The organism is Kitasatospora sp. NPDC036934, from assembly GCF_055608425.1.
The window spans coordinates 1-54,987 of the sequence record NZ_JBVJQR010000019.1; the positions used below are offsets into that span (position 1 = coordinate 1).

The 54,987-nt window shown below is 74.6% G+C and carries 51 protein-coding genes and 1 pseudogene (1 of these 52 only partly in view); 19 read left to right on the forward strand and 33 right to left on the reverse strand.

Annotated elements, in window-relative coordinates; translation table 11 throughout:
* Positions 1–112: helix-turn-helix transcriptional regulator (locus tag ACZ7BZ_RS26630; protein WP_470360646.1), on the forward strand; the 112-nt coding region annotated here is incomplete at its 5' end.
* Positions 113–277: 165 nt separating this feature from the next.
* Here the strand turns inward: ACZ7BZ_RS26630 and infA are convergent.
* From infA to ACZ7BZ_RS26660, 6 genes are all read right to left on the reverse strand, one after another.
* Positions 278–502 (reverse strand): translation initiation factor IF-1, encoded by a 225-nt coding sequence (infA, locus tag ACZ7BZ_RS26635; RefSeq protein ID WP_188306513.1) that lies wholly within the window; start codon positions 500–502, stop codon positions 278–280.
* 126 nt (positions 503–628) lie between these two features.
* The gene (locus tag ACZ7BZ_RS26640; protein WP_470360509.1) at positions 629–1,411 is read right to left on the reverse strand and encodes a GNAT family N-acetyltransferase; all 783 of its coding nucleotides are present in this window, start codon (positions 1,409–1,411) and stop codon (positions 629–631) included.
* A 367-nt stretch (positions 1,412–1,778) separates the two neighbouring features.
* Positions 1,779–2,879, reverse strand: coding sequence for a baeRF3 domain-containing protein (locus tag ACZ7BZ_RS26645; RefSeq protein ID WP_470360510.1), 1,101 nt, complete (start codon positions 2,877–2,879; stop codon positions 1,779–1,781).
* A 188-nt stretch (positions 2,880–3,067) separates the two neighbouring features.
* Positions 3,068–4,315 (reverse strand): NAD(P)/FAD-dependent oxidoreductase, encoded by a 1,248-nt coding sequence (locus ACZ7BZ_RS26650; protein ID WP_470360511.1) that lies wholly within the window; start codon positions 4,313–4,315, stop codon positions 3,068–3,070.
* Positions 4,312–4,509, reverse strand: a complete 198-nt coding sequence (locus ACZ7BZ_RS26655; protein WP_470360512.1) for a ferredoxin — start codon at positions 4,507–4,509, stop codon at positions 4,312–4,314. Before ACZ7BZ_RS26655 ends, ACZ7BZ_RS26650 begins: the two co-directional genes overlap by 4 nt.
* 108 nt (positions 4,510–4,617) lie before the next feature.
* The gene (locus ACZ7BZ_RS26660) at positions 4,618–5,817 is read right to left on the reverse strand and encodes a cytochrome P450 (protein WP_470360513.1); all 1,200 of its coding nucleotides are present in this window, start codon (positions 5,815–5,817) and stop codon (positions 4,618–4,620) included.
* A 303-nt stretch (positions 5,818–6,120) separates the two neighbouring features.
* Here ACZ7BZ_RS26660 and ACZ7BZ_RS26665 point away from each other — a divergent pair, with 303 nt between their 5' ends.
* Positions 6,121–6,732: a MarR family winged helix-turn-helix transcriptional regulator gene (locus ACZ7BZ_RS26665; protein WP_470360514.1), complete on the forward strand. Its 612-nt coding sequence runs from the start codon at positions 6,121–6,123 to the stop codon at positions 6,730–6,732.
* Positions 6,733–6,922: 190 nt separating this feature from the next.
* Here the strand turns inward: ACZ7BZ_RS26665 and ACZ7BZ_RS26670 are convergent, their stop codons facing one another.
* Positions 6,923–7,495, reverse strand: a complete 573-nt coding sequence (locus ACZ7BZ_RS26670) for a TetR/AcrR family transcriptional regulator (RefSeq protein WP_470360515.1) — start codon at positions 7,493–7,495, stop codon at positions 6,923–6,925.
* A 120-nt stretch (positions 7,496–7,615) separates the two neighbouring features.
* Between ACZ7BZ_RS26670 and ACZ7BZ_RS26675 the strand changes: the two genes are divergently transcribed.
* Positions 7,616–8,068, forward strand: coding sequence for a nuclear transport factor 2 family protein (locus tag ACZ7BZ_RS26675; protein WP_470360516.1), 453 nt, complete (start codon positions 7,616–7,618; stop codon positions 8,066–8,068).
* Here the strand turns inward: ACZ7BZ_RS26675 and ACZ7BZ_RS26680 are convergent.
* Together ACZ7BZ_RS26680 and ACZ7BZ_RS26685 are read right to left on the reverse strand one after the other, a co-directional pair.
* Positions 8,062–8,181 (reverse strand): annotated as a pseudogene (locus ACZ7BZ_RS26680) (IS982 family transposase); the annotation flags it as partial. The gene ACZ7BZ_RS26675 and the pseudogene ACZ7BZ_RS26680 sit on opposite strands and share 7 nt — an antisense overlap.
* A 125-nt stretch (positions 8,182–8,306) precedes the next feature.
* Complete coding sequence (locus tag ACZ7BZ_RS26685; RefSeq protein ID WP_470360517.1) at positions 8,307–9,665, reverse strand: M14 family zinc carboxypeptidase; 1,359 nt, start codon at positions 9,663–9,665, stop codon at positions 8,307–8,309.
* 158 nt (positions 9,666–9,823) lie between these two features.
* Here ACZ7BZ_RS26685 and ACZ7BZ_RS26690 point away from each other — a divergent pair, with 158 nt between their 5' ends.
* Positions 9,824–12,670: an AfsR/SARP family transcriptional regulator gene (locus tag ACZ7BZ_RS26690; protein ID WP_470360518.1), complete on the forward strand. Its 2,847-nt coding sequence runs from the start codon at positions 9,824–9,826 to the stop codon at positions 12,668–12,670.
* Between the two features lie 229 nt (positions 12,671–12,899).
* Complete coding sequence (locus ACZ7BZ_RS26695) at positions 12,900–13,514, forward strand: hypothetical protein (protein ID WP_470360519.1); 615 nt, start codon at positions 12,900–12,902, stop codon at positions 13,512–13,514.
* A gap of 75 nt (positions 13,515–13,589) precedes the next feature.
* Here the strand turns inward: ACZ7BZ_RS26695 and ACZ7BZ_RS26700 are convergent, their stop codons facing one another.
* The 7 genes from ACZ7BZ_RS26700 to ACZ7BZ_RS26730 all read right to left on the reverse strand — a co-directional run bounded on the left by ACZ7BZ_RS26700 (position 13,590) and on the right by ACZ7BZ_RS26730 (position 20,215).
* On the reverse strand, positions 13,590–13,952 hold the full coding sequence (locus ACZ7BZ_RS26700) for a peptidoglycan-binding domain-containing protein (RefSeq protein ID WP_380457781.1): 363 nt from the start codon (positions 13,950–13,952) through the stop codon (positions 13,590–13,592).
* Between the two features lie 143 nt (positions 13,953–14,095).
* A complete protein-coding gene (locus ACZ7BZ_RS26705; RefSeq protein ID WP_470360520.1) occupies positions 14,096–14,983 on the reverse strand; it encodes an NAD-dependent epimerase/dehydratase family protein in 888 nt (295 codons plus the stop codon).
* A 2-nt stretch (positions 14,984–14,985) separates the two neighbouring features.
* Positions 14,986–16,086 carry a cytochrome P450 gene (locus ACZ7BZ_RS26710; protein WP_470360521.1) on the reverse strand — a complete coding sequence of 367 codons (1,101 nt, stop codon included), beginning with the start codon at positions 16,084–16,086 and terminating at the stop codon, positions 14,986–14,988.
* Positions 16,083–17,558 (reverse strand): class I adenylate-forming enzyme family protein, encoded by a 1,476-nt coding sequence (locus tag ACZ7BZ_RS26715; protein WP_470360522.1) that lies wholly within the window; start codon positions 17,556–17,558, stop codon positions 16,083–16,085. The genes ACZ7BZ_RS26710 and ACZ7BZ_RS26715 overlap by 4 nt, the downstream gene beginning before the upstream one ends.
* Positions 17,559–17,590: 32 nt before the next feature.
* A complete protein-coding gene (locus ACZ7BZ_RS26720; protein ID WP_470360523.1) occupies positions 17,591–18,331 on the reverse strand; it encodes a glycosyltransferase family 2 protein in 741 nt (246 codons plus the stop codon).
* Positions 18,328–19,341 (reverse strand): 3-oxoacyl-ACP synthase III family protein, encoded by a 1,014-nt coding sequence (locus ACZ7BZ_RS26725; protein WP_470360524.1) that lies wholly within the window; start codon positions 19,339–19,341, stop codon positions 18,328–18,330. The genes ACZ7BZ_RS26720 and ACZ7BZ_RS26725 overlap by 4 nt, the downstream gene beginning before the upstream one ends.
* 154 nt (positions 19,342–19,495) lie before the next feature.
* Positions 19,496–20,215 (reverse strand): ricin-type beta-trefoil lectin domain protein, encoded by a 720-nt coding sequence (locus ACZ7BZ_RS26730; RefSeq protein WP_470360525.1) that lies wholly within the window; start codon positions 20,213–20,215, stop codon positions 19,496–19,498.
* Positions 20,216–20,490: 275 nt separating this feature from the next.
* Between ACZ7BZ_RS26730 and ACZ7BZ_RS26735 the strand changes: the two genes are divergently transcribed.
* Complete coding sequence (locus tag ACZ7BZ_RS26735) at positions 20,491–21,342, forward strand: PIG-L family deacetylase (protein ID WP_470360526.1); 852 nt, start codon at positions 20,491–20,493, stop codon at positions 21,340–21,342.
* A 177-nt stretch (positions 21,343–21,519) separates the two neighbouring features.
* Here the strand turns inward: ACZ7BZ_RS26735 and ACZ7BZ_RS26740 are convergent, their stop codons facing one another.
* Positions 21,520–22,224 carry a G1 family glutamic endopeptidase gene (locus ACZ7BZ_RS26740; RefSeq protein ID WP_470360528.1) on the reverse strand — a complete coding sequence of 235 codons (705 nt, stop codon included), beginning with the start codon at positions 22,222–22,224 and terminating at the stop codon, positions 21,520–21,522.
* A 194-nt stretch (positions 22,225–22,418) separates the two neighbouring features.
* Here ACZ7BZ_RS26740 and ACZ7BZ_RS26745 point away from each other — a divergent pair, with 194 nt between their 5' ends.
* Positions 22,419–23,372: a LuxR C-terminal-related transcriptional regulator gene (locus ACZ7BZ_RS26745; RefSeq protein ID WP_470360529.1), complete on the forward strand. Its 954-nt coding sequence runs from the start codon at positions 22,419–22,421 to the stop codon at positions 23,370–23,372.
* A 7-nt stretch (positions 23,373–23,379) separates the two neighbouring features.
* On the opposite strand, the gene ACZ7BZ_RS26750 is transcribed toward ACZ7BZ_RS26745, so the two are convergent.
* Positions 23,380–24,045: a TetR/AcrR family transcriptional regulator gene (locus tag ACZ7BZ_RS26750; protein WP_470360530.1), complete on the reverse strand. Its 666-nt coding sequence runs from the start codon at positions 24,043–24,045 to the stop codon at positions 23,380–23,382.
* A 166-nt stretch (positions 24,046–24,211) separates the two neighbouring features.
* On the opposite strand from ACZ7BZ_RS26750, the gene ACZ7BZ_RS26755 reads away from it, so the two are divergent.
* The 3 genes from ACZ7BZ_RS26755 to ACZ7BZ_RS26765 all read left to right on the forward strand — a co-directional run bounded on the left by ACZ7BZ_RS26755 (position 24,212) and on the right by ACZ7BZ_RS26765 (position 27,298).
* The gene (locus ACZ7BZ_RS26755) at positions 24,212–24,841 is read left to right on the forward strand and encodes an SRPBCC family protein (RefSeq protein WP_470360531.1); all 630 of its coding nucleotides are present in this window, start codon (positions 24,212–24,214) and stop codon (positions 24,839–24,841) included.
* Positions 24,842–24,993: 152 nt separating this feature from the next.
* Positions 24,994–26,394, forward strand: coding sequence for a uracil-xanthine permease family protein (locus ACZ7BZ_RS26760; protein WP_470360532.1), 1,401 nt, complete (start codon positions 24,994–24,996; stop codon positions 26,392–26,394).
* A gap of 148 nt (positions 26,395–26,542) precedes the next feature.
* On the forward strand, positions 26,543–27,298 hold the full coding sequence (locus tag ACZ7BZ_RS26765) for a heparin lyase I family protein (protein ID WP_470360533.1): 756 nt from the start codon (positions 26,543–26,545) through the stop codon (positions 27,296–27,298).
* Between the two features lie 57 nt (positions 27,299–27,355).
* Here ACZ7BZ_RS26765 and ACZ7BZ_RS26770 read toward each other — a convergent pair whose 3' ends face one another.
* From ACZ7BZ_RS26770 to ACZ7BZ_RS26785, 4 genes are all read right to left on the reverse strand, one after another.
* Entirely contained in the window at positions 27,356–28,546 is a 1,191-nt protein-coding gene (locus tag ACZ7BZ_RS26770) for an MFS transporter (RefSeq protein ID WP_470360534.1), read from the reverse strand.
* 93 nt (positions 28,547–28,639) lie between these two features.
* Positions 28,640–28,852: a DUF397 domain-containing protein gene (locus ACZ7BZ_RS26775; RefSeq protein WP_470360535.1), complete on the reverse strand. Its 213-nt coding sequence runs from the start codon at positions 28,850–28,852 to the stop codon at positions 28,640–28,642.
* A 10-nt stretch (positions 28,853–28,862) separates the two neighbouring features.
* Positions 28,863–29,063, reverse strand: coding sequence for a DUF397 domain-containing protein (locus ACZ7BZ_RS26780; protein WP_470360536.1), 201 nt, complete (start codon positions 29,061–29,063; stop codon positions 28,863–28,865).
* Complete coding sequence (locus ACZ7BZ_RS26785; RefSeq protein ID WP_470360537.1) at positions 29,053–29,886, reverse strand: helix-turn-helix domain-containing protein; 834 nt, start codon at positions 29,884–29,886, stop codon at positions 29,053–29,055. Before ACZ7BZ_RS26785 ends, ACZ7BZ_RS26780 begins: the two co-directional genes overlap by 11 nt.
* A 185-nt stretch (positions 29,887–30,071) precedes the next feature.
* Between ACZ7BZ_RS26785 and ACZ7BZ_RS26790 the strand changes: the two genes are divergently transcribed.
* Positions 30,072–30,560 carry an NUDIX domain-containing protein gene (locus tag ACZ7BZ_RS26790; RefSeq protein WP_470360538.1) on the forward strand — a complete coding sequence of 163 codons (489 nt, stop codon included), beginning with the start codon at positions 30,072–30,074 and terminating at the stop codon, positions 30,558–30,560.
* 60 nt (positions 30,561–30,620) lie between these two features.
* Here the strand turns inward: ACZ7BZ_RS26790 and ACZ7BZ_RS26795 are convergent, their stop codons facing one another.
* Positions 30,621–31,562: a phosphatase PAP2 family protein gene (locus ACZ7BZ_RS26795; RefSeq protein WP_470360539.1), complete on the reverse strand. Its 942-nt coding sequence runs from the start codon at positions 31,560–31,562 to the stop codon at positions 30,621–30,623.
* 289 nt (positions 31,563–31,851) lie between these two features.
* Here ACZ7BZ_RS26795 and ACZ7BZ_RS26800 point away from each other — a divergent pair, with 289 nt between their 5' ends.
* Complete coding sequence (locus ACZ7BZ_RS26800) at positions 31,852–32,427, forward strand: TetR family transcriptional regulator C-terminal domain-containing protein (RefSeq protein WP_470360540.1); 576 nt, start codon at positions 31,852–31,854, stop codon at positions 32,425–32,427.
* Between the two features lie 329 nt (positions 32,428–32,756).
* On the forward strand, positions 32,757–34,145 hold the full coding sequence (locus ACZ7BZ_RS26805; RefSeq protein ID WP_470360541.1) for an MFS transporter: 1,389 nt from the start codon (positions 32,757–32,759) through the stop codon (positions 34,143–34,145).
* Positions 34,146–34,216: 71 nt separating this feature from the next.
* Here ACZ7BZ_RS26805 and ACZ7BZ_RS26810 read toward each other — a convergent pair whose 3' ends face one another.
* Complete coding sequence (locus ACZ7BZ_RS26810; protein WP_470360542.1) at positions 34,217–35,152, reverse strand: hypothetical protein; 936 nt, start codon at positions 35,150–35,152, stop codon at positions 34,217–34,219.
* Between the two features lie 377 nt (positions 35,153–35,529).
* The gene (locus ACZ7BZ_RS26815; RefSeq protein WP_470360543.1) at positions 35,530–35,964 is read right to left on the reverse strand and encodes a DoxX family protein; all 435 of its coding nucleotides are present in this window, start codon (positions 35,962–35,964) and stop codon (positions 35,530–35,532) included.
* Between the two features lie 333 nt (positions 35,965–36,297).
* Between ACZ7BZ_RS26815 and ACZ7BZ_RS26820 the strand changes: the two genes are divergently transcribed.
* Positions 36,298–37,401 carry an NADH:flavin oxidoreductase/NADH oxidase gene (locus ACZ7BZ_RS26820; protein ID WP_470360544.1) on the forward strand — a complete coding sequence of 368 codons (1,104 nt, stop codon included), beginning with the start codon at positions 36,298–36,300 and terminating at the stop codon, positions 37,399–37,401.
* 63 nt (positions 37,402–37,464) lie between these two features.
* Here ACZ7BZ_RS26820 and ACZ7BZ_RS26825 read toward each other — a convergent pair whose 3' ends face one another.
* The 3 genes from ACZ7BZ_RS26825 to ACZ7BZ_RS26835 form a co-directional block, all read right to left on the reverse strand.
* Positions 37,465–40,284, reverse strand: a complete 2,820-nt coding sequence (locus ACZ7BZ_RS26825; protein WP_470360545.1) for a hypothetical protein — start codon at positions 40,282–40,284, stop codon at positions 37,465–37,467.
* Positions 40,285–40,436: 152 nt separating this feature from the next.
* A complete protein-coding gene (locus ACZ7BZ_RS26830) occupies positions 40,437–42,620 on the reverse strand; it encodes a hypothetical protein (protein ID WP_470360546.1) in 2,184 nt (727 codons plus the stop codon).
* 2 nt (positions 42,621–42,622) lie between these two features.
* Positions 42,623–42,934: a hypothetical protein gene (locus ACZ7BZ_RS26835; protein ID WP_470360547.1), complete on the reverse strand. Its 312-nt coding sequence runs from the start codon at positions 42,932–42,934 to the stop codon at positions 42,623–42,625.
* Between the two features lie 328 nt (positions 42,935–43,262).
* Between ACZ7BZ_RS26835 and ACZ7BZ_RS26840 the strand changes: the two genes are divergently transcribed.
* Positions 43,263–44,498: a cytochrome P450 family protein gene (locus ACZ7BZ_RS26840; protein ID WP_470360548.1), complete on the forward strand. Its 1,236-nt coding sequence runs from the start codon at positions 43,263–43,265 to the stop codon at positions 44,496–44,498.
* A gap of 111 nt (positions 44,499–44,609) precedes the next feature.
* Here the strand turns inward: ACZ7BZ_RS26840 and ACZ7BZ_RS26845 are convergent, their stop codons facing one another.
* The 4 genes from ACZ7BZ_RS26845 to ACZ7BZ_RS26860 all read right to left on the reverse strand — a co-directional run bounded on the left by ACZ7BZ_RS26845 (position 44,610) and on the right by ACZ7BZ_RS26860 (position 48,338).
* The gene (locus ACZ7BZ_RS26845; RefSeq protein ID WP_470360549.1) at positions 44,610–45,653 is read right to left on the reverse strand and encodes a hypothetical protein; all 1,044 of its coding nucleotides are present in this window, start codon (positions 45,651–45,653) and stop codon (positions 44,610–44,612) included.
* On the reverse strand, positions 45,650–46,555 hold the full coding sequence (locus ACZ7BZ_RS26850; protein ID WP_470360550.1) for a hypothetical protein: 906 nt from the start codon (positions 46,553–46,555) through the stop codon (positions 45,650–45,652). Before ACZ7BZ_RS26850 ends, ACZ7BZ_RS26845 begins: the two co-directional genes overlap by 4 nt.
* Positions 46,552–47,301: a hypothetical protein gene (locus ACZ7BZ_RS26855; protein WP_470360551.1), complete on the reverse strand. Its 750-nt coding sequence runs from the start codon at positions 47,299–47,301 to the stop codon at positions 46,552–46,554. The genes ACZ7BZ_RS26850 and ACZ7BZ_RS26855 overlap by 4 nt, the downstream gene beginning before the upstream one ends.
* Before the next feature lie 200 nt (positions 47,302–47,501).
* Positions 47,502–48,338, reverse strand: a complete 837-nt coding sequence (locus tag ACZ7BZ_RS26860; RefSeq protein ID WP_470360552.1) for a hypothetical protein — start codon at positions 48,336–48,338, stop codon at positions 47,502–47,504.
* Between the two features lie 445 nt (positions 48,339–48,783).
* On the opposite strand from ACZ7BZ_RS26860, the gene ACZ7BZ_RS26865 reads away from it, so the two are divergent.
* From ACZ7BZ_RS26865 to ACZ7BZ_RS26880, 4 genes are all read left to right on the forward strand, one after another.
* On the forward strand, positions 48,784–49,206 hold the full coding sequence (locus tag ACZ7BZ_RS26865) for a carboxymuconolactone decarboxylase family protein (RefSeq protein ID WP_380460082.1): 423 nt from the start codon (positions 48,784–48,786) through the stop codon (positions 49,204–49,206).
* Positions 49,207–49,258: 52 nt separating this feature from the next.
* Entirely contained in the window at positions 49,259–50,224 is a 966-nt protein-coding gene (locus ACZ7BZ_RS26870) for an ADP-ribosylglycohydrolase family protein (protein ID WP_470360553.1), read from the forward strand.
* A gap of 218 nt (positions 50,225–50,442) precedes the next feature.
* Positions 50,443–51,105: a hypothetical protein gene (locus tag ACZ7BZ_RS26875; RefSeq protein WP_470360554.1), complete on the forward strand. Its 663-nt coding sequence runs from the start codon at positions 50,443–50,445 to the stop codon at positions 51,103–51,105.
* A 161-nt stretch (positions 51,106–51,266) separates the two neighbouring features.
* Positions 51,267–54,047, forward strand: coding sequence for a M4 family metallopeptidase (locus ACZ7BZ_RS26880; RefSeq protein WP_470360555.1), 2,781 nt, complete (start codon positions 51,267–51,269; stop codon positions 54,045–54,047).
* Positions 54,048–54,179: 132 nt separating this feature from the next.
* Here the strand turns inward: ACZ7BZ_RS26880 and ACZ7BZ_RS26885 are convergent, their stop codons facing one another.
* Positions 54,180–54,987 carry the 3' portion of a hypothetical protein gene (locus ACZ7BZ_RS26885; RefSeq protein WP_470360556.1) on the reverse strand. 176 nt of this gene lie beyond the right edge of the window, so only the last 808 of its 984 coding nucleotides appear in the window; its start codon lies off the right edge, out of view — the gene reads right to left on this strand; it ends in the stop codon at positions 54,180–54,182.

A 54,987-nucleotide genomic window follows, 5' to 3' on the forward strand; every position in this document is an offset into this window, starting at 1 on the left:
GGGCCTGCCCCGCGCCGACGACTTCAGCCGCGCCTTCCGCGCCGCCTACGGGCTCTCACCCCGCGAACACCGACAGCGGGCACTGGCCGGGGGCGGCACGGACGGCGCGTAGACGCGTTGCCAAGGAAGTGGCGACGCAGTGACAACACGGCCGCCGCGCGCCCTGGCATCCTCCACGAGGTGACACTGCGGTGCGCCCGGGCCGGTCGGCCCGGCAGAACCGCTGGTGGCCCGGCACGCCACGGGGGAGCGTGCCGGGCCACCCTCGCCACCGGTACTAGTTGCGGTAGCGGTAGCGGATCCGGCCGCGGGTGAGGTCGTAGGGGCTGAGCTCCACGAGCACCCGGTCGTGCGGGAGGATCTTGATGTGGTTCTTGCGGACCTTCCCGCTGATGTGGGCGAGCACGACGTGCCCGTTCTGGAGTTCCACCTTGAAGTTGGCGTTGCGCAGGCACTCGATGACGGTGCCTTCGACTTCGATGCCGTTCGTCGTCTTGGTCATGGTCCTCACCTCTTCTTCGTTGTCAGTGCGGTCGGTACGGGCGGTGCAGTCGGTGCAGTCGGTGCAGTCGGTGCAGTCGGTACGGGCCGTGCGGTCGGTACGGCCGGGGCGGCCGCGGGGCGGGGGTCAGCGGCGGACGAGTTCCAGGGTGCTGCCGGCGCGGCGGGCGCCGATGCCCTCGAACAGGGCGGTGGCGGCCCGGTCGGACTCCGTCACCTCCGCCCAGGCGGTGGCGGTGCCGTCGCGGTGCAGCGCGTCCAGCGCGTGGGCCAGCAGCGCCCGGGCGATGCCCCGGCGGTGCAGTTCGGCGCGCACGGCGATCAGCCCGATCCGCGGGCGGCGCGGCGGGGTCACCCGGATCAGCCCCACGTAGCGCTCGCCCTGGCGCGCCACCGCGTACCCGGCGGGGTCGACCACGATGGTCCCGGCCGGGCGGGGCAGCACCTGGGCGGGCACCGCCTGCCAGCCGGCGCCGGCCGTGACCTCGTCGTGGATGACGCGCTCCAGGGCGCGCAGCGGGCCCTCCTCGGCCCGGCCGGCGGGCACGATCGTCACGCCTGCCGGGGGCCGTGCCGGGCCGAGCCCGGTGGCCCGCGGGTCGGTGGGCACCAGGTAGCCCCACTCGCGGCGCACCGGCGTGAAGCCGGCCCGCCGCCAGGCGGACAGCGCGTCCTGGTCGGTCTCGTCGACCATGGTGTGCAGGGGTTGCGGCAGGTCGGCCGGCAGCGCGGCGGCGAGGCGGTCGAAGACGGCGTCGTGCCAGGCGTCGATGCTGACGAACAGCCTTCCGTCGGGCCGGCGCGAGGCGTCGGCGCGGCCGGCCACCCGGCCGTCCTGGACGGCGTGCCATTCGGTGTCCGAGACCCGCGTCACGGCGGGGGTGTTCGGGGCGGTGCGGGGAGAGTTCATGGTGTTGCCTTTCGGAAGTGCCTCGTCTGGGGCGCTCCCGGGCGACACCAACGTCAATCGCCCACCGTGACGACAAGGGGGAGCACCCACCCGGTTCCAGCCTTCATGGGTCTCACCTCCTCGCGTTTTTCTCACGGCTGCGCCGACCGTAGCAGCCCGGGCCCTCCGGGCCCAACCCGTTTTCCGCGCACCGGCGGGCGGCGGCGGGTTCCGGTGGATCGCCGTCCGCATCGGTTCTGACGCCCTGTCGACTCGGGGCGACGGTGCTGCCGGGGGTGCGGATCGGCAGCGGGGCGATCGTCGCCGCCGGTTCGGTCGTCACCGCCGCGCCCGGGCGGTGAGGGGTCCGGGCGCGGCACGGGACTGGTCAGAAGCGCAGGTCGGCGGCGATGCGGCGGGTGTCGGTGAGGGTGCCGTCGGGGAGGAAGGTGACCTGGGCGCCGGTGTCGAGGGCGCGTTCGATGACCTCGTCGACGACGTCATCGCGGGCGCCGGGCTCATCGGCCTCGGCGGGGACGAGGTGGTCGCCGTCGTCGCGGACGGTGGTGCGGAAGTTCTCCTCGACCGCCAGCAGGGCGATGCGGCCCTCGGCGGCGGCGCGCCAGACCTCGTCGAGGCCGGCGGCGAACTCCTGGCGGCCGCGGGCCTTGTCGAGCCGGGCGAGGGTGTCGCCGACCTCGCGCTCGGCGTGGGCGCGCACGGCGGGTTCGACCACCTTGCGGACGGTCTCGACGTCGGCCTGGGCCAGGCCGCCGTGCGGGATCTGGGCGGTGGCCTCCTTGGCGATCGGCCCGGCGGCGTCCAGCAGGGCGAGCGCGGGCCCGTCGCCGACCACGTACAGCGGGCGGGGGTCGGCGGCCAGCACCTTGCCGATCGCGGTGTCGGCCTGGCGCAGGAAGGTCTTGGTCTCCTCGTCGCGGAAGGTGCTGGGGGTGTCGCCGATGCGCTCGCGGCGTTCCGGGTCGGGGTTGTCGAAGAAGGTGCGCGCCAGCGGGAAGCCGTGGATCCTCTCCTCGCCGACCCGCTCCTGGTCGCCGCCCCACAGCACGGCCCGGTCGGCGGCGACGGCCAGCACCCAGTACGGGCGTTCGGCGGCCTGGGCGGAGACCAGGTTGCGGGTGAGGAAGGTGTCGGACAGGACCACCCGGGCGGGGGCGGTGCGGGCGAACGACCAGACCCGGTGCTCGCCGGGGGCGGCCAGGATGGCGAGGCCGTCCTCGGCGTGCACCAGGTCGACCTCGGCGAGAGCCCGGTCGAGCTGTCCGATGACGTCGATCCGGCCGGCCCGGGAGACCTCGGGGTCGGCCTGGATCCGCTCCTTCGCCTCGGCCAGCAGGTTGCGCAGCCGGACCGGGTCCTGGGCGTTGTCCGGTTCGCGGCGGTGGGTGGGCATCAGGATGGACACCGCCGGGTAAGGCCGGGGCCGGCGCAGTTCGGCGAGGACGGCGGGGCTGAGGGCGGGGCGCATGGGGACCCTTTCCGAAGGCGGTCGGCCTTCTTTGCATGGACGCACGGTGCCTGACACAGCTGCCAAATGTCCTCAATGTAGCGATTTGCGCACCGCGCCGCCGGGTCGGCTCGTGCCCTGGGACCGCCGGGGGCCGCTGGGCGAGGGGGCGGCCCGGTACGCCCTCCCGCCCGGGGAGGGCGTACCGCTCAGCTGACCGGCGCGGCCTCCCGGTGGGTGACGGGCGGCCAGGGGGCGCCGGCCTCGACCTGGGCGCGCAGGGTGCGCAGGGCCCGGGCGGCGGCGATGCCCACCGCGCCGGCGACCCGGCCCCCGCGCACGCAGGCGGCGGCGAAGCGGTGCTCGGCGAGGCTGCCGTCGACCACCTCGAAGCCGTCGGCGGCGCCGGGGCTGCCGAAGGCCTGCACCCGCAGGCCGTACTGGTCGGTCCACAGGTACGGGACCGGGGTGTAGGCGCGGCGGGTGCCGTCCGGGCCGGCCAGCAGGTCGCGGGCGGCGTGCAGGGCCTGTTCGGCGGCGTTGGTGCGCTGTTCGAGGCGTCGGCGCCGGCCGGTGCGCGGGTCGGGCCAGGCGGCGGCGTCGCCCGCCGCCCAGACGCCGGGGCCGGCCGCGCAGTGGGCGTCGCAGGACACCCCGCCGTCCGCCTCCAGCGCCACCCCGCTGCCGGCCAGCCACTCGGTGGCCGGCACGGAGCCGATCGCCATCAGCACGGCGTCGGCGGCCAGTTCGGAGCCGTCGGCCAGCCGCACGCCGGCCGCCCGGCCGTGCCGCCGGAGCACCTCGGCGGCCGCGCCCCGCCGGATCCGCACCCCGTGCTCGCGGTGCAGCCCGGTCAGCAGCGCGGCCGTCTCGGCGCCCAGCACGGCGGCCATCGGGGCGGCAGCGGAGACCAGCCAGGTCACCTCGGCCCCGAGGCCGACGGCGGTGGCCGCCGCCTCGGCGCCGAGCAGCCCACCGCCGACCACCAACAGCCTTACGCCCGAGCGCAGTTCCTCGCGCAGGGCGAGGGCGTCGGCGAGGGTGCGCAGCACGTGGGCGCCGGGCAGCGGGGCCTCGCCGCCGGGCCCGGTCCCACCGGAGCCGGGCAGCCGACGCGGGCGCACGCCGGTGGCCACGACGACGGCCTCGCAGCGCACCCGGCTCCCGTCGGACAGGTGCACGGTGCGGCTCGCGCGGTCCAGGCGTTCGGCGGCCACCCCCAGGCGCAGGTCGAGCCGCAGCTCCTCCAGCGCGCCGGGGGTGCGCAGGGCCAGCCGCTCGGGCTGCCACTGTCCATCGAGCAGCTGCTTGGACAGCGGCGGCCGGTCGTACGGGGGCTCGTGCTCGGCCCCGACCAGGGTCAGGCGGCCGTCGTAGCCGGCCCGGCGCAGCGCCTCGGCGGCGTGCAGTCCGGCGGCGCCGGCCCCGACGACGGCGACCTCGCGCGCAGCGGTCACACCTGTTCCAGGGTGATCGCCGCGGCCGGGCAGACCCCGGCGGCGTCCTGGACGGCCTGGTGGAGGCCGGCCGGCGGGCGGGCGTCGAGCAGGACGACGATGCCGTCCTCGTCGCGCTGGTCGAAGACCTCGGGGGCGGCGAGCACGCAGCTTCCCGCGCCGCAGCACTTCTCCTGGTCGATCCGGACGAGCATGGGGGTTCCCTTCGGGGCGGTTACGGGGGGCGGGGGGGGTGTGGTCGGGCGCGGGGGCCTGGTCGGGCTCGGGGGCCTGGGTGCTGTCCGGCCGGACAGGGCCCGGGCTCACCAGGCGACGGGCAGCTCGTGGACGCCGTAGATGAGCATCTCGCCGCGGAAGCGGACCTCCTCGAACGGCACCGCCAGGCGCAGTTCGGGCAGCCTGCGCAGCACGGTGGCGAGGGCGATCTGGAGTTCCAGCCGGGCCAGGGGCTGGCCCAGGCACTGGTGGACACCGAAGCCGAAGGCCAGGTGGCGGCGGGCGTCGCGGGTCAGGTCGAGGTCGTCGCCGCCGGGGAACTCCGCGGTGTCCCGGTTGGCGGTGCTGATCATGCAGACGACGCCCTCCCCGGCCCGGATCCGCACCCCGCCCAGTTCGACGTCCTCGGTGGCGACCCTGGTGAGGCCGGAGTGCACGATCGTCAGGTAGCGCAGCAGTTCCTCGACGGCGCCGGCCACGGCCTCGGGGTGGCGGCGCAGGTGGTCGAGCTGGGCGGGGTTGCGCAGCAGGGCGAGGACGGAGAGCGCGGTCATGTTGGCGGTGGTCTCGTGCCCGGCGACCAGCAGCAGCCGGCCCATCGCGCCGATCTCCGCGGTGTTGAGCTCGCCGCGCTCGACGAGGCGGCTGAGGATGCCGTCGTCGGGCTGGGCGCGCTTGGTCTCGGTGAGTTCCTCCAGGTAGCCGGTCAGCCGTTGCTGGGCGGCGATGACGTCCTCGACGGCGGAGTCGCGGCGCAGCAGGACGCGGCTGCACTCCTGGAAGAACTCGTGGTCCTGGTAGGGGACGCCGAGCAGGAGGCAGATGACCAGGGAGGGCAGCGGCAGGGCGAACTCGCCGACCAGGTCGGCCTCGGTGCGGCCCTCGGTCATCGTGTCCAGCAGTTCGTCGGCGATGCGCTGGATCTCGGGGCGCAGCGCCTCGACCTTCTTGATCATGAATTCGCCGGTGAGCATCCGGCGCAGGCGGGCGTGCTCGGGGTCGTCCATCCGGATGAAGGTGGGCTGGCCGTTGTTCAGCTGGCGGGCGCCGGCGCTGACGAAGGGGAAGCCGGCGCGGGTGGAGTCCGAGCTGAAGCGGGCGTCGGAGAGCACCGCCTTGATGTCCTCGTGGCGGGTGAGCAGCCAGCTGGGGGAACCGTCCCACAGCGAGATGCGGCTGATCGGCTGCTCCTGCTGGGCCTGCCGGTAGGCCGGCGGCGGGGCGAACGGGCAGGCGCCGCGGGCGGCGGGGTGGGTGAAGCGGGGGGTCTGTGCGGCGGTGGCCATGGGGGGCTCCCCTCTCGGAGCTGGCTGTGCCGGACCTGGTCGGTCCGCGGTGCCGTACGGTGTGCGGCCGTACGGGCGGGCGGCGGTGCGGCGCGTGGGTGTGCGGTGGCATGCGGGCATGCGGCGGCATGCGGGCGTGCGGGCCCGGAGCATTTACGTGCCAAAAGCAACTAACTCGCTGTCACGCTAACTCGCGGTCCGTGTCGGCGAAAGGGGCCACCGGGTGGACGGTGAATCTGTCCGAAATCCGGTCACCGGTCGGCACCGCAGCGGTGGGGGGCACCGGCTCGCTAAAGTTCCCCCATGTCGGACGCCCCAGACGATCCCGCGGACGATTCCGCAGACGACCGGACCGCCACCGCGGACCTGGAGGCCGTACTGGCCTCGCTCGCCTACCTGCTGACCCGCTCCCAGGAGCACGAACGCCGCACAGCCCGGGCCGGCATCACCGCCGCCCGGTCGGACGTCTACCTGCTGCGCGCACTCGCCGAGGCGGACGGCGCCAGCCGGGTGGGCGACCTCGCCGCCCGACTGATGGTCAAGCCCTCCCACGTCACCCGGCAGATCGACCGCCTGGAGAGCCAGCGGCTGGTCGAGCGCACCCCGGACGCGCTGGACCGGCGGGCCCGCCAGGTCGCGCTCACCGCCGGCGGGCGGGCCGTGCTCGAACAGCTGAAACAGGCCAACATCATCGGGCTGGCCGACGCCCTGGACGGCGTCCCGGAGCGGGACGTCGCCGCGACGGTCAGCGTGCTGTGCCACCTGGTCGAGCGCTACGTGCACCGGGTGCGCAGCACCATGCTGTCGGAGGAGGACGACGGCTTCGCGCCCCCGGCGTCGTCGCGCAGGGACGCGACGACGCCGGGGGCGCGGCCGATGCCGGCCGGGCGCGGGCCCGCGCGTGAGAGCGGATGAGTCGGCCGCTCCTTCGCCCCGTACGGACACCCCGCTCGTCGCAGCCACGGGTCCGTGCTCAGTGATCCGGTACGCGTGCGGCGACTAGATGATCGATTCCAAGGGGTCAGTCGTCTGAGTCCGGTGCCCTCATGGTTCTCCGGCCCACGTTCCCTTCGACAAGGGCACGGCGAACGCGGCACGTGGTCGGTCAGTGCGGTCGGAGTCCGTCGAAGACCACGTTGAAGATCCGTTGCCGGGATGCCGGGTCTGCTCCGAGGTGCTCCATTGTCGTGCTGGTGCCGGCCAGCAGGGCGAGCAATTCCGGCAAGCCGAGGTCCGGGCGGACGGCTCCAGCCCGCTGTGCCCCGTCCAGAAGTGCGGCGACCTGGGCCTGGATCACCTCGCTGGACTCCCGTAGGGCTGCATGCGCGTCCACACCCGCTGCGGCGAGTGCCTGGGAGAACTCGTTCTTGCCCGCGGACTGTTCGACAACCAGGCGGAAGCAGGCGAAGAAGGCGTCGGTGGTCTCCATCTCGGCGGCCAAACGCGCGGTCTGGACTGCGATCGCCTCCAGCCTGCGCACCATCACGGCTTCCAGCAGCGCTTCCTTGGTCGGGAAGTGTCTGAAGAGCGTGCCGACTCCGACCCCGGCGGTCCGGGCGATCTCCTCGGTCGGCACGCCGACGCCACGGGTGGTGAACACCTCCGTAGCGACATCCAGCAGCCTGGCTCGGTTACGGGCCGCGTCCGCTCGCAGTGGGCGCTCCTTGGCACCACTCATCCTCTGCAACCTTCCTCGCCGGTCCGCAGAGCCCTGCTAGACAAGCGGAGTCTCTAGTCCGTATCGTCAAAGCGGACTCGCCAGTCCGATTCTAGCGACGGATTCCGACGGAGGCCGACCATGCCCGAAACGCTGACAGCACGCGAGGTCTTCACCAAGCTGCTCGACAACATCGCCGCAGGCCGTTACTCCGAACTGGCCGGGCTCTACGCCGAGGACGCCGTGGTGGAGACCGTCTTCGAACCGGTCGGCCCGCGCCGCACCGAGGGGCGGGCCGCACTCGAGGAGCGGTTCGCGCAGGTCGCCGCAGCCAGTCCGGTGGAGCTGACGCCGACGAACGTGGTGATCCGGGAGACCGACGATCCGGAGGTGATCGTCGCCGAATGGGACTACCAGGTGCACCACCGGCCGACTGGGAAGGCCTTCGAGTCAGCCAACATCCAGGTACTAAGGGTCCGCGACGGCGTGATCCTCCACAGCAGGGACTTCCACGACCACCTGACCCTCATTGCGGCCACTGGCGCCCTGCCGCAGTTGGTGGCGGCATTGGACGGAAAACGACGCAGTCAGTGATCGTAGGTGGTCAGTGAGCGCATGACGGGCTGGCTGGTGTGGTGGTTGTGCCAGATGGCGGCGGTCATCGAGTGGATTCTCCGGAGCACACGGACCATCACCCCACCAGGAGTTACGGGAACAGACCGCCGACTCGACCCCGTCCGCCTCGGCCGCCGACATCACCCTCCTCGCGGGCTCTGACGCCACGGCCCGGATCACCGATCGGATCAGCAGCTTGCGGTGACATGCTGCGGGGTCATGACCCACCGCCTCGGCGCAGGGCGGTCACGGCGGCCTCGGCGGTGTTGGCGTGGTGGGCGGCCTGGCGGGTGACGGGCAGCCAGGTGGGGCGGAAGCGGCGGCGGTACTGGGCGCACCAGGCGTCCAGGAGGGCGGCGGGGCGGGGGTCGGCCGCGGGGGCGGCGCGGCGCAGCAGGGCGGCGGCGCGCACCGGGATGCGATGGGCCCACAGGTCGATGCCGGCCAGGTGGGCGCCGGTGAGCAGGGGCGGCGGGATGAGGGGGTGCTCGGCGGTGCGCGGGTCCCAGGCGTCGGCGAGCTGGCGCAGGGCGGTCAGCTGGGTGTGGAGGGCGCGCAGCAGCGGGGTGTCCTGCGGTGGGAGGGCGGGGAGCAGTTCGGTGAGCCGGCGGCGGCGGTCGCGCAGTCGGTCGGCAGCGGCGCGCAGGTGCGGGTCGGGGTCGGCGGCGGGGCCGGGGTCGCCGAGGCGGTCGGTGGTCCAGGCCGGGACCTCGATGACGACGGTGTGGCCGCCGTGGCGCCGGGGGGCGAACCAGGTGGCGGCCCGGGCGCCGGCCGGGGTGTCGTCCGGGGCGTCGTCCGGCTCGGCGAGCATGCCGGTGGTGTTCTCCTGGGACTCGATGTGCCGGGGCTCCATCAGGAAGACGCCGGGGCCGGCGGCGGGCAGCCGGTGGGTGTCGAAGGAGCCGGTCTCGACCGGGATGCCCAGGGCGGCGGCGGAGTGGGCGAAGGGCGCGGCGAGGGTGGCCGGGTCGGTGGTGGCCTGGACGAAGGTGCCGCCCACGTCGGCGGTGTGCAGGGAGAGCTGGAGCGAGGGGCGGAGTTCGTCGATCAGGTCGAGCAGGATCCGGCTCTCCGGGAGGCGGCCGCCGATCGCCGGGGCCCATTCGGGCTGTTCGTCGGCGGCGGGGCGGAAGTAGCCGGCGAAGTAGGCGGGCAGGGTGCGGGAGTCCACGGCGCTCCGGGCGAGGTGGGCGCCGTCGGGGTCGAGGCAGAGCAGGAGGTGCCAGGTGGTCGCGGGGTGCCGGGCGGGGTGGGCCAGGGCCCGGTGGGCGAGTTCGACGAGGCCGGCGCGGCCGGAGAACTCGTCGGCGTGGGCGCCGGAGACGACCAGCACGTTGTCGGCGGTGTCGGCGGTGTTGTCGGTGGGGCCGCCGGGGCCGCCGGGGCCGCCGGGGCCGATGGTGAGGAGCAGCAGGGGGCGGCCGGCGCGGGAGGTGCCGAGGGTGCGCACCCGGCAGCGTCCGGGGTGGCGTGCGGCCAACCGGTGGGCGGTGTCGGCGAGTTCGTCGAGGGTGGGGTAGCGGTCGTGGAGCAGGACGGCTCGGCCCGCGCCGGTCGAGGTGTCGGTCAGCATCGGTCTCCTTCCCGCGGTGTCCGGAGGCCGGTGGGCCCGGAGGTGGTATTGGATCCGGTCGGGTGGTGATCCGTCCAGGGGGCTCCGGGCGGTGGCCGGGCCGGTGGGACGAACGGTGTGTCACGGCAAGGTCGCCTACTGTCATATGCTTGTCATATTTGCTGGTCAGAGTGGGGGCACGGGTGGACTTCCGGTTGTTGGGCTCGGTGGCCGCGGTGGCCGCGGACGGGCAGGAGCTCGCCCTCGGATCCCCCAAGCGCCGCAGCCTGCTGGCGATGCTGCTGCTCAACCCCGGCGCCCCCGTCGGCGTCGGCCGGTTGACCGAGGCCCTCTGGGAGGAGGAGCCGCCCCGGCACGCCCGCACCGTCATCCACAACCACGTCTCCGGCCTGCGCGCCGTGCTCGCCGCCCACCGGGCCCCCGCCGCCGGCGTCGAACTGGCCACCGACGGCAGCGGCGGCTACCTGCTGCGGGCCCCGGAGGCCGCGGTGGACACCCAGCGCTTCGAACGGCTCGTCCGAACGGCCCGCGCGACCCGGGAGGCCGACACCGCGGTGACGGCCCTGCGGGCGGCGCTCGCGCTGTGGCGCGGGCCCGCGCTCGCCGGGACGGCGCCCAGCCTGCCGCTCCAGTGCGCCGCCCAGGCCCTGGAGGAACTGCGGCTGACGGCCGTGGAGGAACTCGCCCGCGCCCACGGCCGGCTCGGCGACCACGGCGCGGCCGCCGGCATCCTGGCCACCGAGGCCGCGCTCCACCCGTTGCGGGAACCGCTGGTCGCCGCGCTCATGGCCGCGCTCGGCCGGGCCGGGCGGCGCTCGGAGGCCCTGGAGTGGTACCACCGCACCCGCCGCACACTCGCCGAGCAGTTGGGGATCGACCCCGGGGCCGAACTCTCCGAGGCCTACGAGGCGCTGCTGCGCCGCAACGGGGCGCCCGTGGCCACTTCGTCCGCCGCTTCCGCTTCGCCGACCGCTCCCGCTGCTCCCGCTGCTCCGGCCGCTCCCGTCGCCCGTGCCGCCCCTGCCGCCCCTGCCGCCCCTGCTCTGCCTGCTTCGCCGGCCGCACCCGCCGCACCCGCGCCGTGGCCCTTCCCGCGGCGGCCCCGCGGGTTCTCCGGGCGCGAGGACGAACTGGCCGCGCTCGACCGGGCCGCCCGCTCCCCCGGCGCCATCGCCGTCGTCACCGGCGGGGCCGGGGTCGGCAAGACCGCCCTCGCCGTGCACTGGGCCCACCGGCGCCAGGCCGACTTCCCCGACGGACGGCTGTTCGTCGACCTGTGCGGGCACAGCCCGCTGCCCGAACGGGCCACCGGCGCGGTGCTGCGCGAACTGCTGCTCGCCCTCGGCCTGCCCGCCGAGCAGATGCCCGCCGCCCCCGAGGCCCTGGCCGCCCGCTACCGGGAACTGACCGCCGGACGCCGGATGCTGATCGTGCTCGACAACGCCCGCCGCTCCGAACAGGTCCGCCCGCTGCTGCCCGACGGGGACGGCTGCGTCACCCTGGTCACCAGCCGCGACCGGCTCGGCGGCCTGGTGGCCACCGACGCCGCCCGGCCCGTACCGCTCGCCGAACTCTCCGACCCGCAGTCCGTCACCCTGCTCGCCACCACCCTGGGCCCCGACCTCGGCCCCGACCTGGTCGGCGCCGAACCCGAGGCCGCCGCCCGGCTCGCCCGGCTGTGCGACGGACTGCCGCTCGCCCTGCGCCTGGCCGCCGCCCGGATCGCCACCTGCCCGCACCGGGGGCTTGCCGCCCTCGCCGAGGAACTCGCCGACGAACAGGGCCGGTTGGGGCTGCTGGAGGTGGAGGACACCAGCGTCGCCGCCGCCCTGGCCCTGACCGTCCAGCACCTGTCCGCCCCGGCCCGCCGGATGCTCCAGCGCCTGGGCGCCCACACCGGCACCACCCTGGACAGCCGCACCGCCGCCGCCCTCGCCGGCTGCGAACTCCCGCAGGCCGCAGGGGCGTTGGGACAACTGGCTACCGCCCACCTGGTCGTCGAGATCGGCCGCGACGCCTACACCCTGCACGACCTCGTCCGCCTCTACGCCCGCAGCCTGCGCGCCCTGCCCGGCGAGGACGACACCGACACCCTCCCCCGCCTCCTCGACCACCTGCTGCACACCCTGCTCGCCGCGAGCGCCGCCGCCGAACCCGGCAGCGAGCCCTGCTGCGACCTGCCGGCCGGGGCCCGGCGGCCCGTCGACGTCCGCCCCTTCCCCGACCGGGAGAGCGCCCTCGGCTGGTACGCCGCCGAACGCGACACCCTGCGCGGCGCCGCCCTGGCCGCGGTCGCCGCCGGACTGCACGACCGGGCCTGGCGCCTGGTCCTGCTGCAGTGGCCGCTGATCGTGTGGCAGGTCCGGGACGGCTGGGTACCGCTGCTCGAACACGGGCTGGCCGCCGCCGAGGCCGACCTCGACCCCGGCGCCCAGTCCCGGGCCCGGGCCCTGCTCGGCTGGGTGCTGCTGGAGGAAGGCCGCCCCCAGGAGGCCCTCGTCCACCTCGAACGGGCCCCCGACCTCGCCGCCCTGGCCGGCGACCGCAGCGCCCAGGCCGTCGCCCTGGTCAACCTGGCCGTCGCCCTCACCCGCCACGGCGACGCCCCGAGGGTCCGCGACCTGCTGGGCCGCGCCCTCGCCCTCGCCGGACAGGCCGACCGCCCCGACCTCGTCGCCCTCGCCCATCAGCACCTCGCCGACACCTGCCTGAGCGGCGGCGACCCGGAACGGGCCGCCGACCACGCCGCCCGCGGCCTCGCCCTCGCCGAACCCCCCTTCCCCGCCGCCCGCCGCATCGTGCTGCAGACCCTCTACGGCCGGGCGCTGGCCGCCACCGGCCACCCCGCCGAGGCCACCCACCACCTCGACGCGGCCCTGCGGGCGGCGCGGGCGCACCAGTACGGCGAGGGCGAGTCGGCCGCCCTCGCCGCGCTGACGGCCCTACGGGCCCTGCCGGGAGCGGCGGGAGCGGAGCCGCGGGCGGGGCGGGGCAGGCGCTGCTGACCCGCGGGGCCGGGGGCCGGGCGCGCAGGCGGGGTGTCCGTGGTAGCTGCGTGCCGCCCGGGCGGGGGTCGGCCAGGACGTCGGCGACGAAGGCGGCGATCAGCACGGCGGGCTCTCTCCTGTCAGGTCGGCCTGTCGCCGTAGCCCGCCAGGTTCCGGCCCCCGGCGCACCGGGCGCGGGCATGATGCGGGGATGGGAAAGGGAATGGAAAAGGGGACGGGAAGGACGTTGGAGGCAGCGGCCGTCGGGGAGTTCGGCGCCCTGGGCGATCGGGTGTGGGACGTGCTGGTCCCCGCCCGGGCCGGCTACCTGGCCGGGGTCTCGCCGCACTACGACGAGGTCTTCGACGAGGTCGCGTTGCGGGCGCGGCGCAGCGGCAGTCTCGGGAAGGCCGATATCGCGGCGCTGGCGGTCTGGAAGCGGCTGACCGCGCGGACCCGGTGGGTGGCCGAGCTGATGGGCCTGCCCGACGGCCTGGTGCGGGCCGTCACCGGGCGGGCCGTCACGGCCGTCCGCGACACCGCCGTTGCGCGTGGTGAGGCGGCCCGGGCGGGGCGTCGCGTTCTCGCGGACCTGCCCGGTTTCGGGACCGGGGACGCGCTCGCCTCGGCCGTGCTGACGGCGGCGGCGCCCGACCGGATGGCGGTCTACGACCGCCGCGTCCAGGGCGCGCTGGACGCCCTCGGGCTCACCCTGACCTCCGCGCCGGGGCGGTACGGGCGGTACCTGCGGCTCCTGGACGACCTGCTGCGGCACGGCGGGGCGCGGGCGGAGGGCTGGACGGCCCGGGACGTCGACACCGCGCTGTACTGGGCCGGCGGCGACCCGCCGCCGCAGCCCTGACGGGGGCAGGGCATCCGGATGCCCTGCCCCCGTCGTGGTTTCTACCGGCCAGGCCGGACAGGGCCTAGCCAGACCTCAGCAGTTGGGGTAGATGTCCTTGGAGCTCCACCAGTCCAGTGCGCCCCAGGTCGCCGGGCCGACCTCGCCGTCGACCTGGAGGTAGCCCAGACAGGCCTGGAAGGTACGGACGCGACCCAGGGTGTCGTTGCCGAAGACCCCGTCGATGGTGAGCTTGCCGTGGGTGTCGGGGTTGAGCGAGTAGTTGAGCTCGCACTGGAGCTCCTTGACGGCGTCGCCGGTGGCGCCGTACTTGAGCAGCGGCTCGCTGGTGCTCCAGTCGCCGCAGCGGGTGCCTGCGGCGTTGGCGGTGCCGGCGGTGGCGACCGTGCCGGCGAGCAGCAGGCCGGTGGCGGCCAGCCCGATGATGATCTTGCGCATGGATAACCCTCCCGTTGGCGTGCGCCCGTTCTGGCGGCGCAGCGTGTGCCTCGACCGTAGCCAGGTCCGATGCCCCAGCGGGGTATCCAATTGACCGCCGGATCTGTGGGCCAATCGGGCCGGACCGGGGGTCAGGACGGGAGTCAGGGCCGGTAGTCGGCGAGGGTGTGGCGGGGGTGCCAGCCCTGCGCGCGGGCCCGGGTGAGGTCGAGGACGACGCCTCGGGTGAGCAGGTCGACGCTGTAGGGGGTGAGGCCGGGCAGGAGGGTGGTGCGGGCGGCGAGACGGGCGAGGGGGGTGGGGAGGTGGAGGATGCGGGCGGGGCGGTGGTGGGTGGTGAGGACGTGGCGCAGGGCGGTGTCACGGCGGTAGGGGGTGGGGTCGGCGATGTTGTAGGCGCCGGGGGGCCAGGGCGGGGTGCCGGTGAGGCCGAGGGCGGTGAGGCAGGCGTCGGTGAGGTTGGCGACGGCGGTGAGGCTGAGCGGGATGTCGGGGCCGGGCAGGGGCAGCAGGCCGTGGCGGGCGCGGGCGAGCAGGGGCGGCAGCAGGTGGGGGTCGCCGGGGCCGTAGACGGCGCGGGGGCGCAGCACGACGGCTCCGGCGGCGAGGGCGTGGCGTTCGGCGGCGGCTTTGGTGCGGCCGTAGGCGTTGAGGTGGCCGCCGGCGGTGGGGTGGTCCTCGGTCAGGGGTGTACTGGTGGTGCGCGGGTCGTAGACGCTGGCGCTGCTGACGTGGACCAGGGGGCGGCCGGCGGCGGCGCGCAGGACGCGCTGGGTGCCGGTGACGTTGACGGCGTGCTGGTGGGATTCGTCGGGGTGGCCGGGTGGCAGGTCGGTGACGGCGGCGGCGCAGTGGACGATGACGTCGGCGCCGGTGAAGTCGGGGTCGGTCTCGGTGGCGTCCCAGCGGAGGTGGCGGCCGGTGGGGCCGGGGCGACGGCCGTGGCAGGTGACGTCGAGGCCGAAGTGGGCTGCGGCGCGGGCGAGGTGGGCGCCGCAGAAGCCGGTGGCGCCGGTGATGGCGATGCGCATGGTCAGGGGGTTCCTCGGCGGACGGTGAGTTCGGCGTAGCCGGGCAGGGCGGCGTGGCGGTCGGCGCGGGAGTGCTGGACGCGGGGTTGGTGGGGGGCCAACGCGAGGAGGGTGTCGGCGAGTTGGGTGCGGGCGAGGGCGGCGCCGGGGCAGCCGTGGGGGCCGGCGCCGAAGACGGCCTGGGTGGCGGCCGGGTCGGCGGGTGGGGTGCGGTGGTGGGCGCGGGCGGCGTGGCGGGCGATGAGGATGAGCCGGTCGCCGGCCCGGACGGGGTGTCCGGCGAGGGTGGCGTCGGCGGCGGCGGCCCTGGGCAGCAGGGGTGAGGGGGCGGTCAGGCGCAGGAGTTCGGCGGCGAGGGCGGGTGCGGTGGTCTCGTCGACGGCGGGCCACAGGCGGGTGTCGGCGCACCAGGCAACGGCCCTGGGCAGGGCGGCGACGGTGGTGTTGACGGCGGCTACGGCGAGCATGGCGGCTTGGGGGTCGGGCAGCAGGGCGGTGAGGCGGGCGGCGGCCTCGGTGGCCGTACCGCGGTGGCGTCGGCGGGGGCCGGGCAGGTGGTCGCGGGCGGCGTGGGCGGCGGCTTGCCGTGCGGCGTGGGCGAGTTGGCCGGGCTGGGCGTCGCATCCGGTCAGGGCTGCGGCGGTGGTGCCGGCCAATTCGGCGGCGAGGTCGACGAGTTCGATGGTGCCGTCGGCCAGCGTGGGGACGCGTTCGGCGAGGACGGCCTGCCAGAGCGGGCGTAGCCGGTTCAGGGCGGTGGTGCCCAGGTCGGTGGCGAGGGCGCGGCGGGCGGTGCGGTGGTCGTCGCCGTCCTGGTCGAACAGCAGTCCTCGGCCTGCCAGTCGGGAGGCGGCGGCGCCGGTGGTGCCGGGTGCGGTGCGGTGCAGGGGGACGCGGGTGAGGGCTTCGCGGTAGGCGTCGGGGTGGTGGACCAGCAGGGTGCGGCCCAGGCGTAGGACGGGGCGGTGGCGGGTGGCGCAGAGCAGGGTGAACAGGAGGGGGTGGCTGCGCAGGTAGACGGTGCGGTCGCGGCGCCGGGCCCGGCGGGAGGAGGCGAGGGAGGCGGTGAGGTCGCAGGCGAAGGTCGGAACAGGGGCGCTCATCGGGTCAACTCCCGTGCGCAGTGGGCGGATGCGGCGGCCCGGTCGGGTTTGTGGGAGCGGCCGGCGAGCGGGACGGTGCCGAACAGGACGGCGTCGGGGCGGGCGGCGCCCATCCGCTCCAGCGGGACGGCCAGTCGGGTGCGCAGGTGCCGCGGGTCGGTGCCGGGGGCGGGTTGGACGAGGGCGACGAGCCGTTCGTCGCCGTGGCCGTCGGGGACGCCGACGAGCAGGGCGAGTTCGACGCCGGGGATGTGCAGGGCGGGTTCGTACAGGCCGGGGTAGATGTTGCGGGCGTCGCGCAGCACCATGTCCTTGAGGCGGCCGGCCAGGACGATCCGGCCGTCGGGGGTGAGGGTGGCGCGGTCGCCGGTGCGGATCCAGGGGTCGGGTTCCTGGCCGAGGTAGCGGTGGCGGGCGCCGGGGCCGGTGAGGTGGAGTTCGCCGTCGTCGGCGAGGTGGGTGCGGATGCCGGGCAGGGGGTGGCCGACGAGGTCGCCGTCGCCGGTGTGGGCGCTCTTGTCGTGCTCCTCGACGGCGGCGGCGGGGAAGAGTTCGGTGAGGGCGTAGACGCTCCAGGCCTGGTCGGCGCCGGCCGCTTTGGCGCGGCGCAGCAGGGCGGCGTCGGCGGGGGCGGAGCCGGTCCACAGGGTGCCGGTGAGGCGGGCGCCGGCGGTGAGGGCGGTGCGTAGCTGGGGTGGGGTGAGGTAGGTGTGGGCGGGGGTCAGGCGGGTGAGTTGGCGGGCGAGGGCGGTGGGGGTGCGGGCGGGCAGGGCGACGGTGGCGCCGGCGGCGAGGGCGGGGGCGAGGACGAAGAAGGTGCCGCCGAGGACGGTGGTGGCGGGCCGGGGCCGGACGAGGTCGGCGACGGTGTGCAGGCCTGCGGTGAGGCTGGCGTGGGTGTGGACGACGGCGCGGGGGCGGGCGGTGGTGCCGGAGGTGAAGACGATGACGGCGTCGGCGTCGGCGTCGGGGTCGTGGGGGCGGGGCGGTACGGGGGTGGTGACGGGGCGCAGGCGGGGTGCGCAGCCGGGCAGGCGGCGGCCGAGGGTGGCGACCGGGCCGAGGGTGTGCAGGCGGGGCAGGTGCAGGTCGGCGCGGCGGGCCAGGGGTGCGGCCCAGCCGGCGGCGGCCTGGGCGGCGGCGTCGGCGAGGATGAGGCCGGGGGCGGCGAGGGTGAGGTGGGCGGCGAGGACGTCGGGGCCGGTGGTGGGGTCGAGGACGGCGATGCGCAGTCCGAGTCGGCGGGCGGCGAGCAGGACGGCGAGGGCGCGGGGGCCGGGGCGCAGGGCGAGGCCGAGGGTGGTTCCGGGGGTGAGGCGGCGGGCGTGCAGGGCGGCGGCGTAGCCGTCGGCGAGGTCGGCGAGGTCGCCGCGGCGGATCCGGGTGCGGGTGGTGCCGGTGCGGGTGTGCTGCAGGACGGCGGGGCGGTCGGGGTGGTGGGTGCGCAGGGCGTGGGTGAGCTGGTCGAGCACGGCGGGGTCCCCCTTCCGGAGACACGGCGGGTTCAGCGGACGTCGGCGGGGCGGGGGCCGGCCCCGCGTTCGAGGTACCAGCGGGCGGTGCCGAGGACGCCGTAGGCGCGGATGCGGCGGGTGGAGTTCTGCACGACCATGTCGCGGCGGCTGACGATGGCGGTGGTGTGGCGGCGGACCTGGTTGAGGAAGGCCCGGTCGGTGGGTGAGGGGCGGCGGGGCATGCCGCCGACGGCCTGGTAGAGCTCGGCGGTGATGGCCATGTTGTTGCCGGCGTGCATCCGGTAGGGGGTGAGGTAGCCGTGGCGGCGGTGGTGGGCGGGGCGGATGCGGCCGAAGAGGGTGCCGAGGGCGACCAGCGCGCGGAAGACGGCGCGTCCGGCGGGTCCGTGTTCGTCGCGGCGGGCGGTGACGCGGCCGCAGACGAGTGCGTGGCCGGCGAGCAGGGCGGCGCGGGCGGCGGCGGTCCAGCCGGGCTCGGGCAGGCAGTCGGCGTCGGTGCGGGCGAGCAGGGTGGCGCCGTGGGCGATGGCGTGGCGGAAGGCGGTGTCGACGGCGCTGCCGACGCCCTTCTCGGGTTCGACCAGGACGTGGACCGGGAAGGGGGCGTGGTCGGCGAAGGCGCGGACGGTGGCGAGGGTGGCGTCGGTGGAGCCGTTGTCGGCGACCAGGAGGGTGAAGTCGCGGTCGCGTTGGGCGGCGAGGGCGCGCAGGGCGCCACCGATGCGGGCTTCCTCCTGGTAGGCGGGGATGATCACCCACAACTGGTTCACGAGGCCTCCCAGACCATGGTCATCAGGCTGACGCCGCCGCCCAGGCCGATCATCAGCACCCGCTCCCCCGGCAGCAACTGCGTTCGTATTCGGTCGAGTTGGACGCCGATGGTGGCGCTGGCGATGTTGCCGAGTTCGGGCACGGTGAGGACCAGGCGGTCGGCGGGCGCGCCGGTGAGTTCGACGAAGCGCTCCAGGTAGGGGACGGTCACCTGGTGGACCAGCACCCGGGCGTAGTCGTCCCAGCCGAGGCCGGTGCGTTCGGCGAGGGCGGCCAGCGCGGCGGGGCCGATCTGTTCGAAGACGCCGCGCAACTCCTTGCCGCCGCCGCGGAAGTAGCTGTACTCGTCGCCGCGCGGGTGGCGTGAGCCGCCGCCGGGGATGCCGCCGGCCTGCCAGTGTTCGGAGGCGGTGACGGCGGCGATGTCGAGGATGCCGCCGCGCTCGACCGGTTCGACGACGACGGCGGCGCCGGCGTCGCCGAAGGTGTAGCCGGCGAAGCCCTCGCGCAGGGTGGCGGCGTCGGCGGGGTCGCGGCGCATGGCGCGGCTGGGGGTCTCGCCGGTGACGACCAGGGCGCGGCGGGCGCGGCCGGCCAGGATCATGGCGCGGGCCAGGTCGATCCCGTTGAGGAAGCTGTTGCAGGCGTTGCTGACGTCCAGGGCGTGGGCGCGGGTGCCGAGTTCGGCCTGGACGATGTGGGCGGTGGCGGGTTCGCAGATGTCCCGGGTGGCGGAGGCGTACAGCAGCAGGTCGACGTCGTGGGGGTGCAGGCCGCCGGCGGCCAGGGCGCGGCGGGCGGCGGCGGTGGCGAGGGTGGAGGCGTACTCGTCGTCGGCGGCGAAGTGGCGGGTGCGGATGCCGGTGGCCTTCTCCAGCATCCGTTCGGGCAGGGCGAGTCCGGTGCCGGCGGTGATCTCGCCCTGGAGCTGTCGGGAGGTGAGCCGGCGGGCGGGCAGGTGGGAGCCGGCGGCGGTGATGCCGATCCTCGGGGTCGCTGCTGGGTGCATGGCCCCATGCTGGGGCGGACGGGCCGGGGGCCACCTGAGTACGGGTACTCAGGTGGGCCCGGGCGGATACCCGTTCGGGTGGCGCGGGCTACCCGGGCGGGTGCGGGTGCCGGTCCCGTACGGGGGACGGGGCCGGCGCCGTACGGGGAGGGCCTCAGGGAGTGAGGACCCACTTCTGGTTGGCCAGGCCGTTGCAGTCCCAGATGCCCAGCCGGGCGCGGTTGGAGCTGTCGAAGCCGAGTTCGTCCAGGCACTTGCCGGTGAGCACGTTCTTGAGCGAGCCGTCGGGCTGCGGGAGCCACTGCTCGCCGGCGCTGCCCACGCAGTCGTAGATCTCGACCTTGGTGCCGTTGGGGCTGTCGGCGCTGCCCCACACCACGTTCAGGCACATGCCCAGGCCGCGTACGGAGTTGTCGACGCCCAGGGTCCACCACTGGGCGCCGGTGCCGTTGCAGTCGTAGACCTGCACGGGGGTGCCCTTGTTGGTCCTGCCGCTGGCGATGTCCATGCACTTGCCGCCGTAGCCGACCAGGCGGCCCTGCCGCCCCTGCATGCCGATGACGACCGGCTCGATGGTCTTGGTGGCGTAGTGGCCGGGGTTGCAGTAGGCGACGGAGGAGCCGTTGCCGGTGACGATGGTGCCGTTGACCCAGTACGTGTACGGCGTGTTGCCGACGATGTAGAGGCAGACGGCCTGGGCCCGCCAGATGGTGCCGTTGGGCACGTTGCCGCAGTAGGCGGAGGCGACCGGACCGCTGTGGGTGGTGGAGCACTGGCCCGGGGAGTCGGCGTGGGCGGCGGAGGGCAGGACGGCGACGCCCACCAGGGCGAGCAGGCTGGTGAGCAGGGCCGCGAGGGTTCGTCGCAGGCGCATGTGAGGGTCCCTTCCGAGTCGACGGGGCCCAACCGGTGGTGTGGATCGTGTGGTTGGTGCCGCCCAGCGTGGGCGATGAGCCGATGAGGCGTCAACTGCTGTGAATGGGTTGTCTGGAAACGATTCATGTCAGCTTTCGCCCGCGGTGCGGTCGGCGATGCGGCCGGCGTCCGCCGTGAACGGGGCCCGGGGCGGGCCGCCGGGGGCCGCCGGCCGGGTGTCACACCCGCCAGGCACACTGGGTGCGGACACCCGAGCGAACCGAGGACTGAACCATGGCCGACCGGCCCCTGACGTTGATGGCAGTGCACGCCCACCCCGACGACGAGGCCACCGGCACCGGCGGCGTCCTCGCCCGCTACGCCGCCGAGGGCATCCGCACCGTCCTGGTCACCTGCACCGACGGCGCCTGCGGCGACGGCCCCGGCGGCGCCAAGCCCGGCGAGGACGGGCACGACCCGGCCGCCGTGGCCGCCCTGCGCCGCAAGGAGCTGGAGGCCAGCTGTCGGGTCCTGGGCGTCGACCACCTCGAAACGCTCGACTACGGCGACTCCGGGATGATGGGCTGGGCCGCCAACGACGCCCCCGGCTCGTTCTGGAGCACTCCCGTCGCCGACGGTGCCGCCCGCCTGGCCGAACTGCTGCACCACTACCGGCCGGACGTCGTCGTCACCTACGACGAGAACGGCTTCTACGGCCACCCCGACCACATCCAGGCCCACCGCATCACCATGGCCGCCCTGGAGCTGGCCCCCGACCTGGCCGCCAAGGTGTACTGGACCACCGCGCCGCACTCGGCGATGAAGCGCTTCGGCGAGGCCATGCGGGAGTTCGGCACCGACTGGGACGCGCCCGCGCAGCCCGACGGCGAGAGCGCCCCGGCCCCCGAGCTGCCCCCGATCGGGCTGCCGGACGAGGAGGTCACCACCTGGGTGGACACCCGCGCCTGGGGCGGCCAGAAGTACGACGCGCTGGCCGCCCACGCCAGCCAGGGCGAGAACATCTTCTTCCTGCGGATGGGCAAGGAGCGCTTCACCGAGCTGATGGGCACCGAGACCTTCGTCCGGGTCCGCGACACCACCGGCGCGGCCCTGCCGGAGCAGGACCTCTTCGCCGGCCTGCGCTGACCCTGGCGCCCTTGCGACCTGGGCGCCTGACCCGGGCACCCCGCTTGACCCGGCCGCCGGACGGGTCGGGTGCGGCGGGCGGCGGTGCGCCCCCGGCGTGCGCGTCCGCCCCGGTCCGTAGCGGGTACGGCCGGGGCGGGTGGGGCGGGCGCAGCGGGTGGGGCGGGCGGAGCCGGATCAGGCGGGGACGATGGCGAAGGCACCGTTGCTGAGCGAAGTCTCGGTGTACTGGCCGCTGTTGATGGCCTGCGGGGAGTAGCTGTCGAAGACCTGGCCGTTGACGGTGACGCCGGAGAAGTCCAGGCGGTCGAAGGACGGGTAGCTCTGGCTCGGGGACTCTATGACGGCCTCGGCGCTGACGTTCTGTCCGTCGAGCTGCTGGGTGGTGTTCTCGCTCCAGCCCTTGGTGGTGTCGGTGATCTGCAGGGTGTAGCTGGAGCCGCCGCTGTTGACGACGGAGGCGGTGAAGCTGTCGCCGGCGTCCACCGGGTCGTTGAAGTACTGCGGCGGGGCCGGGTACATCTCGTACCAGGCGGAGTAGACCGGGGAGCCGCTGGAGCAGTCGACCTGGACGCCGGTCTGTTCGACGGTCTGCGAGCCGTAGCCGTCGATGCCGACCCAGGGGGCGAACAGGTCGCTGGAGGAGTTGCACTGGACGGCGGGCATGGTCCAGGAGCCGGAGACGCTCTGGAAGCCGTTGCCCTGGGCGACGTATCCGCCCCAGACGCCGCCGTCGTAGCGGGCGCCGTGGCCGTAGCGGTGGGCGCCGTGGGTGTGGCCTGCGTGGGTGGGGGCGGCGCTGGCCACGGGGGCGGCGAGGCCGGCGACCGGCAGGGCCAGCAGGGCTGCGAGCGCGAGGCGGCCGACGCGGGAAAGGGCCATGGAGGGCTCCTTGACTGGACGTTGTGGGGGTGCCGCCCAGCTTGGTGGCGCCGCGGCGGGGCCGGGAAGGGAGCCGTGGGGACCGGAACCCGACATGGCGTAAACATGTCAAGCGGTCAACCTCTTGATTTCGGCCACCGGGTGGCGCACAGTCGCTCTGATCCGCTGGCGGTGCAGGACGCGAGGAGGGTGTCGTGCCGGGGACGGGCATGCTCGCCGGACTCGGGCTCGGCGCGCTGGAGGAGCAGCTCTACCTGCGGCTGCTGGGCCTGCCGGCCGCCGAACCGCAGTGGCTGGCGGCGCAGTTGAACCTGCGGGCGTCCATCGTGGTGGCCACGCTGGCGGTGCTGGCCGAACTGGGGCTGGTGGAGGCGTGCGCGGCGGGGGCCTGGGCGGCGGTGCCGCCGGACGTGGCGCTGGAGGAGTTGCTGCTGCGGCGCGAGGTGGAGCTGCGGCGCGCCCGGGACCGGATCGGCGAGTTGATGCGCGCCTACCGGCAGGGCCGCCCGGACGCGGAGGCGACCGGGCCGGTGGAGGTGATCAGCGGGCGCCGCTCGATCGCCGACCTGTGGCGCACCCTGCAACTGGGGGTGCGCGAGCGGGTGCGGGTGCTGGACCGGCCACCGTACGTACGGCGCTCCGATCCGCAGACCGAACTGGCGCTGCTGGGGCGGGGCGTGGCGACCCGGGTGGTGTACCACAGCCGGGTGCTGCGCGATCCGGAGCGGCTGGCGGAGATCCGGGCCTTCACGGCGGCCGGGGAACAGGCCCGGGTGCACACCGAAGTGCCGCTGAAGCTGGCCCTGTTGGACGACCGGTGGGCACTGCTGCCGGTGAGTGCGGGCACCGAGCTGGAGAGCGTGCTGCTGATCCGCCCCTCGACCCTGCTGGAGGCGCTGGCGGGGCTGTTCGAGCTGTACTGGGCGCACGCGATGCGCCTGCCGGAGCCGTCCGAGGAGCCGCCGGAGGACCGGCACCGGCAGCTGCTGACGCTGCTGGCCGCCGGGCTCACCGACGAGTCGATCGCCCGGCAGCTGGGGGTGTCGACCCGTACGGTGCAGCGCTGGGTGCGGGAGCTGATGGACCGCTTCGGCGCCCGGACCCGGTTCCAGGCGGGCATCCAGGCGGCCCGGGCGGAGCTGCTGTGAACCTCCGTCAGGTGCGCGGGGCGAGCAGGTCGTCGAGTTCGGCGGCGTAGAGCAGGGCGGGGTCGAAGCCCATCCCGGTGAAGTGGCCGGCCAGCTCCAGGGACAGCACGCCGTGCAGGCGGGTCCACAGGCTCAGGAAGCGGTGCAGCGCCCCGGGCGGGGCGGGGTGGCCGAGGGTCCAGTCGCGGTGGCCGGCCAGGTGGGCTTCGAGTGCGGTGGCGGGTTCGAGGACGGCGGGCGGCTCCTGAGCGGCGAGGGCGGCGGCGCAGGCGTCCAGCAGGACCGTCATGATCTCGCCGGAGATCGCGGTGGTGTCCTCGGGGGCGTGGTAGCCGGGGACGGGGGTGCCGTAGATCAGGAAGTAGCGCTGGGGGTCGGCGAGGGCCCACAGGCGCAGGGCGTGGGCCAGGGCCCGCAGGTCGGCGCCGCCCTCGGCGCCCACCTTCAGGGTGTCGGCGAGGCTGCGGTAGGCGTCGCGGACGAGTTCGGTGATCAGTTCGTCGCGGCCGGCGAAGTAGCGGTAGAGCGCGGGCCCGCTCAGGCCCATCTGCTTGGCGATGGCGTTGAGGGAGAGCGCGGAGGCCCCGGCCGTGGCGATCTGCTCCCGGGCGTGCCGCTTGACCTCCTCGCGCACCTGGGCGCGGTAGCGCTCCCTCGGGGTCTCCTCCGGCATGGTCCGCCGCCCTTCCGCGCCGCGTCGGCTACATCCTCAAGTTTTGGTTAGAGGCTATCACTGAACCTGTTGACCCCGGCCGGACCCAGGAGTTACAACTTCTAACGAACGCATGAGCATCTAGCGGAAGCCTCCGCAGAGCCTTCGTCGACCCAAGGGGACCGCCATGTCCGGCATCCGCAGCACCCGCAGCACCCGCGTCCGCACCGCCCTGTCCGCCGCCGCGCTCGCCGCCGCCCTGCTCGGCACCGCCGCCGTACCCGCCCAGGCCGCCACCACCCGCCCCGGTGCCCCGCTCAGCTGCCAGGGGCAGGGCGTCGACCCCTCCGCCCGGACCCGCTACCGCACCGAGGCGGTGGTCCACGCGCCGCTGTCCACCGTTTGGCGGCTGCAGACCGACGTCACCCACTGGCCGTCCTGGCAGGGCGCCGTGGCGAGCGCCGAGCGCCTGGGCCACGGCCCGCTGCGGGCCGGCTCGGTGTTCCACTGGACCACCCCGCTGCCGCCCAACCCCGCCACCACCGCCCCCAGCCTGGACATCACCTCCACCGTCCGGCAGCTGAAGCGGGGCAGCTGCATCCGCTGGACCGGCCCCGCCGTCGCCGAGGGTCTGCACATCGACGGCGTGCACGTCTGGACCTTCACCCCGGTGCGCGGCGGCGTCCTGGTGCGCACCGAGGAGACCCACACCGGGCCGCAGGTCGACGCGGACGTCCCGGCCGCCACCGCGATCCTGCGCCAGGGCCTGGACACCTGGATGCACGACCTCAAGACCGCCGCCGAGGACTGCCGCTGACCGCCCGTCACCCCTCCCCCGGCCCCGCTCCCCCGGCCCGCTCCCCGCGCGACTGCGCAGGTCAGGAGCGGGACCGGTGGCGCATGGAAGGCCGGATGACCACGAGAATGGTGCGGACAGTCCCCCGAAAGTTTCAGAGAAGGAACCCCCATATGGATCTCGGCGTGCGCTGGAAGCTGCACGGTGACGGGCGGACGCCCGCACCGGGAGCGGTCGTCCGCCCCGACGAACGGCTCTCCTGGCCCCGTACGGCAGGGCTCGGCGCCCAGCACGTGGTGGCCATGTTCGGCGCCAGCTTCGTCGCCCCGGTGCTGATGGGGCTGGACCCCAACCTGGCGATCATGATGTCCGGCGTCTCGACCGTGATCTTCCTGCTGGCCACCCGCGGCCGGATCCCCAGCTACCTCGGCTGCTCGCTGTCCTTCGTCGGGGTCGCCGCGGTGATCCGGGCCCAGGGCGGCACCAGCGCGACGGTGACCGGCGCGGTGCTCGTGGTGGGCGCGGCGCTGTTCCTGGTGGGCCTGGCGGTGCAGTACTTCGGGGCGCGGATCATCCACGCGGCGATGCCGCCGATCGTCACCGGCGCCGTCGTCATGCTGATCGGCTTCAACCTCGCCCCGGTGACCGCCTCGACCTACTGGCCGCAGGACCAGTGGACGGCGCTGCTGGTGATGCTGTTCACCGGCCTCGCGGTGGTGTGCCTGCGCGGCTTCTGGTCGCGGGTGGCGATCTTCCTCGGGCTGGTCTTCGGCTACGGGATCTCCTGGGTCTTCGACCGGGTCTTCGGCAAGATCCACTCCGTGGACGCCGGCGGGCACCTGACCGACCACTGGCGCCTGGACCTCTCCGGCGTCGGCAAGGCCGACTGGATCGGCCTGCCCACCTTCCACGGCCCCTCCTTCCAGTGGTCCGCGATCCTGGTCGCACTGCCCGTGGTGATCGCCCTGGTCGCGGAGAACGCCGGGCACGTCAAGGCCGTCGGCGAGATGACCGGGGCGAACCTGGACGACAAGCTGGGCACCGCGATCTCCGCGGACGGCGTCGGCTCGATGCTCTCCACCGCGCTCGGCGGCCCGCCCAACACCACGTACTCCGAGAACATCGGCGTCATGGCCGCCACCCGGGTCTACTCCACCGCCGCCTACTGGGCCGCGGCCGGCTTCGCCCTGCTGTTCGGCGTCTGCCCGAAGTTCGGCGCCGTGGTGGCCGCGATCCCCGGCGGGGTGCTCGGCGGCATCACCGTCATCCTGTACGGCATGATCGGCCTGCTCGGCGCGCAGATCTGGATCAAGTCCGGGGTGGACCTGCGCAACCCGCTGAACCTGGTGCCGGCCGCCGCGGGCATCATCATCGGCATCGGCAACGTGACGCTGAAGTTCACCGACACCTTCAGCCTCAGCGGCATCGCCCTGGGCACCCTGGTCGTCATCACCGGCTACCACACGCTGCGGGCACTGGCCCCCGCGCACCTCAGGACCCAGGAGCCGCTGCTGGACGAGGGCACGTCCTCGTACGACGAGCCGACCGGCGGCGGGGAACGGCACGCGCCGTAGCCGTGGTTCAGGGCAGGCGGAAGTGACCCGAACATGACCTGAACATACTTCCGCCGGCCGTTCCGCCTGGTCAGCGGGGCCGTCAGGTGGTCGAATCGCAGACAGCGATCCGACCACCCGATTCCCCCCGCGATCCCCCGGGAGAGGCATGTCCCTTCTGCCCCACCACCGCAAGCTCGCCGTCGGGGCCCTGGCCCTGGCCACGTTCGCGATCTCCTGCGGCTCGGCCACCGCCAGCACCTCCGCCGCCACCACCTCCGCTGCTGCGGCGGCGGCGGGCAAGGTCCTGTGGACCCCGAGCACCAAGACCGGCCCGTCGTCCTTCCCCGGCGTCCAGTGCGCCGCCCCCAGCAGCTTCGGCGTCGTCAAGGACCCGGCCAAGGGCAGCGTCTGGAAGGCCTTCCAGGCCGCGAACCAGGAACGGTGCGAAACGGTCGGCCCCGACCTGAAGCAGGGCGACACCTTCTACCTGGGCTGGTCGTCCAAGGTGGACATCAAGGACGACAACAGCCGGTACGTCTTCCAGCTCAAGTGCTCGCCCAGCGAGGGCACGGCCAACCACCCGATCGAGATCGACATCACCAACAACCGGGTGCGCCTCCAGGAGTGGGACACCGAGCACAACGCGCACCCGCTGTGGACGGCGCCGGTGAAGAACGGCGAGTGGCACGCCTACGCGCTCAAGATCCACCTGGGGCGCACGGACGGCACCATCGACTTCTGGTTCAACGGCAAGAAGCAGACGTTCAGCACGGGTTCGGGCACCTTCAAGGGCACCACCTGGGACGGCGACCGCAACTACCTCAAGTGGGGCTCCTACCACCCCTCCCCGGGCGACGCGACGAACATGTTCACCAGCCCGGTGATGGCCACCACCCTGGAGACGGCCACCGCCGGCTCGTAGGGGACGCCCGCAGGCCCTGACCCCGGCCGCCGGGTACGCCCCGGCGGCCGGGAGTCGTCAGCGGACCCTGGCGACGCGGGCCGCCGCCACGGCCACCAGCAGCCCCAGGCCGACGCAGGCCGCGCAGACGAGGAACATCGTCCGGTACCCGGTGGCCTCGGCGACCAGCCCGAGGGAGCCGCTGCCGGCGGCCAGGCCCACGGTGAAGCAGGCCCCGAAGGTCGACAGCGCCGTGGCGCGCCGGCGCTCGTCGACCGAGCGCACCACGAACAGGCCCAGCACCGGGTAGATCTGCCACATGCCGACCCCGGTGAGCACACCGCCGACCACGCCCAGACCGAGGCCGTTCGACAGCCCGATGAGCGCGACCCCCAGGGCCTCGACGACGAACAGGGCGGCGAGCGCCACCGGTCGCGTGGCCTCCCAGCGGATCCAGGTGCTCGCCACCCTCAGCAGCACCACGGTCAGGGAGTACGCGGTGACCACGGCCGCTCCCCCGGCGACACCGAGGGCGTCGAACTTCGCGACCGCGAAGCCGGAGACGGCCGCGAAGCCGAACGCGGTGAAGACCAGTGCGATGCTGGGCAGCACGGTGCCCAGCAGGGCCCGGCCCCGGTCGGCTCCGGGCGCCTGCCTCTCCTTCGGGGGCAGGCGCACCTCGGGCACGGACAGGGCGATGGGGATGACGGGCAGGGCGAGCAGCCCGGCGAGCACGAACGTGGCCGTCGTGCCCACCAGGTGCTCGATCAGTGAACCCAGCGGAGCGCCCAGGCCGATGGCCACGTAGATGACGGTGCCGCTCAGCCCCAGCGCCCAGCTCTGCCGGTCCTTGGCGACGAGTTGGACGGGCCAGACCCCGGTCGCGGCCAGCATGACGCCCATGCCGATGCCCACCAGCATGCGCAGGCCGATGAGTTCGGCGGTCGACCCGGCGAGCGGGTAGCAGACGGTGGCGAGCATGGTGAGGATCGCGCCGCCGATGGTCAGGGCCCGGGCGCCAAGGCGGTTCATCAGCGCCCCCGACACCGGGCGGGCCAGCAGCGCGGTCAGCGCGTACCCGCCGACGACCGCGCCGACTTCGGCGGGGCCGCCGTGGAGCCGATTTGTGACGAGGCCGGGCAGGATCGGGATGGTCAGGGCGAACGGCATGTAGCCGATGCCGCTGGCCAGCGATATCAGCAGGGCGTGCCATACGGATCGCTTGTCGGTGGTCTCGGCAGCAGGCTGCTCCAGCTGCTCGGTCTGCACGCGCACAGGTTTCACTCCCCCAGGTTCACGGACCCCCTCACCCGTGCGGTGCGAAGGCCCGGACCGCAGCGGCTGCGGCCCGGGCCCACTGTTTCAGATGTCGCCGAACCGGCCGCTGCGGACGGCGGCGACGAACGACGCCCAGGCCTCGGCCGGAAAGACCAGGGCCGGGCCCTGAGGGTCCTTGGAGTCACGGACAGGCGCCAGGCCGGGAAAGTCCGCTGTCACCTCGACGCACGTCCCACCGTTGTTGCTGTAGGAGGACTTGAACCACTGGGCCTCGGACAGATCTACGCGGTCAGCCATGATGCTCCTCTCAGACTTCACCGAACTCACCGCTGCATACAGCGGCGACGAATGACTTCCACGCCTCGGGCGGGAAGACGAGAGCCGGTCCCTGCGGGTCCTTCGAGTCACGGACCCTACCGAGGTGCGCGTCATCTACCTCGATGCAGCCGCCCTGCCCGTTGCTGTAGGTGCTCTTGCGCCACGCGGCGTCGGTCAGTTCAGCTTGCATCGCCTTCATAGTCCTCTCGCGCCTCCCGGATCATGACGAGACTGTCCGGTTGATTCAGGGCATTCACCTGCAGTCGATCGTACTTTCCAGCCCACACGGATACGACCTCGATGTCCTGCTCCAAGAAGCCCCTTTGAAGGGTCTCCGTGTACCCGACCATGGTCCGGTTCGCCAAGGTGAGCAGCGTGACCGAGTGCGAGAACGGACGCTCCTCGCCAAGCGCAGAGGGCGCGATCTGAATCACGATGTTCGGCCTTGCCGCCAGGCGCTCCAGATGCTGTAGCTGTTGGACCATGGTGGCGGGACCGCCGATCGGACGCCGCAGGGCCGACTCGTCAAGGACGACATGAACGGCCGATGTGCGGTCAAGGATCCTTTGTCGCACAGCCTTGAGCTTCTGCCGTTCGTCAGCTTGCTCCTGCGTCGCCTCACCACGCCGAACTGGCGCCGACTCATACGCGGCGCTGTAGCCCGCGTGTTGGAGTATGCCAGGCACCATGTCCAGCTCGAAGATCCTGATGGCAAGAGCTTCGCGCTCCTTCGCCGCATACTCAGGGAATCCAGGGATCAACGATCCGTTCTTCCAACTCCACCACAGGAGTTCGAGCGAACCGCCAGCCTCCAACGCAGCATCACAGAGAACGACGAACTTTAAGCTCGGAGTCGTCTTCCCCGTCTCTACGTTCGAAATGTAGACGCTTGAGTATCTGACCAGCTCTCCCAGCCCAACCTGGGTCAAGCCCTTTGCGTCCCGCAACGTGCGGAGATGAACAACCAGCGCAGCCAGGGGGGATGACTTTGGATCAAGCGTGCGACGGTTCAAGATCAGCTCCAACTTAAAGCAGGGGCAACTGGAGAGTTCAAGTCCTTCCGATCCTAGAGGTCAACACGGGAGCATGGCTACACCCGGTGATCCACCGGACGCACAGCGCAACACCTCGCCCGGGACCTGCCGCTGTGGCCACTCAACAACCCAGCCCTGGAGCAGAGTTGAGCAGCATCCGCCTCATGAGCCGTCCGCCCGCCCGCCGTTCGGGCCAGCAGGTGTTCGTCCTGCGCGAGGACCCCGACGGGTCGGGCGAGCTCCTCGTCCTCCTGGTCGACCCCGCCCACCGGGACGGCATGACCCTGCCCGGTGGCAGCGCCGAGCAGGACGAGCTCCCCCACCTCGCCGGCCGTCGGCACCTCGAAACGGAGACCGGGCTCGTCCTCCCCCTCCGCACGATCCTCACCATCGACTACGTCCCCGCCTCGCGATTTCCCGAGGGCGTCGACTTCGTCTACGCGGGCGGCCTGCTCTCCCACCGCCAGGCCGAGGCCGTCCACTGCCACCAGCCGCCGCCGGACATCCGCGGCCTCCACTGGATCCCCCGGTCCGGGCTGCGCGAGGTCATGGCGGACGACCAGTGCCGCCGCGTCGAGGACGCCTGGGACGCCTGGGACCACGGCGCCGGCCTCCCGCTCCTCGTCCAGGGCGTCCCGATCGCGGTCGGCTGACCGGACCGGCCAAGTGATTCGTCGACGGCGCCCGGGGCGAGTTCTTCGCCGGCTCTCCGACTACCGAGCCCAGTCGGACCCCCCCGCCGGCCGCTGACCCGGCCGCGGCCGAACCGTCGCGGACCCCTCCGCCGCGGTGTGCCAGACCAGGAGCGCGCACAGGAAGGCCGCCGCCGCGAAGACCAGCGGTCCCGCGACGGAGTCCTCCCGGGCGCCGGCGGCGAGCGCGCCGACTGCGGACAGGGCGAAGGCGACGGCCGGCAGCGCCCGGGGGCCTGGCGTGCCTCCCGGGGCGGCGGCCGGCCGCGGCAGCAGCCGGGTCGCGAGGCTGTGGCAGGCGCAGCCCAGCAGTGTGGCCCCCAGCACGTCGCTGGGCCGGTGGTGGTAGAGAGCCTGGACCGCGCCGGCGGTGACGGCGAGCCACAGCATGCCGGCGGCGACGACGTAGGGGCGCAGGCGGGGGGAGGCGACGAGGGCGGTGCCGAGGACCAGTCCGACGGGGACGGCCGCGTGTCCGCTGGGGAAGCTCACCTCCGTGAGCATGGCGGGCGCGCCCACCAGGTCGGGGCGGGGCAGGACCGCCTTGCTGAGCACCTCGGTGCCCCCGAAGGTGGCCAGGACCACCCCGACCGCCGCGCAGCCCGCCCACCAGCACCGCCGCACCAGGGTGACGGCCACGATGAGCACCGTGCCCACGACCAGGGTGGGCAGGGCGGTGAAGTCCAGCGGCGGCATGGCCCCCGAGTCGTACGTCGACCCCGACCAGTCGTAGATCCATGCCGGTTCGCCGCCGTTGCGGTTCATCAGGCCGTTCTCCGCCCGCTGCCCGAACGGGGTGCAGACGGCGATCAGGTAGACCGCCGCCAACCCGAGGATCCGCAGCAGCACAGGGGTCCACGGCCGTACCACCCGCGAAGGGCTCGACCCGGCCGGGGTTTCCGGGGCCGGACCGGGGGCGTCCGGCCGGTGCAGGGCCTGGTCCGCGTGCTCTTGCCGGGTCATCGCCGTCCCTCCTCCGCGTCCCGGTGCGCGTACTCCGCGCTCCCGGGCCCGTCGTGCCAGGCACCGCGGAGGCGGTCCTGAGCGAGGACGTCCGCTCACCGGACGGCCCACGCAGTACAGGGGACGGATGCCGGGGATCGACGGGTTCACCGGCCGTTCCGCGCCGTCGACCCGGGGCGCGCCCCCACCACCCCTGCCCGTCAATTCTGGACTTGTGGGTCCATTTTCGGCTTCCTGACGTAACGGACGTTCCCTCCCGAACGAAGCCGCACAGGAAGGCGGTCACCCCATGCACGCGATCCGGATCGAGGAGCACGGCGGCCCCGAGGTCATGCGTTGGACCGAGCTGCCCGACCCCGTCCCCGGCCCCGGTGAGGTGCTGGTGCGCCTGGGCGCGGCCGGGGTCAACTACATGGACGTCGGCGCCCGTTCGCAGGGCAGCGGCGGCTGGGCGGCCCCGGCGGTGCTGGGCGCGCTGACCACCTGGGCGGCCTGGCAGCGCTGGCGCGACAAGGTGGTGGCCCGCTACCGGGCCCAGGGCGTGAACTGTCCGCTGCACACGGCGCTGTCCCAGCTGGGCTCGACCACGGACGCGGCGCGGGCGGTGGCCGCGCGGCTGCTGGAGCAGTGGCAGGGGCAGCTGGCGGCGGGCATCCGCCACCTCCAGAGCAGCGGGGAGGTCTCCCGGGCCCTGGACGCGGACCGGGAGGCGGCGGCGCTGCTGGCCGGGGTGCAGGGCGGGGTGCTGATCCTGCTGACCACCGGCTCCACCACCCACCTGGAGGCGGCCCTGGACTCCGGTCTGGCCCGGCTGCGCGAGGCCCGTCCGCTCCCCCGTGGTCTGGACCGGAGCGCCGGAATGTGATGTGGGGCACGCCCGCAGGGGCTGCGGGTGAGAAGGGTCACCCGGGGCGCCCCGCCGGGCGGGCGGAGGGCGGCAGGGCCGGTGGGGACTGGGCGGGAGGTGAACCGGCACGGGCGAAGGCCCTGTCCGCTTCGGGACCAAGGTCACGAATCCGGCCGACCTTCGGCCCGGTGGTTCACCCTCCGTACCCGGGCAACCGTGGACGGTCGCCCGGTGTGACCGGGTGATGGTGCCGTCCAGCGTGGGCGGCGCCGTTCCCCCGCCGTCTACCCGGCGCACGGCACGCGTGTGAAGCGCGGCGCCGTACGTCCCGGAGGACCCCGAAGCCCATGTCCCGAACGATCGACAACGCCCCGTATACCGCCTTCCACCGCAGGCTGGCCCTGGCCTGTTCCGGTGGGCCGCTGCTCGACGGCTACATCCTGAGCATCGTCGGTGTCGCCCTGATCGGGATGCGCCCCGACCTGGGCCTGTCCACCGCGGAGGTCAGCCTGATCGGTGCCGCCGCCCTGGTGGGCATGTTCGTCGGCGGCGCCCTGTTCGGCGTGCTGACCGACAAGATCGGCCGGGAGGTGATGTACACCGCCGACCTGCTGGTGATGGTCGCCTGCTCGGTGCTCTCGTTCTGGGTCGACTCGGTGTGGGCGATCACCGTGCTGCGCTTCGTGCTCGGCATGGCCGTCGCCGCCGACTACCCGATCGCCACCTCCCTGCTCGCCGAGTGGCTGCCCGCCAAGAAGCGCGGGCGGCTGCTCGGTCAGCAGATCGTCGCCTGGTACGCCGGCTCGGTGCTCGCCTACGTGGTGGGCTACCTGTTCCTGGAGCTGGCCGGACCGGGCAGCTGGCGGTGGATGCTGGCCAGTTCCACCGTGCTGTGCGTGGTCTTCCTGGTGATCCGCCGCGGCTCCCCCGAGTCGCCGCGCTGGCTGGCCGCCAACGGACGGGTCGGCGACGCGGTGCGCGTGGTGGAGAAGCACCTCGGGGTACGGGTCGACGGCCGCGAGCTGATGCCCGACCCGGCCGAGCGCGCCCGCAGCGCCGCCGGACTGCGGCTGCTGATGACCCCGCCCTACCGGCGCCGCACCCTGTTCTGCGGCCTGTTCTTCCTCTGCCAGGTCGGCCCGCTGTTCGCGATGCTCACCTTCGGCCCGCAGATCCTGTCCTCCTTCGGCATGCCCGGCGGCACCGTGATGGAGACCCTGGGCACCGGCCTGATCAGCCTGGTCTTCCTGCTCGGCTGCTACCCGGCGCTGCGCCTGATCGACACCAGGGGCCGGCGTCCCGTCATCATCTGGTCCTTCGCGCTGATGACCGTTCCGCTGGCGCTGCTGGGGGTGTGGCCCACCGCGCCGGCCGCCGTCGCGCTGACCGCGCTGTGCGCGTACGCCTTCCTGTGCGGCGGGCCGAACGTGCTCGACTGGACCTACCCCAACGAGCTGTTCCCGACCGAGATCCGGGCCACCGCCGTGGGCGTGGCCACCTCGGTGAGCCGGATCGGCGCGGCGGTGGGCACCTACCTGCTGCCGCTGTCGCTGACCGGCCTGGGCACCGGCCCGACGATGCTGATCGCCGCCGGGACGACGGCGCTGGGCCTGCTGGTGTGCGTGCTGTGGGCGGAGGAGACCCGCGGCACGGCGCTGGGCGCCGCCCCGGCCGCGCCCCGTACGGCCGAGGCGCCGGGTGTCCCGGCGCAGCGGGTGCCGCAGTCGGTGCGCTGACAGTGCGCTGACGGCTGACGCGTGAGCGGCGGCGCCGCCCGGGATGCTCCCCGGGCGGCGCCGCCGTTTCCTCACCAGACGTCGGGGGCGGTGTCGTAGATGCCGTTCAGGCGGTCCAGGACCGCCCGGAAGACCATCCGGTCGAGGTACCCCGGGTACAGGGGGTGGGGCGGGAGGGGGTCGTCGCGCTGGACGCCCGGGGGCAGGCCGCCGGTGGCGGGGGCGAGTTCACGCTCGTCGCGGAAGGCGAGGGCGGCCCAGAACGCGGCGGCCAGCGGCACGGCGGCCACGCCCGGGGGGACGGGCCAGGACTCGCCGCTCTGGGGGTGGCGCGGGACCACGGCGATGTCCGGGAGGGGGCGGGGCAGCGGCCGGCCCGGTCCGGCCAGGGCAGCGCGCCGGGCCGGGCGGGCCGCAGGGGGCGGCAGTTGGCCGAGGAGTCCGTGGAAGGCCTGTGCGAGCGGGCCGGCGGAGAGGGCGAGGGGTGCGCCGTCGGCGGCGAAGACCAGGTGGGCCAGCGTCACGGCGGCCTCCACGTCCCAGCGGATGCTCCGTGTCCCGTCCGCTTCCACCAGGGCGGCGGCGCGCCACCGGTCGGCAACGGTGTGCCAGTCGGCGATCGGACGGCCCGGGCCCGCCGGGACGGCGCGCACCGCGTCGAGCACCAGCCAGGTGGCCTGCCACAGCGAGCAGGCGTCGACCCTGGTGGCGACCTTGCGGCCGCAGCCGGCGCAGGTGACGTTGGGTCCGTCGCGGCCGTCGATGCCGCAGCAGGCGCCGGGTTCACGCCGCTGGAGCAGGGCGGTGCCGTGGGCGTCGCCCGGGGCGATCACGATCGACCAGGGCTCGCCGCCGGGGCTCTCGTCAAGGCCGTAGGTGCCCTCGTCCATCAGGACGGGCATGGCCACGCCGTTGCCGAAGGGGAAGCCGCCGTAGACGGGGAACGCGACCCGCGACAGCGCCACCGTCAGCGCGGTGCCGCACGCCCTGCACTCGAAGACCTCCACGCCCGCCCGCTCCCCCTTGCCGCCCGCCCCGACGGGCGAGTATCTCCGTCCGGGCGGGCGGGTGGCCAGCGGGTTTCCGGGCCGGGCCGCCGTGCCCACCGGCCCCAGGGCCGGGCGGCTTCGTCAAGCCCGTCCCCGGGCCGACCGATCGGCAGCGGCCCCGGCCCCCGCGATGACGCGACGATGCTCCTGGCAGGGCGAACTGGAGGCGGCGGTGGCCGGGGTAGAGGCCGGGGACGGCGACGGGACGCTGCACGGGCGCGAGGCCGAGATCCGGTCGGCGGCACAGGCGATCGAGACGCTCACCCTGCCCGCCGGGGCCGGGGTCGGTGAACTCCTGCCGTGCGCCGCCGTGCACGGGCCGCCGCGGGCGGCGGTCAGACGGAGAGGGCGGGCTCCGCGGGCGCGCGGCGCAGGACCCGGCCCAGGGCCAGGGCTCCTGGCCCGACCGCGGAGATCAGCAGGAAGGCCCAGCAGAACATGACCGAGGGCTCGCCGCCGTTCTGGATCGGCCACAGGCCGTGCTCCTGGTGCACGCTGAAGTAGGCGTAGGCCATAGACCCGGAGCAGACGAGCGCTGCCGGGCGGACCGCCAGCCCGACGAGGACCAGGAGCCCGCCGGCCATCTGGATGACGGCCGCCCACCACCCGGGCCACTCTCCGACCTCGGGCGCCTTGCCGTGCGCTCCGCCCAGGACGCCGAAGAGGGTCGCCGCACCGTGGCACACGAACAGCAGGGAGACCACGATGCGGAACAGCCCCAGTACCAGGGGGCGGGCGCGTTCGGAGAGCGGCGCGAGGGCGACGGACACGGGAACTCCTTGGGCCTTGGGGGGACCGGATGCGCGCGGAGACTCCGGGACCGTGGGGGGACGGCCTGGAGTTCTTGACGCGCGAGCGCCAATTCTGACGAGACGTCAGGCCCGGTGCCAGGAGAGCGGGCCTCTGAGATTCCTCTGAGTTCCGCGCGGCGCTCCCCTGGCCCGAGCCTCGGCGCCGATGGCGCGCAGCAAAATATACGGCTCTTGCAACTTAATCGGTACGCAACTATTGTTGAAGCGCGTAAAGTTCATCAGCAATCAGCCGTGCGCCCACCGGACCCCAGCCCGGCGGCGCCGGCGGTGCCGACCTCACGGGAGTCCCACATGAGCAGCACCCTCTTCACCCCGTTCGCCCTGCGGGACGTGACCGCCCCCAACCGGGTCTGGATGCCACCGATGTGCCAGTACAGCGCCGCGCCGGCCGGGGAGCGCGCCGGGGTGCCCGACGAGTGGCACTACACCCACCTGGCGGCGCGGGCCGCCGGCGGCACCGGTCTGATCATCGTGGAGGCCACCGCGGTCAGCCCCGAGGGGCGGATCAGCCCGTACGACCTCGGGCTGTGGAACGACACCCAGACCGAGGCGTTCCGCCGGATCACCGCCTTCCTCAAGGAGCAGGGCACCGTCCCGGCCATCCAGCTCGGCCACGCCGGGCGCAAGGCCTCCACCGAGCGGCCCTGGGTCGAGCGCGGGCGCGCCCTGAGCCCCGAGGAGGAGCACGGCTGGACCCCGGTCGCCCCCAGCGCACTGGCCTTCTCCCCCGAGCACACCACTCCCGATGAGCTGACGGTCGATCAGATCGGCGTCATCGTGCGACAGTTCGCCGACGCGGCCCGGCGCGCGCTGGCGGCCGGCTTCCAGGCCGTCGAACTCCACGGCGCCCACGGCTACCTGATCCACCAGTTCCTCTCCCCGCAGAGCAACCGCCGCACCGACGCCTACGGCGGCTCCTTCGAGGGCCGGATCCGCTTCGCCCTGGAGGTCGTCGACGCGGTGCGCGCGGTGTGGCCCGAGGAACTGCCGCTGTTCTTCCGGGTCTCCGCCACCGACTGGCTCACCGAGAACCCCGAGGACGGCCGCGAGGGCTGGACCTCCCAGGACACCGTCCGCCTCGCCAAGGAGCTCCAGGCCCACGGCGTGGACCTGCTGGACGTCTCCACCGGCGGCCTGGTCCCCGACGCCCGGATCGAGGCCGCGCCCGGCTTCCAGGTGCCCTTCGCCGAGGCGGTCCGCGACCAGACCGGCCTGCCGGTGGCGGCCGTCGGGCTGATCACCGACCCGGCCCAGGCCCAGCGGATCATCACCGACGGGCGCGCCGACGCCGTGCTGATCGGCCGCGAGCTGCTGCGCAACCCGTTCTGGGCCCGCCACGCGGCCGGCGCCCTCGGCGGTGAGGTCCACTCCCCCGTCCAGTACCACCGCGCCTGACGGCGCCCGACGGCATCTGACCGCACCCGGCCCCGCCCGCTCCAGGGCGGGGCCGGCGCGCGGTCAGGGCTGGTCGCCGGCGCGCAGTTCGACGGCGAGCCGGCGCCGCCCGGCGACCGCCGTCTCCAGCGGCACGGCCAGGCAGGCCAGCAGCGCCAGGCCCGCCGCGGGGAGCAGCACCGGCAGTGGCGAGGGCCGCAGGGCGTCGCCGACGGGGACGCCGACCAGGGTGGTCAGGTCGAAGGCCGGGCCGAGCAGGGTCGCGGCCGTGAGGGCGGCCAGGGCGCCGCCGGCGGCGGCGGTCAGGGCGCGGGGCAGGGCTTCGGCGGTGATCAGGGCGAGGCCCTGACGGGGCCGCAGGCCCATGGTGCGCAGGCGGGCGAGGAGACCTGCGCGTTCGGGGGCGGCCCGTAGCAGGGTCAGCAGGGTGGCGAGGAGGGCGAATCCGGCGGCCGTGGCGGCGGCGTAGCGGAAGAGCCGGCCGGTGGCCTGCTGGAGCGGGTCGTCGGCGAGCTGGGCGGCGAGTTCGCGGCTGCTGGTGACGGTGTAGCCGGGTGGCAGGCCGTGGGTGGCGTGGCCGGCGGCGGTGGCGTCGTCCTGGATGAGTTTCAGGATGCCGGTGGGCTGGGTGAGGCCGTGTTCGCGCAGCAGTGTCCTGACCTGTTCGGGGTCGATGTCGCCGACGGCGAGCCACCGGTTCGCGGGCCGCAGTTCCGGCAGGCGGGCGGTGGCGGGGCCGGCCGGGACGATGACGAAGGGCTGGCCGGGATCGGGCAGGGCGGGGGTGGCGGTGACGGTTCCGGCGACGGTGGTGGGCAGGTAGCTGCCGGTGTTCAGGTGCAGGGTGGGCGGGCCGGCGGCCAGGCGGGCGGCGAGGTCGCGGCTGAACAGCGCGGGCACGGGGGTGGCGGGGCCGCCGGGGGCGGCGGTGACGGCGGCCGGGTCGAAGGCGCCGGCGCCGGTGGTGCGGGCGATCTCGGCGTAGGCGGCCGGGTCGGCGACCACCACGGTGACCTTGGTGTAGTCCGAACGGGCGCCCAGGAACAGGGCCTTGGGGTCGATCCGGACGGCGGTGGCGGTGCGCAGGCCGGGCAGGGCGGCGGCGGCCTCGGTGAACGCCGGCGGCACGGTGGCGTAGTCCGGGAGGGAGATCCCGATGTCCCCGCCGGTGCTCAGGCGGGCGGCGCGCAGCCGGCTGTGGTCGACGGCGTCGAGCACGGCGGCGCCGAAGCCGGTGCCGGTGACGGCGATCAGCAGGGCGAGCAGCGGCAGCGCGGAGGGCCGGTGCCGGCCGGCGGTGTCGCGGGCGGCGCGGGCCAGGCCGAGGAAGCCGATCAGGCCGCGGCCGCGCCCGGCGAGGGCGGCCAGCCGGCCGATCAGCAGCGGTTCGGTCCGGGCCAGCAGGAGTCCGCCGGTGACGGCGAGCAGCAGCGGGGCGGCGATCAGCAGCGGGTCCGGGCCGGCTCCGGGGTGGCCGACGCCCCGGCGGCGGACCTCGGCCACCGCGGCGGCGGTCACCAGCGCGACGGTGAGTTCGCCGATCACCCGGCGCGGGCCGCCGGCCGGGCGCCGGCGCGACCACAGCAGGGCGACGCGGGCCGGGACGGCCAGCAGGGCGAGCAGGGTGGCGGCCAGGGCCGCGAGCACGGCCTGGCCCCAGCGGGGGGTGGGCAGCAGCACCAGGGCGAGGGCGGTGCCGAGTGCGGCGGCGGGCAGGACGGTGACGGCGCCCTCGGCGAGCAGCCTCCCCAGCACCCCGGCGCGGGAGCCGCCGCGGGCGCGCAGCAGCCGCAGTTCGGCGGCGCGGCGGTCGGTGGTGAGGGCGGCGGCCAGGAACAGCACCACGGCCGCCGCGCCCGCGACGCCGGCCGGGCCGATCGCGGCCAGCGGCACGGCGGCCCGGTAGCGGGCCCGGGCCCGGGTGAGGGTGTCGGGCAGGAAGGAGGAGGCGCGCAGGTCGGCCCGGCCGGTGGCGGCGGCGGGTGCGTCGGCGGCGGGGCCGGCGAGCAGGGAGTCCACGGTGGCGATGGTCTGGTCGAGCCGGTCGGCGCGCAGGGCGGCGGGGTCGACGGGCAGCCGCCAGAAGTTCTCGGCGCCGCTGCCCCAGCGGGCCAGTGCGTCCAGGTTCGCGCCGTCGGTGAAGCCGGTGGTCTGCCAGCCGTTGTTGCCCTGGGGGTCCAGGCGCAGGCAGGCGCGGGCGGGGCAGCCGAGGTCGTCCCAGTACGGGTCGGCGGGGTCGTCGACCCGGTAGAGGCCGACGACGGCGGTGCGCCGGGGGCCGGTCACGCCGGCGCCGTTGTCGAGGGTGTCGCCGAGGGTGATGCCGATGGTTGCGGCGGCCTGCTCGCTGATCACGATCGGCAGCGGGCCGCCGGCGGGGGCGGGGGTGGGCCAGGTGCCGGCGGTGAGGGTGGCCCGGTCGGCGAGGCCGTCGAGGTGGAGCAGTTCCAGTTGGGGGGCGGTGGCGGCAGCGAGCCGGGCGTAGCCGGGGTTGTTCAGGGCGCCGCGGAGGCGGGCCCGGGTGCCGCGGGCCTCGCCGGCCGTGGTCAGCGGCAGTGCGGTGGCCAGGCGTGCGGTGAGGGTGGTGCGGACGGCGGCGAGGTCGGCGGCGGTGTCGGTGGGGCGGGTGTGGGAGGTGTACTGCAGGCTGCTCAGGTGCAGGCCGCGGTGGCGGACGTAGTCCTGCAGGGCGGCGTCGGCGCCGCGGTCCTGGACCCTGGGCAGGGCGGCCGCGAGGAAGACGGTGACGAGGGCGAGGGCGACGGTGAGCAGCGCGGCCAGAGGGTCGGCGCGCAGCCTGCTGCGGACCCAGTGCGCGGGCCGGTGATCAGCCTGGCGCGCGGGCCGGTGGTCGGCGTCGGTGGTTCCGGCGCGGTTGGTCACGGTGTCCTCCCCCTCCGACTCGACGGCTGGGGGGCCGCGGGGGTTCACGGGGGGTCACGCGGTGCGCCGGCGGACGGGCGTGCGGCCGTGGCCGCCCGAACCGGGCGGCCACGGCCGATGTTCACGGTGCGCCAGGATGCTGTGATGGTGCGTCAGGAGTTGCCGCGGCCGAGGAAGTGCCCGGCGGTGGTGGCGCTGGTGGAGCGGCGGTCGTGGGAGCCGTCCTCGACGACGTGGATCATGCTGCTGTCCGGGTCCATGCCGCGGTCCTTGGCCCAGCCGCTGACCAGGTGGGTCATCTCGTTGTTGGCGTCCAGGTAGGTGTCGGAGATCTTGGCGTTGGCGACGCTGTTGTTGTGGTCCTTCATCTGGTTGTCCCACTCCCAGGCCCAGGTGTCGACCAGGCGCTGGGCGCTGTCGCCGACCCACGGGATGGGGGTCAGCGGGGCGCCGACCACGTGGTAGGCGACCTTGGCCTTCCAGTCGGCCTGGAGGTTGGCGTCGTCGCGCTGGCCCATGGCGACGTCGGCGCGGATCGCGTCGTAGACGCCGAGGCTCGCGGCGCCCTTGTTCATGACGTCCTGGATGTCGTTCTGCGAGGGGTTGGGCCCCAGCGAGGACAGTTCCTGGGCGATCCTGGCGCTCTCGGCCTGGTGCAGGGTGGCGTAGGCGTCGGGGTTGTCGGACAGTCCGCGCATCACCCGCACCAGGCTGTCCTCGCCGACGCCCATGTGCACCGTGCCGTTGGCGTCGGTCCACACCGCGCTGCCGTGGTCCATGTACTGGGAGTTGCGGCCGTTGAAGATCTCGTGGCTGTCGTTGGTGTAGTCGGCCAGGGCGTTGGCCAGCGGCTGGCGCAGGTTGGCGTTGACCTTGTTGCCGCCCTGGCCCTCGTCCAGGGTGGTGACGGTGTCGTGCATGATCCGGGCCTGGGCCTCGGTGTGGTGGCCGGTGTGCGGGGCGCCGGCCGGCTGGCCGGTGGTGGCGGCCTCCAGGGCCGCGCCCAGGCCGCTCTGGGACAGCGGGTCGGGCATCTTGAACGGCCCGGCCATCGAACTGACCCAGCCGTCCGGCCACTTGCGGTCCTTGAGCAGGTAGTGCAGGTGCTGGTTGCCGCCGTTCGCGTTCGGGTCCAGGTAGGCGGTGGCGGCGTCGGGTTCGCGGCCCATGATGGCGAGCACGTTGTCCAGCGGGTCGGCGCCCAGCGCGTCGCCGGTGTGGCCGGCCTTGTAGCTCCAGGCGTCGGGGTGGGCCTTCTCCGTCGCGGTGATGTCGTCGGCGAGGTCGCCGAGCATCCCGGCGGAGTACTTGCCGTCGCCCTTGGTCATCAGGGTGGTGAGGACCTGGTAGCCGTACACCGGATCGGTGTTGGAGCCGTAGTTCTTGTAGCCGGCGTCCTTCATGCTCTGGCGCCAGCGCCGGTAGAAGTCGGTGTTGGTGTCCTGGGTGGCGGAGGCCACCGCGTGGGTGAGGCCGCCCTGGAGGTCGGTGTAGGCGGCCTTCTTGTCGCCGCCGGGGCTGTTCAGCTGCTGGGCGAGCTTCAACAGCCCGTCGGGGCCGAGCCGGTCCAGCAGGCCCTGGGAGAAGGCGGGGTGGTCCGCCTTGTCCTTCATCAGGTCCTGCAGCTGCGCGAGCTGCTCGGGGGTGAGGCTGTCCAGGTGGGTGGCGAGGTCGGCGGCGCGCTGGGCGTCGCCGGCGTCGCCGCCGCCCACCGCCTGGCCGTTGAAGGTGAAGTCCAGCGGGTTGCCGGCCTTGGAGGCGCCGCGCAGCGCGGCGGCGATGCGCTGGTCGGCGCGGGTGGCGGCCTGGACGCCGGCGGTGATCGCCTTGGTCCACTTGTCGGCCGCGTCCTGGTAGGACTGCCGGCCCTCCGGGTCGTGGTGCAGCGCCTGGCGGGTCGCCGGGTCGAGGGTGCTCTCGTCGAACACGGCGGTGCCGGTGCCGGTGACCTTGAAGCCGTCCTTGACCGCGCCGTCGGCGGCGTCGCGGGTCTGCTTCTGCGCGGCGGCGAAGTCGGCGTGCGCCTCGTCGAGCAGCGAGGCCATCGCGTTGGCCTCGGTCTGGGCGTCGACGATCTGGCCCTTGGTGGCCAGCAGAGCGGTGTTGGCCAGGTTCGCCGTGTTGCCGGTCCACCAGGGGCCGCCGCCGGTGAGGCCGTTGCCGCCGGGGAACAGTCCGTTGCCGCCGATGCCGTTGCCCTGGCCGCTGCCGCCCAGGACGTCCTGCTCCATGGTGGTCTGCATGGTGTGGAAGCGGGTGGCCATCGCGCGCCACTGGGTGGCGGCGGTGGTCAGCGCGTCGATGTTGGCGTTGATGACGTCTTCGTATCCGAGCATGATCACTGCACCTGGAGGGACTGGGCGACGGCCTGGTTGGCACTGAGGTAGTTGGCCCCGGTGCCCTGCATCGCGGCGGCGTTGGCGTTCAGGCGCCCGGTCAGCGCCTTGACCTGCTGGTGCCATTCGTCCAGCGAGTCCTTCAGCGCGCCGGAGCTGTCCCAGCCCTTGAGGCCGGTGACGGCCGTCCCGGTGGCGTCGTCGGCGACCGCGCCCGCGCCGGGGCAGTCGTGGGCCAGGTTGGTCAGCGTGGTGTGCGCCTTGTCCAGCGCGGCGTGGTTGACCCCGAAACCGCCTGGTGCTGGTGTGCTCATGCGTCGATCCCCCATACGTGGTGACCCGGCGGTGTGGTCACCGGGCGCCGATGATCGTAAGTCCGCGGAGCACCGGATTGGGCATGGGATTGATCAGGGATCTGTCACCGTTTCGTCACTGCCCTGCGACGCGCCGAGCCGACGGGGCCGGCGGGGCCGTTGCGGTGACCGTCGGTGACGGACCGTTGACGGCCACCGCCCGCCCCTCTACAACGGGAGCACAGGCCACGGACGCGGTGGGCCGCGCCGCGGCACCGCCCACCGGGACGGCCCCGAAAGATCCCGGAAGACCCCGAGAGATCCCGCGAGACACCCGAGGAGCAACGCCATGGCTCCGGACGACCCCCGCTGCCCGGTGCTCGACATGACCGCCCGGGCCCTCCACCAGCAGAACGCGCGGCTGCGCTCCGCCGGACCCGCCGTACGGGTCGAACTCCCCGACGGCGTCATCGCCTGGTCCGTCACCCGCAGCTCGGTGATCCGCGCCCTCACCTCCGACCCCCGGATCTCCCGCGACCCGCGCCGGCACTGGCCCGGCCTGGCCGCGGTGCCCGAGGGCTGGCCGATGGGCCCGATCGCCTTCCAGGAGAACTTCTTCAACCTCTACGGCGACCACCACCGCTCCGCGCGGCGCCGGATGGCGCCCTCCTTCTCCCCCCGCCGGGTGTCCGCGCTGCGGCCCCGGATCGAGGCGACCACCGCCGCCCTCGTCGGCGCGTTCGGCGCCCTCGCCCCCGGCGAGGCCGTGGACGTGCGCCGGGCCCTGTCCCTCCCGCTGACCATGACGGTCATCTGCGACCTCTTCGGCGTCCCCGCCGACCTGCGGCCCCGGATCGGCCGGGCGATGGACGCCCTGCTGACCACCACGGCGGCGAACGAGCAGATGACCGCCTCCCGCGCCGAGATCAACGTGGTGCTCACCGAACTGCTCGCACTCAAACGCCGCGAGCCCGGGCCCGACCTGGCCAGCGACGTGGCCGCCGTCAGCACCGGCGGCGACACCGGCCGCACCGAGGAGGAGTCCCGCGACACCCTCTTCCTGATGCTCGGCGCCGGGTACGAGACCGCCGTCAACCTCATCACCAGCGCCGTCCAGGCCCTGCTCACCCACCCCCGGCACCTGGCCGGGGTCCGCGCGGGCGCGCTGAGCTGGGAGGACGTCATCGAGGAGACGCTGCGCCACGAGAGCCCGGTGATGCACATCCCGCTGCGCTACCCGCTGGAGGACATCGACCTCGGCGAGGGCGTGGTCATCCGCCGCGGCGAGCCGATCCTGGTCGGCTTCGGCGCGGCCGGCCGCGACCCGCAGGTCCACCCCGACCACCCGGACGACTTCGACCCGGCCCGCCCCGACAAGGAGCACCTGGCCTTCGGCCACGGCCCGCACTTCTGCCTCGGCGCGCCGCTGGCCCGGTTGGAGGCCGAAGTCGCCCTGGCCGGCCTCTTCGGCGCCCACCCCGAGACCGTGCTCGATCCGTGCCGGCCGGCGCCGGCGCGGCTGGAGTCGGTGATCATAAACGGGCCCGCCGAGCTGTGGATCGTCCCGACACCCGCTCCGGCCTGACCTCCCGGCCCGACCTCCCGCCGGGCGTCCTCCCGGGCACACGGCGGGGCCCCTCACCCCCGTGGAGGGGTGAGGGGCCCCGCCGCAGGCGGCCCTTGCGGTGACGGCCGGTCAGGCCAGCAGGTCGGACTGGAGGTCGACCACCTGGCGGAAGGCCGCGACGGGCACCCCGCGGGGGTTGGTCATGGTGACGACGGCCACCACGTCGGAGGCCGACACGTACGCCAGCCTGGTCGTCGGCACGTCCGTGCCGGCGGTCTCCCGGGACTCCTTGCGGGTCACCTCGACACCGTCGGGCAGCTCGCTGTCGGCCGAGGAGGGCGCGGTCTTCGCGTCGGGCGCGGCCTTGAGCTGGATCTCCGAACGCATCCGGGAGAAGGTGTCCCAGGCCTCGGCCGAGGAGCCGAAACGCAGCAGCCGGATCCGGGTGGTGGTGCCGTCGGAGGCGGTCCACTCCCGGACGGTGGCCGCCCGGCACACGTTCTGCAGCAGCAGGGCGTGCAGCCGGGCCGGGTTCTGCAGGTCGCCGAGGATCGCCTCGCAGGACACCCAGTTCGCCGGGGCCGTCCCGCCGGGGGCCGCCGAGGCGGATGCCGGAGCGGATCCGGACGGCGAGGCGGTGGCACTGGCGGTCGGGCTCGCCGAGGGGGCGTCGGAGGCCGTGGCCGTGGCGGAGGCCGTCGCCGTCGGGGCCGGGAAGAGCGGCGGGCTCACCGAGCCGCCGGCCTCCTTGGGCGCGGGCAGCAGCAGGTAACGCAGGTCGGCCTGGTGGAGGCCCTTGCCGTCGCCCTTGTCCTTCAGGTTCGGCGCGGCCTTGCCCGAGGGCAGTGGCGGCAGCGCCAGCGGCGGGAAGGTGTAGCGGCCGTCGTTCGCGGTGGCCAGCCCGGGGATGTCGGTCCGCTCCGGGGCGGTGACGGCCAGCGCGGTGCCGGTGCCGGCCAGGGCGAACACCAGGACGGCGCAGCCCCAGCGCACCGCGGCCTTGCGGCGGCGGGTGCGCCGGGCGGCCTGCTCCTCGGGGGTCTCCGCCGTCGTGGGGGCCGGGGCGGCGTCGGGCCGCGGGTCGTCGAGGGTGACGGCGGCCCAGGGGTTGTCGGCGGGTGCGGCGTCGGGGGCCCGGTCGGGCGGCTGCGGCGCGGCGGCGTGATCGGTCATACGGAAGCTCCGGGGCTGGCGAGGCGGTCGAGCTGCATGGTGAAGAGGGCGACGATCTTGTCCTTGGGCAGCGGGGCCACGCCCTCGGCGCTCATGATCACCAGGAGGTCGCCCTCGGCGGCCGAGCACTCCAGGTAGTCGATCGGCGCGGACGGCGGCGCGGGCATCAGGTAGCAGTGCGCCTCCGGGTGGCCCGGGACCTGCGGGCCGGAGCGGAAGATGCCGGTGTCGCCGGTGAACACCGCCGTGTACTCGTTGATCCGCTGCACCTCCTGCTGGTTGAACTGGCGCAGCCGCAGCCCGACCACCAGGTCGTTGTCCTCGTTGCGGTAGGTCCGCACGCCGCTGCCCTTGACGTGCAGGCCCTCCCAGTAGGAGCGGAGCTTGTCGCGCTTGTCCTTGGGGATCTGCTGGAGGTCGGCGTCCATCTCGTCGGACAGCTGCCCGGCGCCGAGTTCGGTGTCGTTGCCGTAGCCGCCGTCGTCGGGGCCCGGTGCGTAGCCGGCCGGGACGGGCAGCAGCAGGTCGCGCAGCGAGCCGAAGTGGCTGCCGTTGGACTTGGCGCCGTAGGGCGTGGGGGTGGCGGCCGGGACGGGGGCGCCGGTGGGGCCGGCGGCGGTGGCCGGGGCGGGGTCGTCGTACTGGGTCTTGATGATGCCGACGCCGATGACCACGCCGACCAGGGCGGCGGCGACGGTCGCGGCGCCCGCGCGCAGCAGGCGGCGGGAGGCGGGGGTGGGGGCGGCGGGGGCGCCCTCGGGGCTGAACTCGGCGGTGGGCACGGCCGGTTCGGGGTTCGCCGGGGCGGCCGGGGTCTCCGGGACGACCGGGGTCTCCGGGGTGGTCGGGGTGACCGGGGTGACCGGGGTGACCGGGGTGGTGGTCATGGAGTCGTCGGTCATGCCAGCTTCTCCCACTGCTGCTTGGCGAGGGCCTTGAGGTCGGCGGAGTCCACCGGCTTGGGGCTGAAGACCTCCACGGTCATCAGCACCGTGCCGCGCTGGGAGGCGGCCTGCCCGTAGTAGTACTGGTCGTTGCTGTCGGCCCAGCGGCTGGGCTCGCTCTCCACCCGGTAGCCGCCGTTGGCGTCGTCGGCGAAGGGCTGCCCGTGGAAGGCGGCGGCCTCGTCGAGGTGCTCGGGCGTGTACTGGGTGAGCATGACGCGGTAGCGGACGCCGCCCTTCTGCCAGTCCACCTCGGCGGCGCGCCGGAAGCCGGACCTGGCCAGGTTCTTGAAGAGGTGGGCCGCGTCGCCGTTGCGCTCGGCGAGTTCGCCGATCGACATCCAGCTCGGCTTGTCCGGGAAGTCGCCCCAGGCGGAGGTGCCGTCGGGGGCGCTGATCAGCAGCTTGCGCAGGTCGCCCTCGACGGCCGGCGGCCCGGGCTGCTCGGCGGCCAGGGCGGCCGGGTCGACCCGCTCGGCCGGGTAGGCGGGCAGGGCCACCTGGAGCGGCGGCAGCGGCGTGGGCGGGCGCTGGGCCTGGATCGCGTAGCCGACGCCGCCGCCAGCCAGCGCGCCCACGACCAGGGCGCAGACGGACAGCAGCACCGGTCGGGGCCGGCGCGGGGCTCGGGGCGCGGGGTCGGGGCCGGCAGACAGGAGGTCCGGCTCCCCGGTCTGCCCGGCGGCGTCGGCCTGCCCTGCCACGTCGGCCGACCAGTCGGGCGCGCCCGGGACGGGCGGCACCGGTGGGACCGGCGGTACGGACGGCTCGGCCGGGACTGGCGGTACGGGCGGGACCGGGGGCACAGGCGGTGCGGGCGGCACCGGGGGCAGGGGTGGTTCGGTGGTCATGTGGGTGGCTCCGGAGGAGGAGGGGAGGGCGGCGTCGTGGGGCGGGCGCGGGCTCAGCCGCCGGAGGCGAGCCACTCGCGCTGGCGCTTCATCAGGTCGTTCAGCAGCGCCTTGTCCGGCGTGCCCTTGACCTCGACGTCGACGGTGTACTGGACGTCGCCCTGGCTGGAGATGCCGGTCATCGAGCCGGTGTAGGCCTCGTTCTTGGGCTTGCGGCGGAAGCCGTGGGCGTTGGGGTCGCCGTCGATGTCGATCGACTCCTGCGACTTGACGGTGTAGCCCTGGACGAACCTGCTCGCCAGGTCGGCGGAGCCGAAGTGCAGCAGGGTGACGGTGACTTCGGCCGTGCCGTCTGCCGTGCGGTAGGTGCGCGCGGCGCCGTCCCGGTAGCCGAGCCGGTTGAGGATGGTGTCGATGTCGTCCGGCTTGCCGAACATCTCCGAGACGTCGTCGCGGGTCATCGGCATCCCGTCCGCGGGCCCGTAGGACTCGCCGCCGGCCGGGATCGGGAGCAGGAAGTAGCGCAGGTCGCCCTCGTGCCTGCCGCCGCTGACCGTGCCCTTGACGGTGCTGGCCGGGGCGGGCTGGCTCGGCACGGCGGTGGGCACCGGGACGGGCACGGCGGACGGCGTCGCGCTCGCGCTCGTACTCGCGCCGGCGTTCGCGCTCGCCGTGGCGGTGGCGCGCGGCGCGGGCGCGGCGGCCGGGCGGCCGTCCGGCTTGCCGACCGCGACGGTCACCGCGGCACTGGCCGCCGTGACGGCGAGCAGCCCGGCGGTGGCCAGCGCGACGCCGACGGCGCGCGGCAGCCGGCGCGCGGCCTGGGCCTGGGCCTGGGCCTGAGAAGCCTGGGCTGGAGCCGCCGTCAGGTCGGGCGCGGCTTCGGGCACGGCAGCTGCCTCCGGCGCGGCAGCGGGCGGCGGTGGATCGGTGAACGCGGCGCTCGCGTTCTCGGGCGCGGACAAAGCACTCCCCCAAGGGAAAAGAATTCGGGAATCCCGCACGCGGGCCACTGTCGGAAATCCGCCCCCCGGCGACTTTCCAGACCGCCCATCACGTGTCTCAGCAGGAAGTATGAGAGTTCGATGACATTCATGCCAACGAAAACAATCGCCACACTCCTGTCCAATGCCCGATGAATCGGACAGTCCGTGATCCAACCGCAACCGGCGGGCGCACCGGCCCCGCCCGGGTGGACACCGCCGCCCTGACGACGTGTCGTGCGGGCCGGGCTTGAGTTGGAGCGCACTCCAAGTCCTACGGTTCTTCCCGTGGTCACGGGCCGGACGATCCGGGCCGCGGCACGGAGAACAGCACGAGGAGAGGACAGACGCCATGGGTGTTTCGGAGCACGGGACCGGACAGCGGCAGGAGCGGTTCGACCGGGGCATGGAGGTGCTCACCCGGGTCGACGGCGAGGGCGGGCAGCGGGTGGTGGAGGCGCTGGCCGACATCAATCCCGAACTGGCCCACCAGATCGTGGCCTGGGGCTTCGGCGAGATCTACAGCCGCCCCGAACTCGCCCCGCGCGACCGCCAGTTGGTGACCCTGGGGATGCTCACCGCGCTCGGTGGCTGTGAGCCGCAGCTGGAGGTCCACATCAACGCGGCCCTCAACGTCGGCCTGACGCCCACCGAGGTCACCGAGGCCCTGCTGCACGCGGCCGGCTACTGCGGCTTCCCCAAGGCGCTGAACGCCACCTTCGTCGCCAAGAAGGTCTTCGGCGAGCGCGGCCTGCTCCCGGTCACGGCCGACTGACCCCCGCCGGGGGCTCTGCCCGGGCCCGGCGGGGCGGTGCGAGGATGCGGGGATGACGTATTCGGCAGCACGTGACGCGTTGGAGGGCCTGGCGCTCGGGGACGGTTTCGGGGAGCGGTGGTTCCCGCTGTTCCGCACACCGAAGGTGGCGTTCACCCAGATCCGGGCCCGGCAGGTGCCGCCGGAGAGCCCGTGGCACTGGACCGACGACACGGCGATGGCGCTGTCGGTGTACGGCGTCCTCACTGCGTACGAGGCGGTGCACCAGGAGCGGCTGGCGCAGGCCTTCGGGGCGACGTACCTGGCCGACGCGTACCGCGGCTACGGCAACGGGATGAGCCTGCTGCTGCCCAGGCTGGCCGACCGGCCGTCGAGCTGGCGTGCCGAGTCGCGCAAGCTGTTCGACGGTCAGGGCAGCCTGGGAAACGGCGCGGCGATGCGGGTGGCGCCGCTGGGGGCCTGGTTCGCCGCGGACCTGGACGAGGCGGCGGAACAGGCCGCGCTGTCGGCCGAGGTGACCCACGCCCACCCCGAGGGGATCGCCGGGGCGGTGGCCGTGGCCCTGGCGGCCGCGCTCGCCGCCCGCGGCCGCGAGGGTGCCGGGGCGGCGACGGAGGCCCGGGCCCCGGCCGGCGCCGCCCTGCTGGCCGAGGTGGCCGGGCGCACCCCGCCCGGGCCGGTGCGCGAGGGGCTGGCCCGAGCCGTCGAACTCTCCCCCGGCACCGAGCCCTGGCGGGCGGCGGACCTGCTCGGCAACGGGCAGTGCGTACGGGCCGGCGACACCGTGCCCTTCGCCCTGTGGTCGGCCGCCCACCACCTGGACAGCCTGACCGACGCTCTGTGGACCACCGCCGAGGGCCTGGGCGACGTCGACACCACCTGCGCCATCACCGGCGGCGTGGTCGCCGCCCGCACCGGCCTGGGCGGCGACACCGCCCACTGGCTCGCCGGGCGCGAACCGCTGCCGGAGTGGGTGGCCAGGGCCGAGGAAGAATCCCCGGCCCGGCAAGGGAGTTGAGACCACCGGCCGCACGGGTTCAGCCCGCGGGGCCGCCGCGCGACCGGGTGGAGCCGGACATCGACCGCTTCCCGATGCCCCGGGGAGTGTCCGGGCCCGGCAAGGGGGTGGCGCGCAGGACGGCGGCCGGTTCGCCCGGCGGCGGGCCTGGCCACCGGGGCCGGGCGGCCCGATGATCGGATGGGGCCGGTGGCGGCCCGTGACGTCGGGGGGCGGGGTTGACCGGGACGGGTTTCGAGGAGCGACACTTCGAGCGGCGGTACCTCGCGGTGACCGCGGCGGCGGTGGTGACGCTGGCGCTCGCGGGCTCGGTCGCGCTGTGGGGGTGGTCGCAGGACGATCCGGTGCCCGGCTGGCTGTGGTGGCTGTGCGCCGGCGCGGCGGTGGCGGGGGTGGCGGCCTGGCTCCCGGTGCGCCGGTGCGGCCCGGAGCGGCTGCGCGGGACGGGCGTCCGGGCGGCGGGGTTCCTGCTGCTGACGCTGGTCGCGGTGTTCCTGGCGGCGCAGGTCGCCGGCACCGTGCGGGAGCGGCTTAGCCATCCGCGCAGCACGACGGCCCTGGTCACGGGCTGCCGGGTGAGCGGCCAGGAGCCGGGCGGGGAGGGCAACGGCCTGGGCGCGAAGACGTACGCCTGCACCTTCCACTGGAGCGTGGACGGGCGGGAGTTCAGCGCGGAGCGGCCGGAGGGCCCGTACCCGGAGGGTCACCGGATCACGGTGTGGCTGGACGACCGGGGGCGGATGAGCACCGGCCGGCCGAGCTGGCTGTCGGTGCCGCTGTTCGCCCTGCCCGTCCCGTTCGCCGCGTACGGCGCGGTGTTCCTGGGCCGCTGGACGGCCGAGGACCTGCGGGAGCGCTGGCGCCGGGCGAAGGCGTCCTGAACGGGCCGCTCGTGTAAGGACGTTGAGGGATTCGGGAGTCCGCACGGAACGGGCCGAGATAGACAGTCCATCGACATATGTCGCCTGACTGCCTATTGTGGGGGCTGCGACGCGACGCCCTGCGCCGCCGCACCCCCGTACCCGCACGCGAGAGGACCGCCGTGCCCCAACATCCGCGCACCGCCCGCGCGTTGGCCGTCGCCGCCACCACGGTGGCGCTGGCCCTGACCGCGCCGACCGCCCTGGCCGCCCCGGCCCCGACCCCGACGCTGAGCGCGGACGCCGACCCGGTGCCCGCCCTGGTGGCGGGTCAGGACACCGCCACGCCACAGCTGGTGACCGGCCTGGACGAGCCCGCCCCCGGCGACCCGGTCCAGGCCGCCCGGGCCCACCTCGCGGCCCACCCCGAGCGGTACCGCATCGACACCGGCGAGCTGACCGAACTCGCCTCCACCCCCGGCCCGGACGGCCGGCGAACCGTCAGGTTCGAGCAGCGCCACGGCGGGATCCCCGTCCTCGGCGGCCAGTACCTGGTGCACCTGACCGGGCAGGGCGCCGGCCAGAAGGTCGAGTCGGCGGGCGGGCGCTACTTCACCGGCCTGACCGCCCCCACCACCCCCGCCGTCCCGGCCGAGGCGCTGCGCCGCACCGCGATCGACTCGCTGGCCGACCCCCGGCAGCGCACCGGCGCCACCGCCGAGGACCTCGGCGCGGTCGTGCTGCCCGGCGGCCCCGGCCGTCTGACCGAGCACTACACCGTGCGCCCCGCGGACGGCGGCGCCGCCCGCGAGGTGTACGTGGACGCCACCGCCGGCACCGTCGCCCTCACCCACGACGCCCGCGCACCCCGCCCGGCGAACGGCCGAGGGGACAGCCCGGCGAACGGTCGAGCGAGCGGCCGAGCGAACAGCCCGGCGAACGGCCCGACCTTCGACCGGAAGGCCGCGCAGGCCCCCGCCGACGGCCTCCAGCCCGCCGACGGCACCGCCCCCGACGCCCACGGCCGCGCCACCGCACTGCACATCGCCAAGCGCCCCGACGGCACCTACCAGCTCACCGACCTCACCCGCCCCGCCGCCATCACCACCTACGACGCGGCCGGCCGCGACGCGGGCGACTTCGACGGCACCGTCCCGGCCGACGCCGTCCCCGCCTCCTCCCCCACCCCCGACTTCCCCGCCGCCACCGGGGACGACGGCGCCACCGACGCCCACGTCAACGCCGGGATCGTGTACGACTTCTACCGCGACCGGCTCGGCCGCGACGGCCTGGACGGCCAGGGCGGCCCGATCGTCTCCGTGGTCAACGTCAGCGACCACGGCGGCCCGTTCGCCAACGCGTTCTGGGACGGCGGGAAGATGGTCTACGGCGCCCTCCCCGGCCGCTACCCCTTCTCCGCCGCCCTGGACGTCTCCGGGCACGAGATGACCCACGCCGTCATCGACCACACCGCGAGCCTGGTCTACTTCGGCCAGTCCGGCGCCATGAACGAGGCCCTCGCCGACTACTTCGGCAACGCCATCGAGGTCACCGCCCGCGGCGTGTCCATGGACGACCCCACCGCCCCGCTGCTGGGCGAGTCCCTGTGCCGCACCGGCACCCCGCAGGAGTGCGCGGACCGCCGCCTGGACGACCACCGCACCACCGTGAAGGACTACCTGGGCACCCTGGACGTCGACGCGGGCGGGGTTCACCTGAACTCCACCATCTTCGGCGGCGCCCTGTGGGACGTGCGGCGCGCCCTCGATCCGCTCACCGCCGACCGGGTCGTCTACCACGCCCTCGCCGACTACCTCACCCCCACCGACGACTTCCTCGCCGGGCGCAACGCGGTGCTGGCCGCCGGCCGCGCCCAGGGCCTGGACGCCCGCCAGCTGCGCGCCGTCGCCGCCGCGTTCGACGCCCACGGGATCCGGGCCGGCTGGCAGCAGCGGCTCGGCACGGACGCCCGCACCCTGCTGACGGACATCCCCAACAGCATGTCCAGCCCGGTCGCCGCCAACGGGCACTGGGTGATCCTGACCAACGGGCCCGACGGCAACGGGCTGTACACCGGAACCGTCGACGGCCGCGGCAAGCCCGTACGGCTCAGCCCCCAGGACGGGCGCTTCCACAGCTGGGCGGCCACCGACGGCACCACCGCCGTCTGGGAGGCCCAGGGCGGCTCCGGCGGCCCGGGCAAGGAGATCCTGACCGCCCCGCTCAGCGGCGCCGGCCCGGTGCGCAGCCTGCTGCGCACCACCGACAGCCTCGACGGGCTCCAGGTCTCCGGCCCGGACATCGCCTACGCGCTCACCGACACCGCCGGCCGCACCCACTTGTACCTGATCCACGACGGGGCGCCGGCGGTCGAACTCCCGCTGCCCGCGGGGCACGGCCTGTCCGGCCTGACCCTGCGCGACGGCCTGCTCGGCTGGACCGAGACCTGGCAGGACGGCGGTCAGCAGGTGAACGCGCCGACCGTCTACTCCGTCGCCGCCGGGAAGGTCACCGCCCAGTACACCGCGCACGCCCCGGCCGGCTCCGGGCCGAGCCGCACCTCCTCCACCCTGCTGGCGGGCGGACGCCTGGTGTGGCTGGACACCCCCGCCGACCCGGCCGGGCGCAGCACCATCCGCTCGGGCGCGGTGGACGGCTCGGGGATCGTCGACGTGCTGCCCGCGAGTTCCCCGCAGGCCCCCCGGTCCGCCACCCTGACCGCCTCCGACCAGGCCGTCAGCTACCAGCTGACCTCGGCGAAGCCGGCCGGCGGCTGGACCAACGCCGCGATGCCCAAGCTGTGGCAGGTGCCGCTGGCGGGCGGCGAGCCGCGGCGGATCTCCTGCGACCGGGGCGGCCAGTACGCGGTGGCCGCCGACCGGGGCACCCGGGTGGTGTGGCTGGACGCCACGGCCGGGCGGGCCGACCTGGTGACCCGGGAGCGGCCGGCGGGCGGCTGCTGAGCGTCTCGCGTCGGACGGCGGCGGGGCCGCGGGGTGATCGTGCCCCGCGGCCCCGCCGCCTTCCCTGCTGTCCGTACCGTCTGGGCCGTCCGGGCTGTCAGCGCCGCCAGGGCCGTCCGGGTGGGGGCCGGTTCAGAGCCAGCCGCGGCGGGCGGCCTGGACGCCGGCCTGGAAGCGGGTGGTGGCGCCGAGGTGGGCGAGCAGGGTGGAGACCCGGCGCACCACGGTGCGCCGGCCCAGGCCCAGGCGGCGGGCGATGGCGTCGTCGGTGGCGCCGGAGGCCATCAGGGTCAGGATGCGGCGGTCGCGGTCGTCGATGCGCAGGTCGACGTCGGTCACGGTGGCCGGTACGGCCAGGCGCCACAGCGTCTCGAAGACCGCGGCCAGGGCGGTGAGCAGGCCGGAGGGGCGGATCAGCAGGGAGACGACGCCCTCGCGGTCGTCGGCGGGCAGGGTGACGATGGCCAGGTCCTCGTCCCCGACGGCGAGTTTGAGCGGTGGCTCGGCCAGGGTGCGGGCCTGTTCCCCGGCTTCGACCATCCGCGCCATGTTCGGTCCGGCGACCGGGTCCTCGAAGGCGCCGCCGTGGTAGATGACCCGGTACGCCACGCCCGCGGCCATCCGGCGGCGCTGCAACTCCTCCTGGTCGAGGTAGTGGGCGCGGCTGCCGGAGTACGGCGGCACGTCGATCACCCGGACCTGGTGACGGGCCGCCAGCTGGAGGCGGTTGCTGGCCGCGAGCACCTCGGCGGGCTCCTCCACGACCTCCAGCGGGCCGTAGGCGCCGGCGTCGCGGCGGGCGTAGCGGTAGAGGCGTTCCAGTTCGGCGCCGGCCCGGCGGGCGGTGGCCTGGCGCAGGGCGTCTCGCTGGAGGACGGCCTCGACGACCCGGTCGGGGGGCAGGGCCTCCCAGGCGTGGTCGCGGTCGTCGGCGCTGCGG

Bases quoted from the DNA above. Each gene is read 5' to 3' on its own strand.
- ACZ7BZ_RS26755 (WP_470360531.1), top strand. From the start codon at position 24,212: ATGTCCGGCATCCGCAGCACCCGCAGCACCCGCGTCCGCACCGCCCTG.
- ACZ7BZ_RS26830 (WP_470360546.1), bottom strand. From the start codon at position 42,620: ATGCTCGGATACGAAGACGTCATCAACGCCAACATCGACGCGCTGACC.
- ACZ7BZ_RS26645 (WP_470360510.1), bottom strand. From the start codon at position 2,879: ATGCGCCCCGCCCTCAGCCCCGCCGTCCTCGCCGAACTGCGCCGGCCC.
- ACZ7BZ_RS26710 (WP_470360521.1), bottom strand. From the start codon at position 16,086: ATGAGCGCCCCTGTTCCGACCTTCGCCTGCGACCTCACCGCCTCCCTC.
- ACZ7BZ_RS26865 (WP_380460082.1), top strand. From the start codon at position 48,784: ATGGGTGTTTCGGAGCACGGGACCGGACAGCGGCAGGAGCGGTTCGAC.
- ACZ7BZ_RS26735 (WP_470360526.1), top strand. From the start codon at position 20,491: ATGGCCGACCGGCCCCTGACGTTGATGGCAGTGCACGCCCACCCCGAC.
- ACZ7BZ_RS26790 (WP_470360538.1), top strand. From the start codon at position 30,072: ATGAGCCGTCCGCCCGCCCGCCGTTCGGGCCAGCAGGTGTTCGTCCTG.
- ACZ7BZ_RS26670 (WP_470360515.1), bottom strand. From the start codon at position 7,495: ATGAGTGGTGCCAAGGAGCGCCCACTGCGAGCGGACGCGGCCCGTAAC.
- ACZ7BZ_RS26760 (WP_470360532.1), top strand. From the start codon at position 24,994: ATGGATCTCGGCGTGCGCTGGAAGCTGCACGGTGACGGGCGGACGCCC.
- ACZ7BZ_RS26640 (WP_470360509.1), bottom strand. From the start codon at position 1,411: ATGAACTCTCCCCGCACCGCCCCGAACACCCCCGCCGTGACGCGGGTC.
- ACZ7BZ_RS26840 (WP_470360548.1), top strand. From the start codon at position 43,263: ATGGCTCCGGACGACCCCCGCTGCCCGGTGCTCGACATGACCGCCCGG.
- ACZ7BZ_RS26850 (WP_470360550.1), bottom strand. From the start codon at position 46,555: ATGACCGACGACTCCATGACCACCACCCCGGTCACCCCGGTCACCCCG.
- ACZ7BZ_RS26800 (WP_470360540.1), top strand. From the start codon at position 31,852: ATGCACGCGATCCGGATCGAGGAGCACGGCGGCCCCGAGGTCATGCGT.
- ACZ7BZ_RS26820 (WP_470360544.1), top strand. From the start codon at position 36,298: ATGAGCAGCACCCTCTTCACCCCGTTCGCCCTGCGGGACGTGACCGCC.
- ACZ7BZ_RS26765 (WP_470360533.1), top strand. From the start codon at position 26,543: ATGTCCCTTCTGCCCCACCACCGCAAGCTCGCCGTCGGGGCCCTGGCC.
- ACZ7BZ_RS26700 (WP_380457781.1), bottom strand. From the start codon at position 13,952: ATGCGCAAGATCATCATCGGGCTGGCCGCCACCGGCCTGCTGCTCGCC.
- ACZ7BZ_RS26835 (WP_470360547.1), bottom strand. From the start codon at position 42,934: ATGAGCACACCAGCACCAGGCGGTTTCGGGGTCAACCACGCCGCGCTG.
- infA (WP_188306513.1), bottom strand. From the start codon at position 502: ATGACCAAGACGACGAACGGCATCGAAGTCGAAGGCACCGTCATCGAG.
- ACZ7BZ_RS26805 (WP_470360541.1), top strand. From the start codon at position 32,757: ATGTCCCGAACGATCGACAACGCCCCGTATACCGCCTTCCACCGCAGG.
- ACZ7BZ_RS26730 (WP_470360525.1), bottom strand. From the start codon at position 20,215: ATGCGCCTGCGACGAACCCTCGCGGCCCTGCTCACCAGCCTGCTCGCC.
- ACZ7BZ_RS26705 (WP_470360520.1), bottom strand. From the start codon at position 14,983: ATGCGCATCGCCATCACCGGCGCCACCGGCTTCTGCGGCGCCCACCTC.
- ACZ7BZ_RS26655 (WP_470360512.1), bottom strand. From the start codon at position 4,509: ATGCTCGTCCGGATCGACCAGGAGAAGTGCTGCGGCGCGGGAAGCTGC.
- ACZ7BZ_RS26795 (WP_470360539.1), bottom strand. From the start codon at position 31,562: ATGACCCGGCAAGAGCACGCGGACCAGGCCCTGCACCGGCCGGACGCC.
- ACZ7BZ_RS26780 (WP_470360536.1), bottom strand. From the start codon at position 29,063: ATGCAAGCTGAACTGACCGACGCCGCGTGGCGCAAGAGCACCTACAGC.
- ACZ7BZ_RS26740 (WP_470360528.1), bottom strand. From the start codon at position 22,224: ATGGCCCTTTCCCGCGTCGGCCGCCTCGCGCTCGCAGCCCTGCTGGCC.
- ACZ7BZ_RS26870 (WP_470360553.1), top strand. From the start codon at position 49,259: ATGACGTATTCGGCAGCACGTGACGCGTTGGAGGGCCTGGCGCTCGGG.
- ACZ7BZ_RS26775 (WP_470360535.1), bottom strand. From the start codon at position 28,852: ATGGCTGACCGCGTAGATCTGTCCGAGGCCCAGTGGTTCAAGTCCTCC.
- ACZ7BZ_RS26685 (WP_470360517.1), bottom strand. From the start codon at position 9,665: ATGCTGACCGACACCTCGACCGGCGCGGGCCGAGCCGTCCTGCTCCAC.
- ACZ7BZ_RS26845 (WP_470360549.1), bottom strand. From the start codon at position 45,653: ATGACCGATCACGCCGCCGCGCCGCAGCCGCCCGACCGGGCCCCCGAC.
- ACZ7BZ_RS26675 (WP_470360516.1), top strand. From the start codon at position 7,616: ATGCCCGAAACGCTGACAGCACGCGAGGTCTTCACCAAGCTGCTCGAC.
- ACZ7BZ_RS26660 (WP_470360513.1), bottom strand. From the start codon at position 5,817: ATGGCCACCGCCGCACAGACCCCCCGCTTCACCCACCCCGCCGCCCGC.
- ACZ7BZ_RS26725 (WP_470360524.1), bottom strand. From the start codon at position 19,341: ATGCACCCAGCAGCGACCCCGAGGATCGGCATCACCGCCGCCGGCTCC.
- ACZ7BZ_RS26750 (WP_470360530.1), bottom strand. From the start codon at position 24,045: ATGCCGGAGGAGACCCCGAGGGAGCGCTACCGCGCCCAGGTGCGCGAG.
- ACZ7BZ_RS26665 (WP_470360514.1), top strand. From the start codon at position 6,121: ATGTCGGACGCCCCAGACGATCCCGCGGACGATTCCGCAGACGACCGG.